Source organism: Aquimarina sp. I32.4 (genome assembly GCF_002924285.1).
Classification (GTDB): Bacteria; Bacteroidota; Bacteroidia; order Flavobacteriales; family Flavobacteriaceae; genus Aquimarina.
Map to the genome: position 1 here is coordinate 1 of NZ_PGUB01000011.1, position 57,671 is coordinate 57,671.

Below are 57,671 nucleotides of genomic sequence, written 5' to 3' on the forward strand. Positions count from 1 at the left end.
AATTTTGTTACCTCCTGATATTGTTAATTTTACGTTAAACATGTTTTTAGATTAAGTAATGAGAAACTTCAACATTCAGTATTCAGTATTCGATATTCATTCCCGACTTGATCAGGAATCTATCACGACACAGTGAGAAAACTTCGATATTCATTTTTACTTTTACATTTAGAATTTTGCGGTTTTACATTTATACATTAGTATTGAGTATTGAGAAACTTCAACATTCGGTGTTCAGTATTCAGTGTTCCTTACTTTTCTCGTTTACAAGTTTCCCAAAGATGGTGGAGTACTTGAGTAGGTTGTAGTAAACTATATGAACCGGTAAACTAACTAAAACTACAAGGCTCTACCTTTGCACTCCATCTCTTTGGTAGTGAATACACATTCACCAAACTCAACTTAAAATCTCAAATAAAAACACACCAATTATAGTTTGTTATCCCCGACTTGATCAGGAATCTATCACGACACAGTGAGAAAACTTCGATATTCATTTTAACTTTTACATTTTACATTTAGAATTTTGCGGTTTTACATTTATAGATGAGTATTGAGAAAACGTCGATATTCCTTTTTCACAATTCTCATTACTCAGCTGTTTATGTCCAATTTTGGGTCAACATGTCTCAAATTTGGGAGGTCTATATAATGTGATGGACCGATTTTACCTTCCGTTGGGTCTATTTGATGAAAATTTAGACTCAGGAGTCCCAATTTTGGGTCTATAAAGTCCAACGATGGGTGTCTATAGTCCAAAATTGGGTGGTTCTTCTCTAATTTTGAGACCTCAAAGTCTAATTTTGGGACTCCTGAGTCTAACGGAACGTCTTTTTGGTCCAACAGAGCGTCTTTTTTACCCAATCGCTGTTTTTTGATCAAAAATTGGGGCACCTACTACTCTTCTTCTTCTTCGGGGGTTGTTTTGGGAGTACTCTTGGTACGATTAAAAAACTGTTTGAGTTCTGCTACTTTTTCTGTAAACCCAGCTTTGCCCGCTCCTTTGCTATATTGTGAGTATGAATAATCATTAAGCGCATCCTGGTAGTTATCATAATCATGTAGGATTTTGGTACTTTCTAGGCGGTATGCCAAACTCTCTAATCTACCCAACAGGTTTTCTGCAAATACACGAGCTTGGTAGTCGGTTTCAAATTCTTGCCAGTCTACATCGGGAGAACTTAGTGAATCGCTATGCTGTCTGTAATCCCACACCTTGTTTACAAATAATTTGTTGGTCTCATTAATAGCCTTATAGCTACTACGCTCTTTTTCTGTCAATGCCGCCAGTTTGCTTGCAAAAATGGTTTCTAATTGCCCCACCAGTGCCGTCGCCTGGTCTCGCTCTTCCTGTGTCAACAGGTCTTGAATAATATCTCTCATATTGTGGTTTTTATTAATTAGTAGTGAGAATTGAGTAGTGAGTATTGAGAAACTTCAACATTCGGTGTTCAGTATTCGATATTCAAAAACTCGTTTTCACTTTAGAATTTTACATTTATAAATCTTTATTCAGTGTTCCTTTGTCATTCCCAACTTGATTGGGAATCCATCACGACGCAATGAGAAACTTCAACATTCAGTGTTCAGTATTCGATATTCATTTTTACTTTTACATTTTACATTTTACATTTAGAATTTTGCGGTTTTACACTTCTAAACACTTTGATAGTTTACACTCTTATGCCGTTGCTGTCTTGTAAAAAACCCAAAAGAAAATCCCACTGATTTTGTATACTCTAGCTTTGCAGGGTAACATTATATACAATAGGGGCTTCCAGAGTTTTCATAATATCGATAGTACGATAGAGTTTGGTTTTTGAGACCCCTAATCTGTGTGCAAATGTTTCTGGTGCTCCTGTCGCCCGTAAGCGGATCAGCTGATCCATACGCTCTATAGTCTTGATCTGTTTGATAATCACATTCATGTTTTTTTTACCGTTTTTTTATTACTCATGTATTGGGGTGGGTTCTTGCACCTATGACGGTTGTATTATTGGGTGTTTTCTTTTATTCTTTCTTTAATCTTTTGCTGTACACTATCTAGGATATGATAGATTGTAATCACATTTTTGTTTTTGATTTTTACTTTGGGGTTTACTACAGAGAGTACCTCGTCTACAATTTTTTGTGGGGCTTTGGTGCGTATGGTGACTTTGTGGGCAACTAGCGCCTTTTCTTCTGGGGGTAATTGGTTATAGGGTGTAAAAAGCATAAGCAGGGAGTTTATGGTGGATTATTATGGTGTGCGCTATTCTTGATACACTACCAATTATGGGGTATTGGGGCTACACAAACCATTTTTGGGGGTAAGCAGTAAGATATTGCGTGCTTTATAGATCAATTGTACTGCATCATCACTAGAGGTACCTTTGGTATATAGCTTATTGATCCAATCATACAGTATCATCTCATAGGGAGCATGATGTACCAGATTATACATAAATAAATCCATATTAAGGTGTAACATTTGTAAGACATCAGACATAAACTGATGTTTATTATTATATTCTAAACACTCCATGTTGGCTAATTTTTTGTGGAGTCAAATATAGAGGAGAGAATTGCATTGATGCAAAAGAGATATCTCTTGATTTATAAATTTAGACTCATAAATGTTTATTAACAACACTAGAAAAACTAAAAATTCAATTTGTTTTTATCACCTTTATATTATGTAAAAGAAAGTCTTTTATAGGTATTAAAATTTAACTGAATTAACAACACTTATACTTTGATGTCATTTTATTATTGTATGCCTCATAATAACAAAAGAAACCTACTTTTAGTTTTTCTTTTTTATACATTTATTACATTCAATATAACTAGTCAAGAATTTAAAGAGAATGATTCCCTAGAAAAATATTCTTATGTTCAATTAGAAAATTTGTTTTATCTAAATGAAGATAATCCAGCATTAGCTGAAGAATATGTTGATTATTATTTAAAAAAAGCAAAAAAAGCAAAAGACAGTATTAAAATAGCGGAGGCATTTTATATGTTTAGTACTACAAAAAAGAATGAAAATCCTATTTCTATTATAGATAGTATTATCAAGTTTACTAAGAACAGTAATCATTTTGAGTACCCCGCAAAAGCTTATTCATTAAAAGGAATACTGTTATATAAATTAGGAAAACATAAAGAAGCTCTTGATGTTTATCTGCTTGCATATGATCATGCAATTAAAAATGGAAATATTGAACAAAAATCTGAGATTAGTTTCAAAATAGGTATTCTGAAAAATGACTTAGGAGATTATAAAGAAGCTTTAAAATCATTTAAATCTTATTACAATTATATTCAAGAATATTATAAAAATGATAGTTTACATTATAAGAAGCATGTAAAAATCCTTTTTGCTATTGCTGACGGATATAATAGGCTAAGAAAGCATGACTCTGCTAGTTTTATATTGAATAGAGCATTTCAATTATCTAAAGGATCTAAGAATAGTTCGTATAATCCTTATTTAACAGCAATGTCTGGAATAACTTATTACTACATGAAAGATTATCAAAAAAGTAGAGATAGTATATTTAAGTCATTATCAGGTTTAAAAAAAATAGGAGACTTTGGTAATGTATCCACGTCACATTTATATCTTGGTAAAGGATACTATGATCAAAAGAAAAGTTATCAAGCTTTGATTCATTTTAGTAAGGTAGATTCTATTTTTAAAGGAAAAGGATTGGTTTACCCAGAAATGAGAGAGGTTTATGAAATATTTATCGATTATTATAAATCTAAAGATGATAGAGAAAAGCAACTATATTATCTTGAAAGTCTAGTTAAAATAGATAGTACTTTAAATAATGATTATAGATATTTATCTAAAAAAATTGAGAAGAAATATAATACATCTGAATTATTGATTGAAAAACAAAACCTTATTACTTACATAAAAAATAAGAGAGAGAAATCAACTTTTTGGATTATCTTTTTAAGTGTTTTTTTATTAATAGTTACGTCTTTAACTTATAACTATTATTGGAAACAGAAAAAATTAAAGAGAAAAATTGATCAGTACCTTAATAGAGAAAAGGAAATAAAAAATCAAATTCCAAGTAAAAAAAAACAGGGAAAAAGTATTAATTTATCTGATAAGGTTGTCGAAGAAATCAGAAAAAACTTGAAGAATTTTGAGAATAACAATCAATTCTTGAATAAAAATTTAACACAAAAGGATGTTGCAAATCTTATAGAAACTAATTCAACCTACTTATCAAAAATAGTTAATCAATTTGAAGGTAAAAACTTTGCTGTTTATATAAATGATTTAAGAATTGATTATGCAATTGAAGAAATAAAAAATAATTCTAAGATTAGAAAATACTCTATAAAACATATTGCTGAAGAAGTAGGGTTTAATAATGCTGAATCTTTTTCAAAAGCTTTTTACAGAAAAACCGGATTATATCCTTCATTTTTTATAAAAAACATAACTAATTTAAAAAGAAGTAATTAAGATAAAAATTCCAATAAATTTATAAATATAGACTATTACTTGAGATTAGTTTAGGTCGGATTATAAACTTAGTAATATATTTATGTCACAATTATTTTTATTGATATCTTTTATAAAAAGTCAAAACCTAACAAGTACTATAATAAGATCAAGAATCGTTACTAATAATACTAAAGTTAATTAGTAAACCTAACGCAATTCTCTTACTTTGCAAAGAATATGGTGTACGATATTTAAAGCTTTAAGAGTATTATAATTAGGTTTATTATAATAATTCATATGAAAACTAACTTTTTAATTTGTATTTATTTGCTAGGTATTGGTTACTTAAATCGTAATATCATTTTGCCAAAATTATCACCTGATACTATAGTAGACACGTATCATGGTCACCAAATAGAGGATTCCTACCGAAAAATTGAAAATTTAGATGACCCTGAAGTAAAAAAATGGCTAGAAGCCCAAGAAAACTATACAAGAAATGAACTTAATAAAATCTCTAAAAGAGGTTATTTAATTGATAAACAAAGAGATTTTGATGCAAGAAATGTAATTTCTGTCTCAGATTTATATATAACTAAAGAGGATGATTATTTTTATATTAAGAGTAATGTAAAAGATGGTAACGCAAAACTATTTTATAAAAAAGGGATAAAGGGGCAAGAAACACTACTATTTGACGTAGAACTTTTCAGACCTAATGGGGAATACATTATTAATTATAGTAAGCCCAGCTGGGATGGATCAAAGGTTGTAATAGGCTTAACAAAAAACGATGAGGAAATTTCAGAGCTGTTTGTTATTGATGTTCATTCCAAAAAGATATCACAACCTATTACTAAAAACTCTTGGCCGTCCGCTATAGGTGGAATACAATGGTTGCCCGATAATTCTGGATTTACATATGTTCATTTGCCAATCACTGATAATAAGTCAAATAAATTTTTGTTAAATACAAAATCCGTTCTTCATTTATTTAATGATGATCCAAAACATACGATAGAACTATTATCAAAGAATAATAACCCTAAGCTAAAAATCCTTAAAGAGGATTTTCCTGTAGTATCTATTTTAGATAATACAGATCAATATATATTTGGTGAAATTAGAGGTGCTTCTCCTTATGCAGACACATATTATTCTCAAGACAAATTCAAAAATTTATTTTGGAAATCATTATTTACCAAAGATGAAAAAATTAAGAAATTTAGAGTAGTTCATGACAGTATTATTTATTTAACGGCTAATAATGCATCAAATTTTGAAATCAGAAAAACTTCTATTCTAAATCCAGATTTTAAAAATCCAATTACAATAGTTAAAGAATTACCAGAATCGGTTATAAAAGATTTTGTATTGACCTCAAAAGGTCTTTTCTTTAGTACTACCACCAATGGAGTCGTGGCTGATCTTTATCGTAAAGATCATAATGGGTTAACAAAAATTAAATTACCAAAAGTATTCGGATCAATTAATTTGTCTGCAAAAAGTAAAGAGCATGATGATCTTTGGATAACTACAAAGGGGTGGATGAATGGTGCTACAAGATATAGATTTGACCATAATTCTAATTTGTTAATTGAAGAAAACATAACACCCAAAGCTGATTTCCCAGAGTTTAACGATTTAATCGTTGAAGAACTTTTAGTCAAATCTCACGACGGAGAAGATATACCCTTATCTCTAGTATATAAAAAAGGAATTAAAAAGGACGGTAGTAATCCAGTTATGCTAAGAGGATATGGATCGTATGGGTTTTCAATGTTTCCGTACTTTTCACCAAGTATTCTTACATGGGTCTTAGAAGGAGGTATCTTTGCTACGCCCCATGTTCGTGGTGGTGGAGAAAAAGGAGAGAATTGGCATTTAGGCGGATATAAAACTACCAAACCCAATACATGGAAAGACCTAATTTCTTGTACTGAATATTTGATATATAAAAAATACTCGTCAGCAAACAAAACTGTTATTTGGAGTGCCAGTGCGGGTGGTATTCTTATTGGCAGGGCGTTAACAGAAAGACCTGATTTATTTGCTGTCGCAATAATCGAATCAGGATCAATGAATATGATTCGATCAGAAATTCAACCAAATGGTGCTAATAACATCAAAGAATTTGGAACTGTAAAAATTAAAGAAGAGTTTGAAGCCTTATTAGAAATGGATGCATATCATCATATAAAAAATGGGGTATCATATCCTGCTACTTTAATTACAACAGGCTTGAACGATCCGAGAGTTGTTGCATGGGATCCTGCAAAATTTGCAGTAAAACTTCAAGCAGCAAATTCCTCTCAAAACCCTATTTTATTTTCTGTAGATATGAAAGGAGGACATGGTTTTGACACGTCCAAAGCTAATGCTTATAAAAAGAGAGCTGATGTTTTATCTTTCGCCCTATGGCAAACAGGGCATCCTGAGTATCAACCTAAAGAGTAATATAAGATAGTCAACGCTTATAGTACATTATTTATGATAAAATAGTTTTTTTAAAACAGAAGCAAATAAGATAATTATTGGTTTTATAATTTTGATCAGACAATATCATATATTGTCTAATGGGTGTGTTTCAGAAAAGAACCTTTTTAAAAGTGTCACTGATATTTTATCTATAATATTTTAAGAAACGTGACACCTAGATCAAGCCATGAAGTAAGTGTACTTATAAGTAAAACTCACTGTTTTGTTTACAATTAAAAATTGTTATCAGTCTATGAAAAACGTATTCCTCTTTTTATTCTTTTGCAGCTCCTTCTTGGGGTATACTCAGGAAATCAAAAAGCAACTTCTCACTAAAAAAGAACTTAAAAATTGGTATCATAAAGACATAATTAAAGATACTATTTCTGGCACAACTTTAGTCGATCGTTTCAGAGATTACGAAAATTTAAAGAACCCAACTACTCTCAATTGGTTAAAAAATCAATCCAAAATATCTCAATCATTTTTGGATTCGATCCCAAGAATCGATACACTCATAAAGTATCAACAAATAAATAATGAAATCCTTAAAAGTGATCTAAATCACTTGAAAATCTATAAAAAAAGAACTTTTTATACAAAACAAGATGTTGAGTCTAACCATACATCTCTCTATTGTATAGAAAACAAAAGGTCAGTAAAAATCTTTAATACTAAAGAATATAACCCTGAAGATAATTACATATATTCCATAACAGATGTTCAACCATCCTGGGATTGCTCAAAAATTGCTATTTGTTTATCATATAAGGGAAGAGAAACTTCGGATCTAATAGTATATGATTTAAAAACCAAAAATTACCAACAAACTAATATACGATCTGTAAAACCATCAATAGGTGGTATTAATTGGTTACCCGATAATTCTGGATTTTTATATACATGGGTCGATCCCGAAAAACAAAATACTAATCAAAATAATCTACTTTCTAAAGTTAAAATTTATAATCTAAACAGTCATATATCAACTGATTATTTTTCAAAATATGCTGTACAAGAGATTTCAATTCAAAACGAAGATTTCCCAATTATCTATATTGATCATCCAGAAGATAATTATTTAATTGGAACAGTCTCTAGTTCTTCTCCATATTTTGATTCTTATTATAAACCTATAAAAAATTGGAAAAATCCAGATATATTATGGAAACCCTTATTTAATAAATCAGAAAAAATAAAATTATATTATCAAGATCAAGATAGTATTGTTTATCTAACTTCTAAAAATTCTCCCCATTTTAAAATATGCAAAACAAGTATTAAGAATCCCGATTTTGAAAACCCAAAGGTTATTGCAAAGGAAAAAGAAAATGAAATTATTAAAAGCTTTGTACTAACTAAACAAGGTATTTTCTATTACACCCAAACTAATGGAGTAATTAGTAAATTATACAAGGTGTCTAACGGAAATGAAAAAGAGATAAAACTACCTTTCTCTACAGGAAAAATAAATTTGTTTTCTTTTGGTTCAAATGACAACTATTTATCAGCAACACTTCAAGGATGGCTTAACAAGCCTATGAGATATACTTTTGATGTAATCAATCAAAGACTCGTTGAGGATGCGTCGTTATCCATTTTGTTTTCTAATAACGAAAAAACACAATTATCTAAAAACTTAATTATAGAAGAGATAGAAGTAACATCTTGGGATGGAAAAAAAATTCCTTTATCTCTAATATATAATAAAGAAACTCCCCGAAATGGAACTACGCCAGTAATCATGAGAGCATATGGAGCGTATGGAGCAATCATGCCTCCAATTTTTCATTATGGTTTTTTGTTACCAGCTCTAGAAGGTGGTATTTATGCAGTTGCCCATGTAAGAGGAGGAGGGGAAAAAGGAGAAAATTGGTATCAAGGAGGGTTTAAATCTACCAAATCAAATTCATGGAAAGATTTTATCTCTTGCTCCGAATATTTAATTAAAAACAAGTATACATCCAAGAAAAAAATTGCGATATGGAGTGGCAGTGCAGGTGGAATAGTTATAGGTAAAACCTTTATTGAAAGACCAGATTTATATGGTGCCTGTATAATAGATAATGGGATTTTAAATCCTATAAGATCTGAAAACGGTGTCAATGGTGCTGATTTAGCTAAAGAATTTGGATCAATAAAAAATTCTAACGAGTTTAAAGCTTTGTTAGAGATGGATTCATATCACAGTATTAAAGAAAAGGAACACTATCCCGCAGTACTTTTAAGAATGGGGTTAAATGATTCTAGAGTCGCTCCATGGCAATCTATAAAATTTGGTGCCAAATTGCAACTTGCATCGAGTTCAAATAACCCAATTTTAATTTATCCAGATTTTAATTCAGGACATGGAGTAATAGGCAGTTTTCAAATAAAAAAATATACAGATATAGCTAATGCAATTGCTTTCGCCTTTTGGCAAACAGGGCATCCTGAGTATCAACCTAAAGAATAAAACACAATCCATTCTTTAAGAAATAAAAGTAAATATGCCAACCATAAAACTTAAGGTGTTTAATTTGAGATCAATGATCCTTATAAAAAAGAATACAGTATGGGTTCGTTTTTCCTTATTTCTGTTTTGTACAATACACCTTATCGCACAAGAAACATCGTTTCAATTTGAACAAGGTAAGGATATCCAGATCAAAGGAGTTGAAAAACATTTATATAAAACCACCTTGCATAAAGGTGAATTACTACAATTGCATCTACTACAAAAAAATGTAGATCTGCAAATCATAGCTTTCTCACCCAATAACGATACCCTACAACGATTTGACGCTCCTAATGGAAAAAACGGATTGGAAATCGTTGAATTACCTATAAAAAAAAGTGGTATATATCATTTTGAAGTTAGCCCACTTCTTCCTAAAAGATTTACAGGTGCTACCAGACAAAAATATATTGACAACATTGATGGTAGTTATCTTGTTTCAAAATATAAAATATATTCACAAAAAGAACATATTCAATTACAAAACAGAAGAAAGGTTAGGAAAGATAGTGTGATCTCATGGATCAAGAATACATCAATCCCTTTACAAAGTGTAAAAGCAACAACTGGTCTTACTGATCTTATGGGTTTAAAGCCTATTTTAAAAGATGTACAGGTTGTCGGTCTGGGAGAAACCAGTCATGGTAGTAAAGAAATTTTCCAGATGAAACACAGGATGCTAGAGTTTTTGGTTAAAGAAATGGGATTTACCATTTTTGCTATAGAAGCGAGTCATATAGGGTGTGAGCCAATCAATAACTATGTATTACATGGTAAAGGAACAAGCAGAGAGGCATTAACAGCTCAAGGTTTTTGGATTTGGAATACCGAGGAGGTACTAGAGATGATCGAATGGATGAGAAACTATAATCTATCAGTTCCTGAACATAAAAAAGTGAAATTTATTGGGATTGACACTCAGATAGTGGCATTAGATTTGGCTTATGAAAGAGTGGATAATTTTGTTGAAAAAACGAATGATAATGGATTGCTTAAGGTAAAAGTAGATTCTTTATTTCATAAATTAAAAAATAAGCCTGATAGGAAGGATATGTCTTCGCAAAGACAAGAATTATATACGGTATTATCTTATCTAATTGTTAATGAAATTAAACTAATTCATCAAACATCAAAACAAGAATATGATCAAATTATTACAGATTTAAGAAAAATCATACAAGGAGTAGAAGTTGCAGATCGTGGTTATAAAAAAACTTTTGATTTTAATGTTCGCGACGAATATATGGCGCAAACTGTTATAGATGTTTTGCAACGTGAAAAACCAGGAGTCAAAATGGTACTTTGGGCTCATAATACTCATATCTCAAAAAATATAGAAACAAAAGTAAATGGTAAAACTAGACCTCTGGGTAGTATCTTAAAAGAATATATTACAGAAAAATACTATGCTATTGGTTTTTCTACCAATCAGGGAAGTTTTAGGGCTATGAATTATAATGCTAAAGAAAAAAGATATGATAAAAACGCAGCTTTCACCCTTCCTCCAGCCAAAGAAGGAAGCTTAGACTGGTATTTTGCTCAGGGCAATAAAGATATTTTCTTTATCGATTTTGTTAAATCATTGCTATCCAAAACAATCACTACTTTTTTGGGTCAAGAAAGAAAAGCATATCGAGGAGGAGCCAGTTGGAGCCTTGATTATGGCATACTACCAGCTTTTGATATATCACCAGGTAAAAATTTTGATGGTATGATCTTTATCAAAGAAACATCTCATTCTATACTTACGCCTGCTGGTGAAAAGGAAATAGAAAAGAGGGTTCAAAATAATACCCATTAATTTAGGGACAATCATTGATCAAGTGACAAGTATGATATCTCACATACTACATTCTTCTGTACTATGCTATATATTTATAATAGTAGGCTATACGGCAGTTTCTCAAGAAAAAATAAAAGATAGCCTTGTTATAGATATATAGAACCAAAAAGGGCTTCAAAATCTAATTTTTTATTAAATTGAGCCTTATAAATATTTATAATTTACCAAAACCAATGCTCTATTGATACATCCCAATCTAATAGAATATATAAGAAGATATATTGATCTTTCTGATACAGAATTCAAGCTATTCTATTCCTTTTTACAACCAAGACTATTAAAGAAAAAGGAATTTCTGCTTATTCCTAATAAAATATGTAAATCAAGATATTATATCACCAAAGGTTGTTTACGTCTGTATTATATAGACCCAAAAGGAAATGAGCAAATCATTCATTTTGGGATTGACAATTGGTGGATCACTGATTATGAAAGCCTGATTAACAAAACTCCTTCTAAATTATATATACAAGCAACAGAAAACACAGAAGTACTAGAACTACATCAAAATGCTTTTGAAGAGTTATGCCATAAACTACCTAAGACAGAACGTTTTTTTAGAATTATAATGGAAAAAACATTTATCGCCTCTCAAAGAAGGTTAGAGTATATGTTTAGTCTTACAGGAGAAGAATTATACACTTCATTTATATCGGCCAATCCAGAGTTTTCTCAACGAGTACCCCAATACATGATCGCTTCTCTATTAGGTATGACCCCTGAGTTTATAAGCAAAATTAGAGCAAAGAAGAAGTAATACCTATCTTACTTAATCATTTTTTACACTCTTTATCAAAATAACATGCATTATTTTGATAGATAAGACGATCACAATCCAGAGGTTCTTGTATATTTGCGCCCGCATTAAAATTTTTATGTGAAATTCTGAAAAAAATGTACGCCTATATGGTAACATTATTATTCTATATGACACATAAGTATACTAATCAATTTGCAAAAAATGAAATTCAAATTATTCTTTTTATTTATAAGTACACTAATCCTTTCTTGTGCTTCTGTAAAGAAAAAAATAGAGCCTATCGTTTTTACTAGTAAGCCTAATGGAATTACTAAAGAATATGATAAAGATGGAACACTCAAGTTTGAATGGAATTACACAAATAATATCTTACATGGTATATCTACAGAATACCACCCAAACAAGACATTCTCAAAATGGAATTATAAAGATGGTGAATTGATTTCAGGAAAAGCTTATTATAGCTGTGGTACACTAATGGAGGAATATACTTTTCTGAATGGAAAAAGAGAAGGTTTTGCATACAGATACTACCAAACAGGAGAAAAAGAAACTGCTTGGCTTTTTAAAAATGATATCCTCGTAAGCGGAAAAGGATTCTACCCTACTGGAGAGAAAAAAATTGATTTTAGCTATGTAAACGGAATCCCAGAGGGTATTGCAAAAGAGTATTATAAAAGCGGTGCTATAAAAATGGAATGGAGCTATAGTAATGGAATTCTAAATGGTGTGACAAAAGAATATTTTGATAACGGAAGATTAAAATATACCTGGAATTATAGAGAAGGAAAGGTTTTGTAAATCTATCCTCCTAAAAAGACAGCTCTATAAATCTATTTAGCATAGTATAAAAGCTAAGAAATGAACTGTGTAAAAAACAAAATCGAACTTGAAGAAAAGGGATATTCTATTCTAAACAATCTATATTCTATTGAGGAAATAAGTGAAATTCTAAGCTGTATAAAAAATGTAGCACAAGACAGGGATTCGTTTATGAAAACAGGAGATTTATATGCTATAAGGCAACTAATTAAGAACATCCCTGAACTAAAAACACATCTTTTCAATAAAAAGATAACTCAATTAATTTCTAATCTCTCACAATCAGAATATTTCTTAACCAAAGCCATTTATTTTGATAAGCCAAGTACATCAAATTGGTTTGTACCTTATCATCAAGATCTAAGCATTTCTGTTGAAAATAAATCTGAAACAGAAAATTATACCAATTGGACTTATAAAAAAGGGCAATATGGAGTACAACCACCCATCAAAATTTTACAAAACACGATTACCATAAGAATTCATTTGGATGACACCAATAAAAACAATGGCGCTCTAAAAGTTATTCCAAAATCTCATGCAAGAGGAATCATAAACATAGCAACAAAGGATTACTCTACCGATAATGAAGATATCTGCGAAGTCAAAAAAGGAGGTGTAATGTTAATGAAACCTTTGCTCTTGCACGCCTCAAACAGAACTACCAATAATATACAAAGAAGGGTTATACATCTAGAGTTTTGTGACCAAGAGCTAGCAAAACCTTTAAAATGGCTGGAATATTATAATTCAAATTAATTTTTTAATAGAAAACAATATTTAGCTACTTTAGCCAAATTTACACTCTTAAATAAACAAAATGAAAAAATTGATATGGAAATTTATACTACCCATTACGATAATTTCATTTACCTTATTTACAAAATGGTGGTACGTTCTTGTACTTGACGGCCCTGATGAGATTTTGACTGGATTTCCGTTTCCTTATAAATGCAGTGGCTGGCATACCTCATTATCATTTCAGGTTTTTATAGTAGAATTTATCTTAGATTTTTTAATCTATTTTCTCTTTTGGTTTCTGCTACTATTTTTTATTAATAAATATATACGCCAAGTAAAAATTTATAAAATTTTAAGCATTTTACTGATAACAATATCTAGCTTGATCATTATAGTCAATATCTTTATTTACAGTAGTTTTGATCACGTATTTCATCTCAAAAGAAATTTTGAAATCGAGCTTATGGAAACAGGTTTTAAGTTTTTATGGCAGAAGAAATCACGTCCTGATTTCTACAAATATCACCCCGAATAAAACTAAACAGGTTAAAGTCATAAAAAAAAGCCTCTTTAATAGAGGCTTAAAATCTTGAAAACTATTTCTTTTTAAACTGGTTTGTATTCTATAACCTTCAAATTATCTGTGTTTAAATCTACAAACTTATAATGAACACTATCTTTTTTATTAAACTCCTCATCTTTATTAATATCCTCAATAGACCTTAGATACAACCTATTATTTGATGTAATAATTTTCCAATCTATTAGTTCCTGATTTGTATCTGTTATTTTTTTAAAATTGGCGCCATTAATCTTACTAATATATAATGTATTGATATCGTTATAATCAAGTTTCCCATCTTGATTGGTATCCTTATCAATTACTTCATAAAGTAGCAATTGTTTATCTGTATTTTTATATACTTCATGTAAAAACAAAATTGATCTTATTTTGATAACTTTATCTGTAAGCGCTATTAATTCTATAGCATCTTTATGCTGAAATTTTACATTGCTTATATTTCCTGATATTTTATATCCTCCATATTGAGAAATTGACAAACTTTCTGAACCATAGCTTGACCATTTAGATAACATCTTCCTTCTACTATTCTCTATTTTATAATCCCCAATAACATGAATCAAATACTCTGTACTATCAATTTGTATTGGCAAATCTGCTATTTCAATAAAAGTTGAATCTTTCTTTAACTCAGTTACTCCCTTATCATCAGTACTATTATGAATTATTTTTGGCTTATTATCTGTTCCACAAGATGCAAGCATTAGCATTAAAGCACCTATAATTATAAAGTTTCTCATATTGTTTTATTTGATTGATTTAAAATAATACTCAAACCTAATTAAATCTAAGTCTGAAAAAAACTTATAATGAGTCAAAAGTATCTTCTAGTGAGGGAATGGTATGCATCATCTATCTGATTAAAAGAGCCAATACTTAAAAGCATAATAAGTTACCTATTCACTTTATTCTCAATAAGAAGCACTTTTTAAAATGTTAATTTTTTGTGAAAAAAAATTAATGGGTTTCTATATTTTTAAAAAAACGAAGGCAAATTCAACAAAAAAATCATGTCAATATTTCCCTGTTTCTACTATATTTTTGTTTGTTTATACAATCAATAAACCCTTACATACATTAATACTTCTCTTAAACTATCATCAAGGTGTCTATAAAAGCCCTTTTTTGATCATTCTTAGATACCTTAAGTATATCATAAAAATTCTATGAAGCTAATTTATCTATAGTATCAGGTGGTATATTTTTTATATCTTGTCAAAGAATTCGGGAGTGACCAACTATAGAGTACTATACACAAACTCAACTTTTAACTCTAAACATAGGACTGCTCCCGTTTTTTTTCTACTCGTATTTTTATCCCGCCATATATAAAGGTTCTCCTACTTTGATAGCATCAATTCTAAGGTTTGATTTCTTAATTATTGCTGCCACTTCTGCAGGCGTATTACCATTATAGTACATCTCTTGTATCCAAGTACGTAATAAATAAGCATATCCTTTATGCTCTTTTACACATGTATTAAAAAGGGTTTGTTTTACAGACAATAATTCCCATACTTTTTGTTCAAAAATAGCGACTCGATTATTTCTCAAGGCTAATTGTGTTTTTGTTTTCATGCTACTTATTTTTTTAAATTACTTTTACGCCTACAAGAGGCCTTCTCCTCTTATTTTCAACGAATTACATTTAATTCATACAATAACACAAAGACATCAGGGTACCTATAAATATATAAGAAACGAATATGGCACTTCTCATTACAACAAGTGCCATACAAATAAACAATCAGTACCCGACATCTTTGCTATAACAATAATACCTCTTAGTAGTATCGTTTTTTGAAACTGACGTATTTTTTCACATTTTTTTATGCTTTTTCTACATATCACAAGCTATTATCCCAGTTTTTCTTAAATATTTAACATCATTAAAAATCAAATAATATCAGTTATACTTTGAATTTACCATAAAAAAATCAGCTATTCTTTATTTTATCCAAAGAAGAAAAAATTAGCATAGCTATAGTTTCGGTTAATTTTTATTCTGAAACATAGGTGGAAAAGAGAATTTTATTGCGATAAATTCAAAGTGTAAAATGGTATAAGGAGAGAATACCTACAAAAAACAAGTAGGAATTAACTTTTTTAGATCTTTCTAAAAAGAATTTAAATCGCCTCTTTCTTACAGTTATTATGAAAAATTCTTACAGTTATCACGAACAAAAAAACAAACACAAATAACTGATAAACAAGTTGTTGCAGTGTGTGTAAAATACACACTATGCAAACATGATAAAAAAAGGTTAAAAAAAAGAGGAAATATCTTACGGGAAACCATAATTATTTAAAAGCTTCTTACTATATTGTGCCTTAGGAAAATAGAAACCCTAAAAAATATAAATAAACTATATTTTTTAGGATATCGACGTTTTATATAAGGATTTAGAGTTAAATCATTCAAGAAATACATATCCTTTTTTTGAGTAATATTCTCTAAAAATATCCTTATAATGGTTGATTTATATTAAATCGATCGTTATTCAGACCCTGCTTTTGTTGGCTCGCCAAAGTTTTACAATTGCGGGGTTGTTTTAAATATATTCTTTTATTGATCGGTTTTGGTCAAACATAATATGATGAAAACTGGATCATATTAGCAAAAAAATACTATTTTGATTCACATTTAATAAAGCTTTATTAAAACTGTAATCAGTTCAAAGTTAAGACTAATAAACTATAATCCTTTATGGGTTTTCCTCAAAATAATTCTCTATTGCCCCGTATTAAGAAAAGTGTGTAGAAAAGGCTAAAAAAAACCGTAAATATTCCTAAAAATTGAATTTTTGGCACCTTTTCTTGAAGTAAACAAATTTATTATTATAATAATCCTAAATCTTTGGTCATAGCAACCAAATGTATTGCATTTTTAGCTTTAAAATTAAATTTCAATTTATTAAGTCGTTTTTCTATAGAACTGGTACTATTTGGAGAAATATGGTTTTTCTTAAAACAAGCACCAATTTGTTCCTGAGTAAGCCCATCAGACAAATGCTTTAATAGTAAAATATCATAATCTTTGAGTTCGAATACATTATTTTTATTCATTGTATTCTCAAGTTGAGGAGATATGTATGCTTTTCCTTTATATACCTCACTTACAGAAGTTACTAACTCATTAAGTCCATAACGCCCCTTACATACATAAGCATTAATACGTTGATCTTGAAAAAGGGATTTGATTTTGCCTGGTCTATCCTCCATAGAATATACAATTACCTTAATATCTCCTTGTAATTCGCGTATTGCTTCAATGAGCTGAATACCTGACATTAATTTTCGTTCTCTATGACTCTCTTTAAAAGAGAGGTCTGTAATCAACAGATCAAATGGAGCCCCATCACTACAAGCCCTTCTATATTTCAAATAAGCATCATCACAATATTGCGCTTGTTGGATCTCATTAACCCCAGTTCTCTCATGTAGAATCTGTGCAATTCCATGATTTATACTGCCGAGGTCTTCGTTAACTAAAATTTTCTTAAACATAAGCTCTCTATTAAAATTAATTCGGAAACTGTATCTTGGCTTTAAAGCCTTTGTTCCTTTCTGAATCAAAGATAAATGATCCTCCGATTGTTTTTATACGGTTTTCCGTATTCCTAAGTCCGTTACTATATATTATTTCTTGAGCAGATACCCCTACACCCGTGTCTGCATAGGTGATTGCAATACTTTTGGGAGTCTTCTTAAAAGTAATCGCTACCAATGCTGCTTGACTATGTTTTTTCATATTTACCATTAGTTCTTGCAATGTACGATGAACAATAATTTTTTTCTCTGGTGTAATTGACTGCCAATTAATTTCAAAAATATCTTTAATAATAATTTTGGTAGAATTTGTACCATAACTACTTAACATAGCATTAAGTTCTCTCGCATATTCTTTGCCAGTACCAAAACTATTGTGCTCACGAGAGATATCTCGCGTACTATTATAAATATCCTCTAATTTATCTAATACTCCAGAATCATTTTGATTGTTTTGTAATTGCATCATTACTTGATACACATCATTGGCCAACTCATCATGCAGTTTTTTTGAAATACGAGCTTCTGCATTATAAACCTCTCTTATTTTTTCTCGCCTATGTCTTTGCTCAAACCAATAAAACACCATACCTCCTCCCAAAATAACCAGTAGTATACTAAAAAGGTAAATGATTCTTTGTCGTTCTTTTCTAGCTGTCTCTGCTTTTAGAATCAAATTCTCATTGGTCAATTTATCATTTTCATATCGAGTAACTGCATAAATTTCACGATTACTTTGATTTACCTCTAATAATTTATTGTGTATTTCTTTGTATACCTTGGCTTCTTCATTTGTGTTTTCTCTTAATTCAAAAATAAATCCTAAAGCTTCTAAGGTTGATGACAAACTATGTTGTTCTTTTGCATTACGATAGGCAGATTCTGCATAAAACAAAGCCTTACCTTTATCTTTATCCAAATAGTATCTGGTCAAGTAAATACAACTTGTTATAATTCCTTTTACATCACGTATTTCCTCTCTTATTCCTAACGCCTTATGTAGTATTGATTTAGCATTTTCATCATTCTTATCCTCCAACCATTCTACATATCCCAAATTACCTAACACTCTAGCATATTCTCTCTTATCTTGCTTAACTACAGAATTTTCGACTAAGCCTTTTAATATCTTTATCGCTTCTTGATAATCTCCTTGATTGGCTAATATCAAAGCTTTGGTGTTTTTAAAAATAAGAATATTTTTGACCCCAATAGTCTGTCTAGATAATTTATCTTTACCTAAAGACAAAGCTTTTGTATTATACTTGATAGCTTCTACATAATTTTTCTGAACTCTATTGGCTACAGAAATAATATGATATAATCCAGCCAAACTTCTCAATTCTGATGTATCCTCTAGATACTTTACCCCATCAATTGCAGTGGTTTTGCTACCTGAATAATCCCCCAAAGAAGTCTGAATATTAGCCATTTCCAGCAGATTCCGTCCAGTTTTAATACCATCTTTTGTAATCCTAGCTAATTTAAAAGCTTCATTATAATAATTAAAAGCTTCTGCTAATTGATTATTACTCTTATGATAAATCCCCAATTTGGTTAGTGCTTTTCCTATATATAATGTATCTCTCTTTTGTCTTGCCAAATCATTTAGCTGATAGGTGTAAGTAATGGCGCTATCATATTGCCTTGACTGTCCCAACAGTTTTGTTTTTCTCATTAATCCTAAATAGATTAAAGAATCTTGTTTATATAACGATGCCCCTTTTAAAAAAGAATTTACATAATCTAACCTAACGGGAATTGATAAACTGTCTGACCTGCTCAGTTTATAATATCGATCCAAACTGTCTATTGATATAGAATCTTGCATGATAGATTGACCATAAATAAATCTAGTACTACCTAAAATAGGTAATACTATAAGTATAAAAAAGAGGGAGTCTTTTCGCCAAAACTTCATACCTCTAAAGTACTAAATAAATTGGGTGTATACAGCAATATAATCAACTGTATACACCCTTTTAAACATATTTTTTGTAAGAAACTACTTAATTTCAGCCTTCATCTTCTGCAGAAGTAACTTCTCCATCTCCAGTGGCAACAGTTTCAACAGATATATCTTGGTCATCGGCAATATTATCAGCAGTACATGACATTAAATTTACAGTTATAAATAAGGCTACTAGCATATAAAAAACAGTTTTCATAATTTTTATTTTTTTCAGGTTAAACATGGGGGTTGCCGTCTGGTTTATACCAGAGATTTGGGATGGCAACTGATTTGCAAAAAGGGATATCCTTTTATTTTGTTGGAAAGTCGAAATCCGATGTAATAATGTTTAGCCACTTTCCTTGGAGCTTTAATTATTACGTTACGGATTCCCGTAACAACTAGTTCTTTACATTTACTATGTTAGCAATATGAAACTGGAACTAATTGTTGATACGAATTTATAAAGACCCCAAGTCTATGTTTGTAAACAATTCCAGAGATTCCTAAGATTCCTTAGAAATCCTGAAAATTCCAATAACTTAAACCCTATATGAGAACAAAAACAAGTGTTACTTACATGAATGAAGTCCTAGATAAGTACAAACGGGAAAAAGGTGGTGAGATGAGTAGCTACCTTTTTAAGCCTACCCGAAAACAAATTAAAGAAGCATGTTTATGGTTATTAGATCGAAGAAGAGGAAAATATGATGAAGCTATTCTGAATCGGTTTTTTAAATTTAAAGAAGGAGAAAACAAGTCACATGCTATCGAGCGCGTTAATGGTGATAGATTTAAACCTATTTTGAATTTTTTGACAGGAGAAACAAAATCAACAACTCCTGCTAATCTAGAATTAATTGCTTGGCTTATCGATTTTAGACCTCGACCTTTATCTTTTTATTTAAATTCTAACACCAAACATGAGTATGAAGCACCTTTACACAAATCAACCCCTCCAATTCATATAAATAACCCTTTACCAATACCCGAAACTAGAGTGATCGAAAAAACAGATAAGAGTATTACTATTATCTCTCAGATCAACCCTACGCTCAAGATTACTACCATAGTATCTCTATGATCGTATATAATATATAAAGCTCCACAGACTTACTGTTGTATCAATTAGGTATAATGATAAGTCTGTGGGTCATTATATACGAATCACTCAAGGAACCTAAACTCTTATACTATATTTACACCCCTCTATACAAGGGGTATCTTAAAATTTCACTGTATCTTCGTATGTATAATTTTACCATCCGATGATAACAGTAGAAGAAGCAATTAGATTAGCAGAGAATCATATAAAAAAAACAAAAGCTATTGATACTGTTCCCATTTCTAGATCATTGGGATATGTACTAGCTAAGAATATAATAGCACCTATTGCTATGCCTCCATTTAGGCAATCTGCAATGGATGGATATGCCCTTGGATCAATAAAAGACAAAAAATTCAAACTTATCGGTGAGGTTAAGGCTGGAGACAATACCAATCCTAAAATCGAAGAAGGTCAAGCTATTAGAATCTTTACTGGTGCTCCTGTTCCACCAGGAACTCAAGCAGTAATAATGCAAGAAAAAATTGAAGTTCAGGATCATTATATAATACCCCAACAACCTGTAACCCTCAATTCCAATATTCGCCCTGTTGGAGAGCAGATACAAAAAGAAGATATCGCATTGACAGAAGGCACTATAATTACTGCTGCTACCATAGGATATATTGCATCACTAGGGGTCACTCATGTAGATATCTACAAAAAACCTTCTATTGCTATTATTGCAACAGGCAATGAATTGGTTTCTCCTGGCCAAACTCTAAAACACGGACAAATCTATGAGAGCAACTCTATCATGCTTTCAACCGCTCTTATCAAATCAGGTTTTACAGATATATCTTGCTATAAAGTAGAAGATGCATATGATGTTACTCTCTCTCTAATAGAAAATACCATAGCGCATCATGATGTTGTTCTTGTTTCTGGAGGAATATCTGTTGGTGATTATGATTTTGTGGGCAAAGCTTTACGGGCACTACAAGTAGAAGAAATCTTCTATAAAGTAAAGCAAAAACCAGGAAAACCACTATACTTTGCAAAAAAACAAAACACAACGATATTTGCGCTACCTGGTAATCCTGCATCTGCACTAAGTTGTTTTTATATCTATGTACTACCTGCGTTATTCAAACTCTCTGGATATCATAAACCTCACCTAAAACGAAGTATGAACACCTCTTCTTCTGAATATCATAAAAAAGGACAAAGAGCTGAGTTTCTAAAAGCTCATGTACAAGATAATAAAGTGACAATCCTAGATGGACAAGCCTCCTCTATGCTTCGTTCTTTTGCAGTAGCCAACGCAATGGTATTTCTTCCTGAAGAAGTAATAACCGTAAATAGTGGTGATCGTATAGAAGTGATTCATTTACCTTAAACTACCTTCATTATAATAATTAAATCTTTTACAACATAAAAGAACATATATCTCCCCAAAAATCCACTAGAAACAGTATTTTTCTTGGCAAATCGTTGTATCTTTGAAAACCTAACGATTTTAATATGGATTATAAAATAAAAAGTAGAATCTGGATTGAATCTGAACAGGGTGTTTTTCTAGGAGAAGGCAGAGTAAATCTATTAAAAGCTATTGCCGAGACTGGTTCTTTAAGCAAAGCCGCTCGTTTACTGAAAATGTCATATAAAAAGGCATGGAACCTACTAGATAGCATGAATAAAGGTGCTGGAGAACCTCTTGTTATTACCTCTACTGGAGGTAAAGGTGGTGGCGGAGCCAGTCTTACTCCTTATGGTAAAAAAGTAATTGAAGTTTTTGACCAGATTAATCAAAAATGCTGGGAGTTTCTTGACAATGAATTAAAACAAATCTCCTTACAATCATCTATCAAATAATCAATCGATTACTAGGAACAACAATGTATGAGCAACCCAAAAAACATAACAGGAATTATCCTTGCAGGAGGTAGAAGCAGTAGGATGGGGAGTGAAAAAGGATTGGTTTTATTCAAAGAAAAACCTTTTATCCAGCATTGTATTGATGCATTACAACCTCTGGTTGATCAAATATTTATTGTAAGCAACAATACTAATTATGATACTTTTGAAGCTATAAGAATAGAAGATATCATCCCAGATTCAGGACCAATAGCAGGGTTACATACAGGTTTATCACATACTACAACAATAAATAATCTGGTAATAAGCTGCGATGTACCCATGCTTACTACTAGTTTTTTAGAAAAATTACTCCCATACACAAACAAAGACTATGATATTGTTCAATTCAAAGCTCAAGAAAAAACAATTCCCTTAATTGCGCTCTATAAAAAACAATGTGTTGACCAATGTTTTAAATTATTATCTAGTGGAGAAAAACGTTTACGTAAACTAGTAACTTCATTACATACAAAAACAATCACCGTATCAAAAAATGAGTATGTTTTTGTAACTAATATAAATACTACCACCGATTTAAAAACCATTACTAATGGAGTTGACTATTAAATATTTTGGAATGCTGGCAGAAGTTACGGCTATAGCAGAAGAGTTTTTACAAATTGAACCCTGTTCTGTTGCTCAATTAGTAAAGCAACTACAAAAACATCACCCCAAACTAGAGGATACTAATTTTAAAATAGCAATAAACCAAGAGTTAGTAGATCACACTCATATGATCAATACCCAAGTAGAAATTGCATTATTACCTCCTTTTGCTGGTGGTTGATTATAAAAAAACAAGTATCAATTATCAAACTTTATATAAACAATGAGTTCTTTTAACCCCAGATATCACAGACAGATTATCTTGCCCGAGATAGGTACTACGGGACAGAAAAAACTAGATACTTCTAAGGTTCTTGTCATTGGGGCTGGAGGTTTAGGTTCCCCTATTTTACAATATTTGACCGCTGCTGGCATTGGCACAATAGGGATTGTAGATTTTGATACTGTAGATATCTCCAATTTACATCGCCAGATTTTATACGGTCAAAATTCTTTGGGAATCAACAAAGCTATTGCCGCAAAAGAACGCCTTACTGATCTTAATCCAGAAATAACGATCAATGTATATCCTAAAAAACTAACTCCAAAAAATGCTATATCTATTTTTTCTGAATATGATATTGTTGTAGACGGAACCGATAATTTCTCAACTCGATACTTGATCAATGATGCCTGTATTATTACCAATAAACCATTGGTATATGGAGCCATCTATAAATACGAAGGACAAGTAGCTGTTTTTAATTATCAAAACGGCCCTACTTATAGATGTCTTTTTCCTGAACCTCCAAAAGCAGGCACTGTACCTTCTTGCGCAGAAATTGGTGTATTAGGAGTATTGCCTGGCATTATCGGGAGCATGCAAGCAAATGAGGTGCTAAAAATCATTTTGCAACTAGGCAACGTTCTCTCTGGAAAATTATTAATGTATGACAGTCTAACATCTCAATTTTCATCTTTTACCATCAAAAGAGTTGAATCAGAAATAACCAAAATCTTAGCTTCTGCTAAAAATTTTGAAACTACCAATTATAATCTTTTCTGCGGAATTACACAAATTAAAGAAATCAATGCAGAAAAGGCTTTTAGATCAAAAAAAGCCATGTTTATTGATGTTAGAGAACCAAATGAGCTTCCTAAAATAGAATGCCTCAACCCAAAATATATTCCTCTGGGAACACTTAAAGAAGAGCTTCCTTCTTTGAATAAGGAAAGAAATATAATTGTCTTTTGTCAATCTGGAATTAGGAGTAAAAAAGCTGTAGAAATCCTGTTGGAATCTGGATTCAAAAAAGTATCACACATCAAAGAAGGAGCTATCTCGTTATATGAAAACATGCCAGATCTTACTGGTTTATAAAATAGTAGCCAATAAAAAATAGATTGTTATAATCTCAAAAAGACAATATGGAAAAAAAGAAATCAAAAAACGTATTTACACAAGGTCCTATCTCACCAGAATTTATAGCAACATCTATAGCTAAGCACCAAACAAAAACCAGTATTGGAGCGCATAATATTTTTCTGGGACAGGTACGTGCCGATAAAATTGATGGTAAGAGTGTAACTGCAATAGAATACACTGCTTATGAAGAAATGGCTAATCAAAAATTTTATGAAATACGAGAAGCTACTTTTGAGAAGTTTGACCTGACCTGCATGCATATCTATCACAGTTTAGGTGAAGTAAAAACAGGAGAAGTATGCTTATTTGTCTTTGTATCTTCACCAAGAAGGAAAGTAGTATTTGAAGCTCTTGAATATGTGGTAGAAGCTATTAAAGCAGATGTACCTGTTTTTGGAAAAGAAATACTTGAAGATCAAACGCATCAATGGAAACAAAATAGCTAATCTTTTTATCTATTAGCTCACAAAAATTAACTCATTATTATTTTATATAAAAAATGGTAGACATCACCCACAAAGCAACTACACTTAGAATCGCAACAGCTCAAGCTATTGTCAAAGTTAGTAAACCAGAAACCATTGAGGCAATAGAAAAAGGTACAGTTCCTAAAGGTGATGTGTTTGCTATGAGTAAGGCTGCTGGGTTACTGGGTGTAAAAAAGACTCCTGATTTATTGCCCGATTGCCACCCATTACCTATAGAGTATACAGGAATCGATTATACAATCAAAGGGCTAGAAATTACAGTTTTGGTAACTATCAAGACCATCTATAAAACAGGAGTAGAAGTAGAAGCTATGCACGGAGCAAGTATCGTAGCACTTAATATGTATGATATGCTCAAACCAATTGATAAAGGTGTAGAAATACATCATATCAAACTATTAGATAAAAAAGGAGGGAAATCTGATTACAAAGACACTTTCAGAAGAGATCTTACTGCAGCTGTCATCGTTTGTTCTGACACTATTTCTCAAGGAAAAAAAGAAGATAAAGCAGGCAAAGCCATCATTACCAAATTAAAACAATGTGATGTCGATATAGTAGGTTATGTAATCATTCCTGATGAAGTGGCACTTATTCAAGAAAAAGCAAAACAGTATCAGCAACAAGATGCAGATCTTATTATTTATACTGGAGGTACTGGTTTATCAAAGCGTGATGTAACCCCAGAAGCACTAAAGCCTCTTTTAGATAGAACCATTCCTGGTATAGAAGAAGCTATTCGCAAATATGGCCAAGATCGTATGCCATATTCAATGTTATCAAGAAGCGTAGCAGGTACTATTAAAAACACATTGGTACTTGCATTACCAGGATCTACTAATGGAGCAAGAGAATCTATGGATGCTATTTTTCCTGAAGTACTACATGTATTTAGAATTCTAAAAGGAGTAAGACATGACTAAAACCGATCCTGAACCCCATAAATCATTTGGCCTTATGAAGTCAGAAAAAGAAGGAGGCCTCACAGACACCTTTGATAGAAAACACAATTATCTTCGTATTTCGCTAACAGAGCGATGCAATCTTCGTTGTACCTATTGCATGCCAGCAGCTGGGGTACAACTATCTCCTAAGTCTCATATCATGACGTATGAAGAAATCTATACCATTGCCAAAAAGTTTGTTGATCTGGGAGTAACCAAAATTAGACTCACAGGAGGAGAACCCTTGATACGCAAAGACACTTCTCGTATTATAGAAAAATTAGCTTCATTACCAATACAACTTACATTAACCACAAATGGTGTTATAGTAGATAAATTTATTGATCTATTCAAAAAACATCAAATCACAACACTCAATATAAGCCTAGATTCACTTGATTCACAAAAAAACAAAACAATAACCAGAAGGTCATATTTTGACAAGGTATATCAAAATATTCTTTTACTCATAAAAGAAGGTATACAGGTAAAAATAAATTGTGTTTTGATAAAGGGCTTTAATGATAATGAGATTATTGACTTTATCAATTTGAGTAAAAACTTACCAGTTCACGTTCGGTTTATAGAATTTATGCCTTTTGATGGAAATAGGTGGAATCTAGAGAAACTAGTTTCTTTAGAACAAATTCTTTCTCAAGTACAATCAAGTTTCAAAAAAGAAAACATTATAAAACTAGAAGATGCTCCAAATGATACTACAAAAAGTTATCAAATAAAAGGTTATCAAGGTACTTTTGCTATTATAAGCTCTGTTTCTAACCCTTTTTGTGATGGTTGCAATAGAATACGCCTTACTGCCAATGGACAATTAAAAAATTGCCTATTCTCTTCAAAAGAATCTGATATACTTACCCCTCTACGAGCAGGGAAACCAATTACTTCTATTATTCAAAAAGCAATTCAATCCAAACTCAAAATACGAAGCGGAATGGATACATTGGATAAATTTAAAAAAACCGAAACACATGCTAATAATCGTAGCATGATTACTATTGGTGGCTGATTTATATTCTTTACATGTAATATGACAAATGTCATAGTTCTACTATACAATCTCATCTACTTTTATGATAATAAATATCATACGTATAAAATAAGCCATTATAATTAAGTTGATCTCGATCTAAATAATTATTGGAAATAGTACACCTCACCATCAAAACAACAAATCATAGATAGATGAAAAACATCCTCCTTCCCACTGATTTTTCTGACAATTCCAGAAATGCCATTGAATATGCTTTACATTTTTTCAAGAATCAGTCTTGTACATTTTATCTTCTTAATGTACAAAAAGCATCTAGTTATACCACTGATGATCTTATGACCTCTCCTTCTGATACATCTATCCATCAGTCTGTGATCAGCGGTGTAAAGCAGAAACTTAACCATATGGTAGAAGAGTTAATCAAAGAACATCCCAATGACAATCATACTTTTCAGACAATTACTGATTATGATATTTTTGTAGATGCGATTAGACAAACTATCAAATCAAAAGATATAGACATTATTGTTATGGGAACCAATGGAGCAACTGGAGCCTCTGAGGTTGTCTTTGGCAGTAATACACTCAATGTCATCAGAAAAATAGATTGTCCTCTAATTGCAATTCCTGAAGGATACAAGTTCAAAACTCCAAAATCAATCCTATATGCCATAGACTATTGGGATCATTTTAATGAAGAAGGAATTACTCCTCTAATGAACGCTATAGAGTATTATAAATCAACACTGCGTATACTCAAAATAAAAGAAGATGATACGGTAACTATAGCCGATTTTGACGATAAAAAACGTATGAAAGCCTTTTTTAAAGAAATAAACCATACTTTTCACTTTATTATTAACGTACCGACAGCATTGGCTATTAATAGTTTTGTACAAATTATGGAGGTTGATATGACTGCCATGTTTATCAAAAGAGAGACATTTTTAGATCGTTTTATAAAAAAATCTGAAACCTCTAAAATAAGTTATGGAACACAAATTCCTCTACTAATAATGCATAGTAACGAATAGTTATAAAAATATATGATTAGATGATATCACAAATTCTTATTGCTCTTTATATTGCAACTGGAGCTCTTATTGTGATACGGTTACTGTTGAATGGAATGCATCCCACCAAAACATTGGCGTGGCTACTTGCTTTTTTTACTATTCCTATTGGTGGTTTTTTTTTATACTTAATGCTTGGGAGAAATCGTAGGAAAAATAAATTATTTGAACTTAAACACACCCATAAAGTTACTTCTTATATTACAAATGTATCAAAGCAATATCCTTTGATCACAAAACAAGAGTATAAAGAACATCATAAAATTATTTCCTTAATTACCCAAAATTCACATTTCACTCCATGTCAAGGAAATAAACTAAAAATTCTCAAAAATGGGCATGCCACCTTTCAGGCTATATTTGACGCCATAGAAGAAGCAAAACATTTTATTCATTTAGAATATTATATTTTTGAAGAAGGAGAATTATCCGCTGGTCTTTTTGATCTTTTTCAGAAAAAAATCAGGAATGGAGTAAAAGTACGTATTCTATATGATGGCATTGGTAGCATATCATTAAGCAAAAGATACATCAGAGAGTTAGAGCGTATAGGTGTTGAAATTTATAAGTTTCTTCCTATAAAATTTGGTAAATTCTTATCATCAATCAATTATAGAAATCATCGCAAAATTATAGTAATCGATGGTAGAATTGCTTTTACTGGAGGGATCAATGTATCCGATAAATATGTAAAAGGAGATCCCCTTCTGGGTATTTGGCATGATATGCATTTGCAATTAAAAGGGCCTATTGTAAACAGCTTACAAGCCGTTTTTGCTATGGACTGGTATTTTGTAAGTGATAAAGATGAGATTTTAGAAGCTATTTATTTTTCAAAAGAAAACATAATAGAGAAAGAAAATGCTACAGTACAGATTGTACATAGTGGCCCTGACTCTGATTTTTCTGCAACTCAGCAAATGTATTTTTCTATTATCAACGAAGCCAAAGACTACGTATATATCACAAATCCTTATATCATTCCTGGAGAATCTATTCTTGATGCTCTAAAGGTTGCTGCACTAAGTGGTGTAGATGTATGCTTACTACTCTCAGAAAAATCAGACAATACTATTGTCAAATGGTGTATTCGCTCGTATTTTGAACGATTGTTACAAGCAGGAGTAAAAATATACCTATTCCCCGAAGGCTTTCTACATAGTAAAACTATTGTGTCAGACAATACAATATCATCTATAGGAACCACAAATTTGGACATCAGAAGTTTTGAACAAAATTATGAGATCAATGCTGTAATTTATGATGATAATTTTGCTTTAGAACTTAGAGATGATTTTTTAAAAGATATAAGAAAAAGCAAACAATTAGATTATACTTCTTTTTTGCAAAGACCTTGGAGCGAAAAATTAAAAGAAGGTTTTGCTAAAATTTTTAGTCCAGTTTTGTAAATTTATTGTTGAAAAATGAAGACGTATAAAAACATAGGATTAGTACTTTCTGGAGGCGGGTTTAGAGGTGTTGCTCATGTAGGTGTTATACAGGCTCTAGAAGAAGCAGGCATAATTCCTAGTTTTGTTTCAGGCACCAGTGCTGGAGCAATTGTAGGATCATTATATTCCCAAGGGCATACCCCTGTAGAGATACAGGATTTTTTTACAAAAACTTCTTTGTTAAAATTAAATCGATTTACTAGAAAAAAGGCAGGTTTTTTAGATTCAGAGAAGTTCCATACAGATCTACTAACTTATTTTCCTAAAAACTCTTTTGAATCTCTCGATAAAAAATTATTTATAACTGCCACAAATCTTGTAGAAGGTGTTTCTACAGTATTCCATTCTGGAGAGTTAATCAAACCATTACTAGCATCTGCTGCATTCCCTGGTATTTTTTCTCCTGTTATGATCAATAATCAATTGTATGCTGATGGTGGTATTCTGGATAACTTCCCTATAGAGCCACTTCAAAATCATTGTGATCTTATCATAGGGATAGATGTCTCGCCTATAAAAAAACCAAAGATTACTGATTTCAAACATTCTTATAATGTTATGCAACGTGCGTATTATCTTAGAGCAAAACCTAATTCTGAAACCAAATTTAAATACTGTGATATTATAATTCAACCCAAACAATTGATCAATCATGGTGTTTTTGATACTAGCAGCTTAGATAAAGTATATGACTTTGGTTATCAGGAAGCAAAATTACAACTAACCTCATTTCAAACTATACTCAAAAAATGATACAGAAAATAAGTGACAATTATACTACTCTTTTTGAGGAAGACCTACTCAAAGAGATTGACCTAATAGGCATCTACAAAGAAGTTTCCGAGGGTTTTGAACTTATAAAACCAGGAAACTATATAAAATTTATGCCTTTGATTATTCGTGGAGCTATAAAAATACTTAGAGGTGATAATGATGGAGATGAGTTATTATTATATTTTTTAGAAAAAGGAGATACTTGTGCTATGACTTTATCTTGTTGTTTAGGGCATCATAAAAGTGAGATTAAAGCCATTACCGAAACAGATACAGAACTGATAATGATTCCTGTAGAAAAAATGGAAGAATGGACTACAAAATATAAATCATGGAGAAGTTTTGTTTTTGATAGTTATCATAAACGATTAATAGAAGCCATAGAAACAATCGATAGCATTGCTTTTCTTAAAATGGATGATCGTTTATTAAAATACCTCAGAGATAAAACAAAAATAAATAATTCAAAAATCATCAATACTACTCATCAACAAATTGCATATGATCTTCATACCTCACGGGTGGTGATCTCAAGATTACTCAAAAAATTAGAGAATAATACCATCGTAAAACTCAATAGAAATAATATAGAATTGTTATAACTCCATCTGTAACAAATGTTACTGTAAAGCCTGCTATTCAAAGCTATTTTTGTTCAAAAATATAGAATGGTCTTTACAGAATTTTTGGGATATATCGGAGCCTTTATCATTGGTATCGTTTTGGGATTGATCGGTGGTGGCGGTTCTATTCTTACAGTACCTATTTTTGTATATCTTTTACATATTAATCCTATTACAGCCACAGCATATTCTCTTTTTGTCGTAGGTATTTCTGCAACTGTAGGCTCTATACAAAATCTGAGAAAAGGGATGATAAATATACGTACTGCAATTGTATTTGCAATCCCAGCACTCATCGCCGTATATCTTACCAGAAAATACATAGTACCTTCTATTCCTGATCATATTTTTTCTATAGAAGGGTTTATTATTACCAAAGAGACAGGAATCATGATTTTCTTTGCAATTATCATGCTTCTAGCTTCAATTTCTATGATCAAAAACAAAAAAAAGGAGACTACTACAACTATTTCCAAAACATCTTACAAGTATCCTATGATCGGTATAGAAGGTATTGTTGTAGGAGTTGTAACTGGTATTGTTGGTGCTGGTGGTGGTTTCTTAATAATTCCAGCATTAGTTATATTAGCAAAACTACCTATGAAAAAAGCAGTAGCTACCTCTCTATTTATTATAGCTATAAAATCTTTAATCGGTTTTATAGGAGATGTAGAAAATCTAAAAATAGAATGGAATTTCTTATTGACGTTCACATCTATTTCTGTTATAGGTATTTTTGTAGGAATACTTATTTCTAAGTATGTATCAGGTAAAAAACTCGAAAAAGGATTTGGCTGGTTGGTTTTTGCAATGGGTATATACATCCTTATCAAAGAGTTGAGCTAATGAATCAGCTTTGTAACAATTGTTACTGCATTGCAATAATAATTGCCTTATTTTTGAAGAATAAACAACAATCAAACAATTTTTCTTTATAAAAGTAAGAAAAATTTAAAATTAGAAGTAATGAAGATAGAACAAATATATACCGGATGCCTTGCCCAAGGAGCTTATTATATAGAGAGTGATGGAGAAGTAGCTATAATAGATCCTCTAAGAGAAATACAGCCATATGTGGAAAAAGCTGAAAATGACACAGCAACCATCAAATATATCTTTGAGACTCATTTTCATGCTGATTTTGTAAGTGGTCATGTAACATTGGCCAAAGAGACAGGGGCAGCTATTATATATGGTCCTAATGCAAACCCGTCTTTTGATGCGATAATTGCTCAAGATGGTCAGGAGTTTAAACTTGGTAATATCACTATTATTGCATTGCATACTCCAGGACATACTATGGAGAGCACTACCTATCTCCTCAGGGATAAAACAGGGAAAGACCATGCTATTTTTAGTGGAGACACCTTGTTTTTGGGAGATGTAGGGCGTCCTGATCTTGCACAAAAAGCTGCAGACATGACTCAAGAAGAATTGGCAGAAACGTTGTATCATAGCCTACGCACCAAAATTATGCCACTGGCTGATGATGTGATTGTATATCCTGCACATGGTGCTGGTTCTGCTTGTGGTAAAAATATGATGAAAGAAACGGTCGATACTTTGGGAAACCAAAAGAAAATGAATTACGCACTTAGATCCGATATGACCAAAGAAGAATTTGTAAAAGAAGTAACTGACGGCTTACTACCTCCTCCTCTTTATTTCCCTCTTAATGTAAAAATGAATAAAGAAGGATATACTGATATTGATAAAGTTATCGAGAAAGGTACTAGACCTCTATCTCCTAATGATTTTGAAGCACTGGCTAATGAAAAAGGAGCAATAGTACTAGATGTAAGACACCAAAATGAATACGTACAAGGTCATATCCCACGGTCTATTTTTATTGGTATTGATGGAGGGTTCGCCCCTTGGGTAGGTGCTCTGATTGCAGATGTACAACAACCTATTTTATTGGTAACACCAGAAGGTAGGGTAGAAGAAACTATTACACGTCTATCCAGAGTAGGTTTTGATAACACATTAGGATATCTTGATGGCGGGTTTGAGGCATGGGAAAAAAATGATAAAGAGTATGATACAATTGTATCGATCGATGCTTCAAAATTCAAAAATATTTTGGATAAAGAAGCTGTTCCTATTTTTGATGTTCGTAAAGAAAGTGAGTTTATTGCCGAGCATGTAGATAAGGTGCATCATACTCCTTTGGATTTTATTAATGATCACCTCTCAGAGTTTCCTAAAAATAAAACCTTTTATGTACACTGCGCAGGAGGATATCGTTCTGTAATAGCAGCATCCATATTAAAAAGTCGTGGTATTCATAATCTAGTTGATATTGCTGGAGGGTTTAAGGATATAAAAAAATCAGGTATTGCTACTACTGATTATGTATGTCCCTCTACTTTAAAGTAGGCTATATGTATACAAAAGCTAGTTGTTATACAAAACCTTATCTTGTGTAACACAAGTTACACACAGTACTGTTAGTTTTTGATTTCTTTGTAACAAAAAAATAAAAAATGAATTGGATATACAACCCTTGGCCTTGGTATATATCAGGGCCATTAATAGCATTAGTGCTTTTTTTATTACTAATGATTGGAAAGAAATTTGGAATGTCATCCAATTTAAGAACTATCTGTACTCTTTGTGGAGCAGGAAAAACAGCTGATTTTTTTAGATTTGACTGGAAAGCACAACGATGGAATCTCATTGTGGTACTAGGAGTGATTATTGGTGGATATATTGGTTCTAATTTTCTATCCTCAAATAGCAGAGTATCCATTCATCCCGAAGTAATTTCTGATCTTCAATCTAAAGGTTTTGAGAGTGCTGGAGAAGCATATATGCCAGAAAGGTTCTTTTCTGATACTGTCTTAACTGATCCAAAAAGTTTATTCTTACTAGTACTAGGAGGAATATTGGTTGGTTTTGGAGCCCGGTACGCAGGCGGCTGTACATCGGGTCATGCAATCTCAGGGTTGAGTAATCTACAAATACCTTCGCTTATTGCAGTTATTGGTTTTTTTATTGGTGGATTACTAATGATACATTTGATTTTCCCTTTAATTTTTTAAGCATATGCGTTCAATTATATATTTAGGTATTGGTGTTTTTTTCGGAATCATATTATTCAAATCCGAAGCTGCCTCATGGTTCAGGATTTATGAGATGTTTCAATTCAAATCTTTTCATATGTATGGCATTATTGGTACTGCTGTAGGGTTAGGTATTGGTATCACTTTGCTTATAAAAAAGTATAAGATCACTTCTTTTTATGGTGATCCTATTATCATTCAACCCAAAGAAAAAGCTGTAAAAAGATATCTTTTTGGAGGTATTTTATTTGGATTAGGATGGGCACTTGCTGGTGCTTGCCCTGGGCCTATATTTGCACTTCTAGGAGCTGGTTATATACCTATTGCTATTGTTCTTGTGTCAGCGATCTTTGGAACTTTCTTATATGGTATTGTAAAAGATAAACTACCTCACTAGTTCTAGGGTTAGTTCATTTTTTGCAAATTTATTTCCTTCCCAACTATTGATGGTATTGAATGTTGTTTCTGCAATCTCAGTAAGCGCGTCTTTGGTTGCAAATGCCTGATGAGGAGTCAGTAAAACATTAGGTGATTCTATAAGTTGTTGAAGAATTGTATCTTCTGGCTTATTTTTGGAATGGTTATAGAAAAAGATTCCGCTCTCATGCTCATATACATCGGTACCATATCCTCTTATTTTTTTTAACTCCAACGCTTGTAATATATCCTCGGTATGCACTATTGCTCCTCTAGCTATATTAATCAATAATGCATTTTTTTTCATATACTTTATACAATCTGCATCTATCAAGTAATGTGTTTCTGTTGTAAGAGGAGTACTTATAAAAATAACATCAGATTCTTTACACAACTCCTTGAGATTTGTATACTTTATATTATACTTTTCTTTTGCTTCCTTATCTTCACGAATATCTTTGGCTATAATTTTGCAATTAAACCCATGCATTATCTTGGCTATTACTTTTCCTATTCTACCAGTCCCTACTATTCCTACAGTCTTTTCATTAAGATCAGACCCTACCAGATTACTTAATGAAAAGTTGTAGTTGTTTACTTGCTCATTAGATTGCACTAGTTTGCGATTCAGTGCCAATAATAGCCCTATAGCATGCTCTGCAATGGTCTGTGGGGAATACCCTGCTACATTACTCACTTTGATTCCTAGTTTCTTGGCTGTCGTGAGGTTTATATTATCATATCCTGTAGAACGCAATGCTATGTACTTAATTCCAAAATCTTTTAATCGTTCTAATACCATAGAAGAAGCATCATCTGCCGAAAAAATAAATATAGCATCAAAACCTAATGCCAAACATGCTGTTTTTGCAGTGAGTCTTTCTGGTATATATTTGAGGTAATGTACCCCATTATTTGCTTTTTCTAAAAAAGGAATTTCAAAATCCTTGGCACTATATATCAGTATTTTCATGAGATAATTCTTCTAAGATTAATAATTGTTGTCCTTTGAGTGCCCAAATCAATACCTTGATATAATCACTTACTGCTTTTTTGATATTCTCAGGTTCTGTAATATCAATAGATCCTTTCCAGATCAGTTCTTTTTCTTTTTCTGGACAGATACAATACAATGAGGATTCTGCATGAAAAACCTGATACTCTTCATAATATCCCTTGCTATAATAGATTTCCTGATTCTCATAATAATCTTCTTTAAAATTACTGAAGGCTTTATCTATGTTTCTATATGCTTTTATTACAGAAACCTTATCTTCTACCCCCAATACTTTGGATAATAATATGGCATCAAAACCTTTCTCTATAAGCTCAAGTTCTAAAGACATTACTTCTTTTTCTGTTTTTGGAGAAGTTGTAAATGAATTTTCAAAAAAATCTAAGCTTTGTACTGCTGTTACTCCATCTTTTTTTAAAGCTGATACAAGCTTTCTTTCAAATATTTTTCTTGCGCTTTCATCTGGAGTAATACCAATAACCAGTACTTTCTCTGCTTCAAATGTTTCGATATCTGGATTCTTCCAGTTTTCTACTAGTTCACTAGATGTACAGCCAGAACATACTCCTATAATTATTGAAAGATATATATACCACTTATTCATAGTTACTTTATTATTTGTTTTAATCGTTCTACTACAATATTTGTATATTTTGGTGTTTTTTGTATGATAGATTCTCCAGATATTACATCTACATCCTTTAATGAAATATGACTGCTTCCTACTATAGAGAGGATGATGAGTTTATCTAATTTGTCTGGATGTTTATTTATAAAATTTCTCACATTGCGGGGTGGACTACCATACTCCCAAGAATTTATGATTATTAATGCGTCCCACTTATCTATATATACCGTAAACAAGGTATAAACATCTATTACCTTAAAATAAATACCATCTTTATAATTATGTTTTAAAATACCTTGGACCAATGAGTCTTTAAAACTACTGCCTTGTGAGGCGATTAATACTTTGGTTTTTGATCTACGATCATTAACCTCAAAAGGGATTACAGTATCCATAGCATATGTATACTCATGCCAAACCATAAAACCTATAAAAATTACAATAACAGAGATCAAAACTATTCTTATCATTCTTATCATCTGCTTATATCTTCTATTATTTTAGGGTTCTTAAAATTGGATATAGAGTATTGTAAAACTTTAAAAAAATTACCTAAAATTCATCAATAACTATTTTGGCAAACCTTAGGTTATTCTCTAATTTTACTTTTTGTTTTTTCTTAGAATACTTCCTGCATATTGAAATATCTCTGATTTTAATTTCTTGGAAATCTTATAAAAATTATCAAAGGATTTTTTTAATGATTCATGCTCTTTATAATAAAGAGTATCACAAGAAATAGTATCACACTCTAGCATACCCCCCAACTCACTCTCATGTTTTCTTATATTGGTATGTATATTCTCTAACTCATTCGCTATGAATATCATTTGTTCTTTAAAACTCTGTAACCTTTCAAAAAGATTGGGAGTTGTGGGTTCAAATACGTAAGAATTTAATAATTGATTGATAAAGTGTGCTTCATCTTTAATAAACTGAAGATTAGATTTCCACTCCAAAATATCTAGATGTATATCTTTTAATCCTTTTTCTGAAACAATAGTTGTTGTTGTCATTTTAATGGTTTTAAGATTCTACATAAAGTTACTGATATTCAGGTATTTAAAAAATGATAAATATCAGGTCTATTGCATTTTTCATTACATCTCTTTATATCCAGAAATACTAAAAGCTTTAAACAACACCTTTTTTGGACTCTTTGAAATATGATCGTATCAAAGCTTTGGTTTGATTCTCTGTCATACTATCTGCCTTAAGTACATCCCTTACCTTTATACTGATTTCTTTATAGTTATCATTAAGCTCTTTGTATAGCTTTTCTCCTGCTTCAGCTGGCCCGTATATAACGATATTGTCAGCATCTTTTATAAAAGGAATTATTTTTTTGAAATATACTTTGAATTGATGTTTCTCTCGCTCAAGAAACTTACTATCCTGCACAACATCTTGTGGACCTCCTTTAAGTCGTGTTCCAGACCCCCCATGTGCTCGAAAATTTTCAACCTCTGATACTACTGTAATCATATCATCGTTCTCCTGATTTACTGTTATGATATCTGCTTGTTCTTTATCTATCCAAATTCCTATATTTTTCATCTTCTTATGACTTTTTACAATTAAAATTGATGACTCTCTTTTTATAACAATTTATCACTCTTGCACAAACATGAGTTTACTTCATACATCAAATAATACAGCATCACACTTACCCAGTTATTAAAACTAAAAGCTTATTGAGCTAGTTTCTTAAATCATGTAATGCCAAAACAGGCACAGTAGAGTTATGGCCTAAGTCTTTGACCATTGGTCTAGAGAATATACTACCAAAAAAACTATGTTTTCTATTAAAAAAAGTAATCATATCGCTATCTCTACTTTCTACAAAACAACGCACACCTGATTTTACATCTATATTATGTAACGTATGGAAACTAATTTTTAATCCCTCAAAAGATTCTTCTAGCAGTTTCTTATTATTCTCCTGCTCCTCTGTCAATGAATCCCCATTAGAAATATACACCACACAAACTGTAGCATTACTTCTTTTTACTACTTCTATCAAACTTTGCAATTCTCTACGTTTGAAATTCATTTTGAAATCTGTAGGAAAAACAATTTCTTGAAGTGTATCATAGCTAGATTCACTAGGAATTGCCATAACAGGGCAACCTCTAGATTTCTCCATTACCAAAACTGTATTACTACCATAAATTACCTCTCTAGCATTAGTGGTACCTTTGGTTCCCATAATGATCATTTCTATATCTTGTTTTTCAACAATATCTTTGATCGCATCTAGTATATCATTAAACTGAGAGACCATATAAAATTTATGATTGGCATAATCATCTCTAAAACTTAATCTTTCTAAAATTTTACCCAGCCCTTGCTCTGATTTCTCTTTGGCTTCTTCATAAAACTTCTCTCCTGGTTCAGGAACTGCCATACTTTCTAGAGCATACCCTGTTACATTAAAAGTATTAAGTATATAAAAATCACATGATTCATTTTTATATAGTTCTAGAGCATATGTAATCGCATTCCATGCGTTTTTTGAAAAATCTGTAGGTAATAAAATCTTCTTTTTCATTACTTCTGTTTTATTTGATTAGTTTAATAAATATAAGCATATAGCACTGTACGAACTATGATAATTATCAACTTACTCTGGGATTACCAGAAAAGGTATAGAAAGGTGAAATCCTAATTTTTTGATAACTGGTTCGCGGGTAACACTTTCTATAAAACCGTGCTTGCGATGTGCCATACACAATATATCAATATTGGCTGTTTCAATAAACTCTGTAATGTGTGCTGTTTTTTGCTCCATACGAGGTATCCAATGAATGCAATAATTAAGGTCTCCTAAATTATCTTTAAGACCTTGAAGGTTGTGTTCTTGTGTATCATCCAGCTTCTCTTTTTCACTGATATGTAGAATTCTAATATTAGAAGAGCACATAGTAGCAATATCTGTAATTGGTCTTAATTCTTCTTTAGTAAAAGCAGTTTTAAAATCAGTTGCAAAAGCAATTTCTGACGGATTTTGATACTCTAACTCACTAGGTATAGCCAATACTGTGCAGTCTTTAATTTTTTTAATAACTTTTACCGTATTACTCCCCACAAGCACTTCTTTTGCTCCACTTGCTCCTTTGGTACCCATAACTACAAGATCTATATCCTTATTTTGTATAGTCTTGTTAATTGTTTCCAGTATTTTTTTGGATACCGAAAGTGACTCAAAAGTATGATTAAACTCTCGTGTTTCTCTAGTGATCGCATGCACTACTTCATCAAGTTTTTCTTGAGACTCATTACTTAATTTTTTATACAACTTATCCCCTTTTCCAGTATCTAATCTACTGGTAAATACAGGAGTCTGCACATCAAAAGTGTTTAAAATATAGAAGATACATTCTTCATCTTTAAACAATCGTGTAGCATAAAAAAGAGCGCTATACGCATTATTAGAAAAATCGGTAGGTACAAGTATTCTTTTCATCTGTTTTTATATTGTTTTTTAAAAATCAAATAGAATAAATCAATATCATTTTTGGTTGAATCCAACCTCTCTCTCAAAAGTCATTTTTATACTATTATCAATTATAGTTTATACCACAAATCTATCTTCTAAAAACTAAGATTACTATGACAAATCTCATGTCTTCATAATTTTATAGTTCTGTATCAGCAGGAATTACCAAAAATGGAATCATAGAATCAAATGTCATTTTTTTAATCACAGGTTCTTTTATTATTTTTTCTATAAAACTCTGTTCATATTTAATCATTACCAAAAGATCAATTTCTAATTCTTCTACAAATGCCTGAACTGCATTCTTTACACTAGAAAAATCTGATATAACATGAAAATCATATTTTACATGTTTAAAATACTCTTCCAAAGAATTAGAGTTGTAATTCTGTAAAGGGTCTAACCTGTTTTTATCATAAATATGAATCATTCTAATAGTCGATTGATGCTTTTTTGCAAAATCCAATATAGGATTCATCTCTGATCTATAATACATTCTCTCAAAATCTGTAGCAAAAGCTATTTCAGAAATCTTTTTGAAATACGAATCTTCTGGAATAATCAGAATCGGGCAATGTGATATTGTTTTAATTACATTTTGCGTATTGCTTCCTAAAAAAATTGACTTTGCGCCAGTGGCCCCTTTGGTTCCAATAATGATCATATCATATGGCGTTTGATCATAAAGTTCGTCTATATTTTGAGTCAACGACCCTCGACTACTTATCGTTTTAAAGGTATGTTCTCTACCTGGATTAGAATTCTTTATATCTTCTATAACCATCTCTAATCTCTGTTGAGATTCCTGTTTTACTGTATCATAAAGACGTCCTATTAATTGAGAACTTACAATCCCCACAAGTTGTACTGGTTCTAGATCATATGTGTTTAATAAATAAAACTCACAAGTATTTTTTCTGTATAATTCTATCGCATATAATATGGTATTCCATGCGTTATCAGAAAAATCTGTAGGAATCAAGATTCGTTTCATTTCTTTGTTTTTATCGTTTTATAACCATGTACCAGTACTCTAATAAGTAGCCTTCATTTATTTCGTGTTTATCACTTCATTCTCTCCTCTGATGGGATAACTAAAAACGGGATATTAGTATGATAAGCTATTTGATTAATTACAGGTTTGAACAGTAAATTCTCAAAAAAAGAATGTTTGTTATGAATCATAATCAATAAATTGATTTTATATTTTTTCTGAAAATCTTCTACTGCCTCCAACACATCCATACCTTCAGCAATATGAAAAAGGCGTACATTATCTTTAAAATACTCATCAAGACTTTCTTTGGTTTTCTGGCGATCATTGTCTAATGATACTCCAGAATAAGCATTCAAGATGTTAAGTCTACATTTATGCTTATCAGAAATTTCTTTTACCAATGGTAAATATTTATTCTCTATACTCAAGTTATAATCTGTAGGAAACAAAACATCTGTAGGTTTCTCAAATTCAAAACCAGAAGGCACAGCAATGACAGGACAATTTACTTTTTTTATAGTATACATTGTATGCGTACCAATAAAAACCTCTTTGGCTCCTGTTGCCCCTTTGGTTCCCATAACAATGAGGTCAATATCATGTTCCAAAATAGTTTCTTTGATTTCGCCAATAAGGGTATTAAAAGTAGACAATCTAACAAAATGATGTTTAGGATTATCAAATTCCTTTTTGATTCTTTCTTCTATTCGTTCTACTTCTCGTTTTGAATTAATCATTGCAATATCCTCCATACCATAAGGCGCTGGATTCTCTATAAGATACCCTGTATGATATGACACTGGGGTAAATGTATTGAGTAGATAAAAAGTAGCTTCTTCTTCTCTAAATAAATTTAATGCATATCTGATTGCATTGTATGCATTATCAGAAAAATCTGTAGGTAATAAAATTCGTTTCATAATTTTACTATTTTAATATCGTTGTAAATTTTGCATTGCTAAAAAAGGAATCTTGATATGCAACCCTATCTTGTCGATGGTAGATTGTTGCAACATGCATTCTAAGTAAGAATGTCTAGAATTTACCATCACTAAAAAATCTATTGTATGATTTTTTACAAAACGGTTTATCGCAGTTGTTAGGTCTTCTGCTCCTTCTTGATGAAATAACAGTTCAGCATTGGGCAATGAGGCTTCTAGGAAATCTTTATTATCTTCTTGCCTAATAGAAAGCGTATCGTAATTTGAAACATGAAGAAAATTAATCCCAGACCTAAAACTCTTGGTCAATGTACTCAATAGTTTCAGTTCTCTTCTTTTGAATGGGAGCAAGTAATTTGTAGGAAACAGTACATTCTTTGGCGGACTATAACTACAATCACTCGGGATTGCCAATAATGGACATTTCACATATTTTAATACCTGTAAAGTATTACTACCAAAAGTAAGTTTTCTATCATCTGTCTTGCCTCTGGTACCCATAATAAGTATATCGATACTCTCTCTATCTACGAGATCATTAGCCTCATCAATGAGGCTTCCAAATAAAGATAAGGTTCTATACTCATGTCGAGGATTTGGCGAAATTTCTTTTATGGTAGAAAGCACGCTTTCTAATGCTTCTTCTGAGTTTTTATGTACAATCTCCTTTAATTCATTAAAGTCATCACGAGAGACCAAATTAGTATGATCATATACCTCATCTGCATAGGCATGTATAATATAAAAATCAGAACGCTCATATTTAAAAAGCTCAACAGCATATTGTAAAGCATTCATTGCATTTTTTGAAAAATCTACAGGAACCAATATTTTTCTCATTATTCTGTTTTTTTTATATTGTTGAACTCAAAACTAGAGAATCATAAGGGTAGAAACTATGATTTTTATCAGCTGAGGAATAAAGAATAACGTGATATTTATCATAGTATAGCTGACTTTACTTCATCAATTTTGCAGCAAATAAATTCTATGTCCGAACATATTTGTTTTCACTGTGGAAATGACTGTGATACCACCGTAATCAAATTCGATCAAAAAGCATTCTGCTGTAATGGATGCAAAACTGTTTATGAGATTTTTTCAACAAATGACCTATCATGTTATTATGATCTACAATCTTCTCCTGGTGCAATTCCAGAAGAAATTCAAGGCAAGTACGATTACCTAGATACCACTGTTATTGCAGAAAAATTAATCGAATTTAATGACGGAAATACTCAAATAATCACATTATACATTCCTCACATGCATTGTAGTTCATGTATATGGATATTAGAAAACCTACATAAATTAAAATCTGCCATTACGGTTTCTCATGTGAATTTTCCTAAAAAAACTGTTCGTGTCACCTATAAAAGTGATCTGATTTCTCTCAAGGAATTAGTCATTTTATTAAACTCTATTGGCTACGAACCTTATATAAGTCTTGATGATTATACTGCTGGTAAAAAACAAGTAAATCGAAGCTTAATATACAAACTTGGTATTGCTGGATTTGCTTTTGGAAACGTGATGTTCTTATCCTTTCCTGAATATTTTGAAGTATCAGAGTACTGGCTTGAGCAATACAAACATCTTTTTCGCTGGTTGATGTTTACTTTTTCATTACCTGTTGTTTTTTATGCTTCTCAAGACTATTTTATATCGGCATACAAAGGATTACGCTCCAAAATATTAAACATAGATGTTCCTATTGCCTTAGGAATTCTTGTTCTTTTCTTGAGAAGTACCGCAGAAATCATTTTTGATTGGGGAACAGGTTTTTTTGATAGCCTGACTGGACTTGTATTTTTTCTTCTCTTAGGGAAATTTTTTCAACAAAAAACCTATTCGTTTTTATCCTTTGAACGAGATTACAAATCTTATTTCCCTATTGCAGTAACAAAAATTTCTTCTGTAAAAGAACGAAAAGAAGAAAACATACAAGTATACGATATCAAAAAAGGAGATCGATTATTGATCAGAAACGGTGAACTGATCCCCGTAGATGCTATTCTCATAGATGGTAATGCACAAATTGACTATAGTTTTGTAACTGGCGAAAGCGAATCCGTATCAAAACAATCTGGTGATACTCTTTTTGCTGGTGGAAGACAACTATATGGTGCTATAGAGATCGAAGTATTAAAGTCTGTAGAACAAAGTTACCTCACGCAACTATGGAGTAATGATGTATTTAACAGAGATAAATCAGCTTCGTTTACCAATCTTACTGATACAATTAGCAAATATTTTACCATAACCATTCTATGTATTGCGGTACTTGCTACTTCTTTTTGGATTGTGGTAGATTCTTCAAAAGCAGCACAGGTATTTACTGCCGTACTTATTATTGCATGTCCTTGCGCACTAGCATTGGCAAGACCATTTGCTTTAGGTAATATTTTACGCTTTTTTGGAAAAAGTAAATTTTATCTCAAAAATGCAGACGTTATTGAGCAATTAGCTATGGCAGATACCATGATTTTTGATAAAACAGGAACTATCACCACCACGATCACCAGTAATGTAACTTATGAAGGAATGGAACTAACACCCGAAGAGGAATCGTTACTCAAAAACACATTACGTGCATCAAATCATCCTCTGAGCAGAACTTTGTATGATACACTGGCGGCACATGATATTATGACCCTAGATGAATACCATGAGCATATAGGAAAAGGAATCGAAGGGAAGAAACAACAACAAAGCATTAAAATAGGTTCTGCTAATTTTGTAGGAAACACTACCTCCTCTGAAATTACCAACACCTCTGTTTATATTAGCACCAATCAGGAATACAAAGGTCGATATGTATTTCACAATCAATATAGAAAAGGGGTTAACAAAGTATTTAATCGATTATTTAAAACTCATAGGCTTGCCATTCTATCGGGCGATAATGAAGGTGAAAAAGAGTATCTAAAGCAGGTATTACCAAAAAACACGTCTTTGCTCTTTGATCAAAAACCCGATGATAAACTCAATTACATTAGATCTATACAACAAAAAGATCAAAAAGTAATCATGGTTGGTGATGGGCTTAATGACGCCGGAGCACTGGCTCAAAGTGATGTTGGCATTGCCATATCAGAGAATGTAAATGTTTTTTCTCCTGCATGTGACGCTATTTTAGATGCCTCAAAATTTGATGCTATCCCTGCTTATCTCAAGATGTCAAAAAAAGCCATTACAATTATCAAATCAAGCTTCGTCGTATCCTTTTTATACAATCTTATCGGATTATACTTTGCTGTAACTGGTCAATTATCTCCAGTAATAGCAGCTATCTTAATGCCATTAAGCTCTATATCTATAGTTGCCTATGTTACTATACTTACCAATTGGTCTGCGAGAAAACTAATTCCAAAAGAATGATGAACTCGAATGATGATCATAATCCAATCCAGCATTTTCAACAATGGTTTCATGAAGTAGATAATGCATATCCAGAAGAAGAGACCAATGCTATGACATTATCAACTATTGGCAAAGATGGTTTCCCTAAAAGTAGAATTGTATTACTAAAACGTTTTACCTGGGAAGGCTTTATTTTTTTCACAAATTATACCAGCGAAAAAGGGAGAGCAATTGCAAAAAACAATAAAGTATCCATTACTTTCAATTGGAAAACATCAAAACGAGAAGTCTTTATCACTGGTAAAGCAGAAAAAATTGCAAAAAACCTCTCTGAAGGATATTTTGACTCTCGTCCAGAAGGTAGTAAACTAAGTAGTTGGGCTTCTGACCAAAGTAATGTAATTTCTTCTAGAAGAGTACTAGATGAAAATCTACATCATTACGAAACTAAGTTTCGAGCTCAGACCATTCCAAAACCTGAATATTGGGGTGGATACATCATTAAACCTTATAAAATTGAATTCATAGAACATGAACCTATAACAGGGTTCAAACGCATCACATCCTATACACTTACCTCTAATTATAACTGGCTCAAAAATATACGATTTTGCTAGAGATTAGCTCTTTCTTTAGGCTATCCCCTATATACGGCATGTTTTTATTCCTAAAAATCGATATATAGGACACCAACCCATAAAACCAGTAAGTATCAAAACACCTGAAATAGACAACAAAACAATCCCTAAAGTATCAGAGATCTAATTATTATAAACAAATAAGCTAATACAATTCCTATAATAATTGAAACTGCTCCATCTATTTTTGCATAGTTTTTTTACAAAGCCCGCTTTTTATTTTGAATATTTTAAAACAAAAACACCAGATTAATATTTTTTGAAATTTTGATTCTTTCTTATATAGAACCATTCTACATATTGTAGGATAATTCTCTACTAATCGCTGATATCTATGTTTTTATACAAAATTCTTAAGGAAATACAAATTAAAAGCTGATAAATATCATTTTTTTAGAGCATCATCAAACCTACTTTTGACTCATAATAAAAAAAGTATGGGTGTAATTTATATCCTATTAACGATTAGTATCGTTGTTGCCGTTGTTTTTTTTGTAAGTTTCATCATGTCCGTCAGAAATGGCCAATATGACGATGTATATACGCCTTCAATTCGAATGCTTTTTGATGATGAACTTATAAAAGAAAGCAAAGAAAAATCTTCGGAATCCGTTAAAACTAAACAATCTTAATATGGAAATGGAACAATTCTATTACGATAATAAAATCGTAAAAAAATTCTTGTATGCGACTCTCTTCTGGGGTATTGTCGGAATGTCTGTAGGTCTATTACTGGCATTCATGTTTTTATTCCCTAATCTTACAGATGGGATCTCTTGGCTAAGTTTTGGGCGATTGCGTCCACTACATACCAATGCTGTTATTTTTGCATTTGTGGGTAACGCCATCTTTGCAGGGGTTTACTACTCTACACAGCGGTTATTAAAAACCCGCATGTTTAATGACACACTGAGTAATCTTAACTTTTGGGCATGGCAATTGATTATTGTAGGAGCTGCGATTTCGCTTCCATTGGGATACACTACATCAAAAGAATATGCTGAACTCGAATGGCCTTTTGATATTGCCATAGCTATTGTATGGGTTGCTTTTGGATGGAACCTCATTGGAACCATTTTAAAAAGAAGACAACGCCATATGTATGTTGCCATTTGGTTTTATTTGGCAACTTTTGTTACTGTAGCTGTTCTTCATATTTTTAATAGTTTAGAATTACCTGTGAGTGCTTTAAAAAGTTATTCTGTATACGCAGGAGTACAAGACGCTTTGGTACAATGGTGGTATGGGCATAATGCGGTGGCATTTTTTCTTACTACTCCCTTTCTTGGGCTTATGTATTATTTTATTCCCAAAGCGGCAAATAGACCTGTATATTCATACCGATTATCTATTGTACATTTCTGGTCTTTGATCTTTATATATATCTGGGCAGGACCTCATCACTTGTTATACTCAACCTTGCCAGATTGGGCACAGAATCTTGGGGTAGCTTTCTCTATAATGCTTATTGCCCCGTCATGGGGAGGTATGATCAACGGTCTTTTGACATTAAGAGGTGCTTGGGATAAAGTACGTACTGATCCTGTTCTAAAATTTATGGTAGTAGCCATTACAGGATATGGTATGGCAACTTTTGAAGGACCTATGTTATCACTAAAAAATGTAAATGCTATTGCACATTTTAGCGACTGGATTATTGCCCATGTTCACGTAGGAGCATTGGCTTGGAACGGGTTTCTAACCTTTGGGATGGCATACTGGTTAATTCCTAGACTATTTAAGACTAAATTATGGTCAACAGGACTAGCCAATGTTCATTTCTGGATAGGTACATTAGGTATCATCATGTATGCCTTACCAATGTATGTTGCTGGATTTGTACAAGCATCTATGTGGAAACAATTTAATCCTGACGGAACACTTACTTATGGTAACTTTCTAGAAACTGTAAACGAAATTATCCCAATGTACTGGATGCGTGCTATTGGTGGTAGTATGTTTATTTTTGGAATGTTTATCATGGTATATAACGTTATCAAAACTATAAAAAATGGTAGTGCTGTTACAGATGAACTTGCAGAAGCTGCTCCTCTTACCAAAGTAACAAAATACAGAACATCAAAAGAGGGATATCACACATGGTTAGAAAGAAGACCTGTAAAACTTACCATCTTTGCTACTATTGCTATTTTGATTGGAGGTATTGTACAGATAGTACCTACATTAATGGTAGAATCCAATATCCCAACAATAACTAGTGTAAAACCATATACTCCTCTTGAACTAGAAGGACGAGATATTTATATCAGAGAGAGTTGTGTCTCTTGTCACTCCCAAATGATCAGACCTTTCCGTAGTGAAGTAGAACGATATGGTGAATACTCAAAAGCAGGAGAATATGTCTATGATCATCCTTTTTTATGGGGAAGTAAACGTACAGGACCAGATTTAATGAGAATTGGAGGAAAATATTCTGATAACTGGCATCTTAATCATTTTTATGACCCACAAACAACCTCATCGGGATCTATTATGCCAAGTTACAAATGGTTGATCAAAGATAAATTGGATCGTTCTCTAACAGAAGATAAGATGGAAGCTATGGTAACTCTTGGTGTACCATATACAACAGAGGAAATAGCCAGAGCACAAAAATGGATGGATGAACAAGCAACTGGGATTGAAAAAAACCTGTATAGTGACCCTGATTTTGCAAAAACCTATGAAGCTGATAAAAAGTATGCAAAAGAAAATGGATTAGAATTTATAGAAATGAGAGATAGAGAAGTTGTAGCTCTTATTGCATATATACAGCGATTAGGAACCGATATTAAAGTGGTTACCAAAAAAACTGTAAGTTCAAAATAACCTAAAAATAACAACTGAAACTCATAAAACCTGATTTTTAAAAATGAAGTGGTTTTCTATAAATCACACAACATTTTATTAAATCTTAAAAAAAGTTTCATTAATAAAGAATATACATCATGCTAAAATTTGTAAAAGGCCATATGGAAAGTATTGAAGGTATTGAGGTTTATCCAATGATTTCACTTCTTATCTTTTTTATATTCTTTTCTGTGCTATTCTGGTGGGTTTTCACCGCAAAAAAAGAACATATAAAAGAAGTTAGTCAACTCCCATTAGAAACCGAAAACGAAACCACGTTATGAGAAGTACCGCATCCTATTTAAGAGTTATCACTTTTCTATTCATAGCGTATTTATTAATAGAATTCACTATCGAATCAGGAGAAGAATCTGCATTCATGGTAGAGCCATTATCATGGTTGATTATGGGCATGGTTCTATTATTTGTTGTTGCTATAGAAATTAGTTTAGAAGCATTGCGAAGTATCTTGTTTCGATCCTTGAAACCAGATGCTCAAGAACGATATCTCCAAGCAGAAAGAATTAAAAAAGAACAACAATTCAAATGGATTAAAAACATGTACCTAAAACTCCTTGACAGTAAACCTGTGGAGGAGGAAGGTGAAATTGTTCTTGATCATGATTACGATGGAATCAAAGAACTTGATAATAATCTTCCGCCATGGTGGGTATATAGCTTTTATGCAACTATCATATTTGGAGTCATCTATTTAGTCCGTTTTCATGTTCTAAATGATTATACACAGGTAGAAGAATATGAAACAGAAGTTGCCGAAGCTAAAATTGCGATCGAAAAATACAAAAAAACAGCTAAAGATTTGGTTGATATAAATACGGTTACATTGCTTACTGATGCGGCTGATATAAAAGCTGGTAAAGCAGTTTTTACAGCTAACTGTGTTGCTTGTCACAAAGCAGACGGTGGTGGAGGTATTGGCCCTAATCTTACTGATGAATTTTGGATTCTTGGAGGTGGTATCAAAAATGTATTCAAAACTGTATCAGAGGGAGGACGAGATGGAAAAGGAATGGTTGCTTGGAAACAAACACTTAAGCCTCTTGAAATGGCACAGGTGTCAAGTTACATCATTACATTGGGCGTTACTGCTCCTGCCGAACCCAAAGAAGCACAAGGAGATTTATGGGTTGACCCTGATGCTCCTAAAAAAGAAATCCCCACAGAGGAAGAAAACATAGAAATCGTTTCGGATTCAACCTCAGTAGCGAGTAAATAACATAAAATAACAAGGTGGTCTGAAAAATCATAAATGAACACTAAATAACCAATACTGGGCTTGTCAGAAACTTATAATAGTTCCATAATAAAAATTCTGATAAGCTCAGTTACCATCACTTTTGATTTTCAGACTACTTTTTTTTAAAAAAACAAAGAAGTTTTTAGCTCTAATACAATGAGATTATAACCTTTTTATAAGGACAAAGAAATCACCACGCAGTTCAGAATAACATTGTAATATATATAAAATTGGAAACACCAGTAAACGAAAAATTTAGAGATTCTATTGCTACCATAAATAAAGAAGGAGGTCGTGCATGGGTTTTTCCTAAAAAACCTAGTGGTCGGTTTTATGCTTACCGCAAATGGGTTAGTTACGGGTTACTAATATTCCTACTCTCTGCGCCTTTTATAAAAATAAAAGGAAATCAATTTCTACTCTTCAATGTTCTAGAAAGACGATTCAATATTTTTGGAGCTCCATTTTGGCCTCAGGATTTTCATTTATTCGTGATTTCAATGATCATTGGGATTGTCTTCATCACTTTGTTTACAGTTGCTTTTGGTCGAATTTTTTGTGGGTGGATATGTCCGCAGACTATTTTTATGGAAATGGTTTTTAGGAGAATTGAATATTGGATTGAAGGAGACCGAGGAAAACAAATACGTCTTGACAAACAATCTTGGAATGCTGAAAAAATAAAGAAACGTGTGCTAAAATCGGTTATCTTTTTTATTATCTCTTTCTTGATCGCTAATGTTTTTATGGCCTATTTAATTGGTAGTGATCAATTATTACAATATGTCATCGATGGCCCTTTTGAGCATCTAAGTACATTAATCTCTTTATTAATATTTACAGCTGTTTTCTATTTCATATTTGCATCGTTTCGAGAACAGGTATGTATTATTGCCTGTCCCTACGGTAGATTACAAGGGGTCTTACTGGATTCTCAATCTATTGTTGTTGCTTATGATTATAAACGAGGAGAAAAAGATGTAGGAAGAGCAAAGTTTAGAAAAAATGAAGATCGCCCTTCTAGCGGAAAAGGAGATTGTATCGATTGTTTTCAATGTGTACATGTATGCCCAACAGGGATCGACATTCGTAATGGCACACAACTAGAGTGTATCAATTGCACTGCTTGTATTGATGCTTGTGATCATATGATGGAAAAAGTAAATCTACCTAAAGGATTAATACGATATGCCAGTGAAGATAATATTGCTAAAAAAGCTAAATTTAAATTTACACCAAGGTTAAAAGGATACAGTAGCGTTCTGGTAATTCTTACTGGAGTATTACTAGGAATGTCTTTTTTGAGAAATGATGTTGAAGCAAATATTCTAAGGCTACCAGGACAGTTATATGAGAGAAAGGCTGATAATATTATTAGTAATGTATACACTTATAAGCTTGTTAACAAAACTACTGTTAAAATAGAAGATGTTCGTTTTAAACTCATTTCTCACACAGGGAAAATAGAATTGGTGACTCATAAAAATTTTATAGTCCCCAAACAAGGAATTGCAGAGGGAACGCTTTTTATAGAAATTAATGGTGCAGCGCTCAAAGGTGATAGTGACCGATTAAAAATTGGAGTCTATAGTAATGATAAATTGATCGAAACGACAACTACGGCATTTTTAGGCCCTAGAAGTTATCGATAAACGGCTATGCCATAAATAAAAATGGGTTTCAGCTCATGCTAAATCCTACAATAGAACCAAAAAAATTAAAAATATGAAAATAAACTGGGGAACATCTATCATATTAGCATTCATAGGATTCATCTCTTTTATCCTATACTTTGTTATAAAAATGAATATAAATCAAAATTATCAACATGATTTGGTAACAGAGGATTATTATAAAAAAGAGCTCGCTTTTCAGGATGAGATTAATGCCGAAGAAAACTCAAAAACTCTTACCAATGATATCACAATCAAAAAAAAGGATGAAGGATTAGTAATCTCTTTTCCAAAGGATAAAAATTATAATGATATCAAAGGGACTATATTCTTATACAGACCATCCAACAAAAAACTAGATATTAAAATCCCTATTTCTCTATCTAATTCAACATTTGTAATCAAAGATCAAGAGCTTTTAGACGGTAGATGGAATATTACTGTCGACTGGAAATATCAGGGAATTTCATACTTATTCAAAAAATCTATTACGTATTAAAATGTGGATATCGGCAATCATATTAGGCTTATTAGGTAGTTTTCACTGTGTGGGAATGTGCGGACCTATTGCTTTTATGTTACCCGTAAATAGATCCAATACAACGCAAAAGTTTTTCCAGATATTTTTATATCATTTTGGTCGATTATTAGCCTATAGCATCATTGGATTATTTTTTGGTATTCTAGGAAAAAGTCTGAACATTTTTGGAATGCAACAAAAATTATCGATTTTGGTTGGTGTTCTCATGATTCTTTTTGTTCTAACTCCATACCATATCTTATCAAAATATAATTTCTCTAAACCTATTTATGGCCTTATTACCAAGGTCAAAAATGCACTCGGAGCTGCATTGAAAAAGAAAAGTCCTGATACCTTTCTTTCTATTGGTTTTTTAAATGGTTTTTTACCTTGTGGCCTAATTTATATGGCAGTGTTTGGGGCTATCGCTTCTGGTCATATTCTAAAAAGCAGCTTATATATGTTTCTCTTCGGGATAGGCACGATACCCCTTATGACAATTACAATTTATGCAGGTAATTTCCTTACTCAAAAGACACGTAAACATATTCAAAAAGCTATTCCTTTGCTTATTATATTAATAGGACTTCTTTTTGTAATACGTGGTCTTGGATTAGGCATTCCTTATCTCTCTCCAAAACCTGCTGCAGAAATAGTTTCTGCTAATTTTGAATGTCATTAAATTATAGTAATACCAGTTGTACTTTGAATTTTCTGTAAAAGAAAATCAGTTATTTTTTGTTTATGCAAAGAAGAAAAAGTTAGCATAGCTATAGCTACGGTTAATTTTTATTCTGAAGCATAGGCGAAAAAGAGAATTTTATTGCGGTAAATTCAAAGTGTAAATGGTATAAATTTATCAACCACAATTATTTTTGAATACTGTAACTTATGTTACTGTAATCAATACTGAAAATCTGTAAATTTACACGTATAAAAAATGATACATACCCTACAGTTTTGTCAAAAATTGACTGTAATGTAACTCTGTTTTATCCGTCTTATTTATATATGATTATACAACTGTAATAGCCATGCAAAAATATCTTGATGCATTTATTGATTCTTTTATTGGTAACCTACAGTGGACGTGGAAATCAATAGTGTTTGAGGTTCCTTGGTATACCAATTATTTTTGGGGACTTATTGCTATTTCATTAATAGTATGGGCTCTAGAGATTATGTTTCCCTGGCGAAAAAATCAATCTATTTTCAGAAAAGATTTTTGGTTAGACGGCTTCTATATGTTTTTCAATTTTTTTCTTTTTGCTATTGCAATCAGTGGTTTTTACAAGTTACTCAGTTTATTTTTTGAAGATATTGGAGTCTCTGCAAACACCTTTACCTTAATTGATATCTCTAAGACATCTACATGGATACAACTTATTGTATTTTTTATTCTCCTTGATTTTGTACAATGGTTTACCCATATTTTATTGCATAGATATTCCTTTCTTTGGAAATTTCATGCAATACACCATTCTGTAAAAGAAATGGGATTTGCAGCACATCTACGGTATCATTGGATGGAAAACATACTATATAAACCTCTTAAAACTATTGGAGTGATGGTGCTAGGTGGTTTTGAACCTGAACAGGCTTATATTGTTCATTTTATAGCAATTACTATTGGACATCTTAATCATTCGAATATCAAAATTACCTGGGGGTCATTAAAATATATATTTAATAATCCTGTGATGCATTTATACCATCATTCTTATACACTACCTAAAGGAGTACATGGAGTAAATTTTGGGATCAGCTTAAGCATATGGGACTATCTCTTTAAAACTCATTATATCCCAGAAGATAGCGGTACTATTGAATTAGGGTTTCCTGGAGATGATAAAGTACCCAAAAAATTTATTGATCAGCTCTTTTATGGTTTCAGAAGCTCTAAAAAAACTAAATCGTCATAGAAAATAAGGTAGTTTCTGGCTTGCTTCGTTGTAACCTTAAATCAAAAGCCATACAGATATTACGAACAAAAGGTCTTCCTTTTTCTGTAACTTGTATTCCATTATCATCAATATGTAGCAATCCATCTACCTGAAGTTCTTCTAAATTCTGTAGTACTTCTGGCAATTCTTTAAAATATAAATCATCTCCTTGCCATTTGGTATAAAAATGACACATTAAACTTAAAATATGTTTACGTATGATTTGATCTTCTATACTCAAAATATGACCTCTATACACAGGTATAATCCCTTCATTAACCAAGTGTTGATATTCTGCCACTCCTTTTACATTTTGAGCAAATCCGTACCAACTATCACTAATAGAGGATACCCCTAAACCAATCATTGCATGTGTCTTTGAAGCTGTATACCCCATGAAATTACGATGTAACGCCTGATCTTGCATAGATTGATATAACGAGTCATTTTTAAGTGCAAAATGATCCATTCCTATCTCTACATATCCTACTTCTGACAATAATTTTTTTCCAATTTCATATTGTCTTCGTTTTTGCTTTGCTGTTGGCAAGTTTGATTCTTTGAATCCTCTTTGTCCATTTCCTTTTTGCCATGGCACATGAGCATAGCTATAAAATGCTAACCGATCTGGGAGTAATTCTTTTGTTTTCAAAATAGTATCCACTACCGCTTCTTCTGTTTGAAAAGGCAGTCCAAAAATAATATCATGACCTACTGAGGTATACCCTATTTCTCTGGCTATTTCTGTAACTTCTTTTACATTCTTAAAAGGTTGTATTCTACGAATTGCTTTTTGTACAGTTTCATCATAATCTTGCACTCCATAACTTACTCTTCTGAAACCCACATCATATAAAGCTTGTAAGTGTTCTCTAGTTGTATTGTTAGGGTGTCCTTCAAAACTAAATTCATAATCCTTTGCTTTCTCTACTCCCAGAAAAATTCCATTAATCAGATACTGTAAATTCTCTGGAGAAAAAAAAGTGGGAGTTCCCCCTCCTAGGTGTAATTCTTTTATTTTTGGTCGAGTCTCAAAAAGTTCTAGGTATAGCTGCCACTCTTTGAGCACTGAATTGATATAAGGGATTTCGACATTATGTCTTTTTGTAATCCTTTTATTACATCCACAAAATGTGCACATACTCTCACAAAATGGTAAATGAATGTATAAACTGATCCCTTCGGCATCGTTACTTTCTATAAAAGATCGTTGTAAAGAGGCAGCCCATTCTTTTAGTGAGAATGTATTAATATCCCAATAAGGAACGGTAGGGTAACTTGTATATCTAGGTCCTGGAATATTATATTTCTGAATTAGATTCGTACACATTTTTTTTATTTTTTAGAACTATTCTTGTTTGCAAGATTAGTTACAATCTTGCCAGTTATTTTTTTCTTTATCTTATCCTATATAGAATCTAATTATTCATGCAATACCAAAAAGGGTATATCTGTATGATAGCTTATCTTTTCTACTACAGGATGAAATAATATTCGCTGGAAGAAATTAAGGTTTTTGGCAATCATAGTAATCATATCTATATCTCTACTTTCTACAAAGCATTGTACTGCTTCTTCGATATTTGTATTAGATAAAAAATGAAAACTATGCTTCATATCATCTAGAGAATCATCTAGAAAATCTTTATTTCTTTTTTGTAAATCGGATAATTCTTGTTCTTTTTTGGCAATATGTACCACTCGTAAGGTTGCATCATTTAGAGTAAGTGTATCCATAATAGTATTCAACACTCTACTTTTATAATACATATTATAATCTGTAGGAAATGCGATTTCTTTGGGCTTAGAATAGGTTGCTTTTTCTGGGATGACCAAAACAGGGCACTTTACTTTTGTGATCACATCACCAGTATTACTACCAATAGTTTTTTCTTTAAGCCCTGAAGCTCCTTTGGTTCCCATGATGATAAAATCAATCTCTTTTTCTTTTACTTGTTTTCTGATAGCATCTACAAAAAAGATATATTCATTAATAGTATGCACATGATGTTTGGTATTAAGAGGCAACTTTTCTATTCTTTTAATAAGGAGCTGCATTTGCTCTTTATCGCTATAAGTAGCTTTTTCTAGCACCGTTTCTTTTGAAGTATAAAAAGAATCTCCCCCTATCATTTCTTCGAATGGTGAGACGTGCAACAAGTAAAAATTACATTTCACCCTCTTAAAAAATGAAAGCGCATACACAATGGCATTCCAAGAATTTTCAGAAAAATCTGTAGGGATCAGGATATTCTTCATGTTTAATACTTTCTAATACAACAAATGTATTAGGATGTATGCATGAAAAATATGATAAAAATCAGTTTGGGTATATTTGTGTTTTAATCTACTAGTTGAAGACCATCTAGGTTTAGAATTTTTATATTTCGCCCATCAATGTCAATCAGCCCATCTTTTTTAAAGCTTGACAATGCTCTTATCAGGCTTTCTGTAGCGATACCTGCAACACTTGCTAGGTCATTTCTAGATATTTTTATACTGTCTTCAGGCTTTTTATTAAGTACTTCTGCAAACTGAAGTATAGTCTGCGCTGTTTTTTTACGAACAGAACTATACGCCATTTGTAATAGTTGTTCTTTGATTTCTGATAAGTTCTCAGTAAGCAACTCCATCAACTCAAAAGAGATGTTTTTACTTTTTTCTACAATATCTTTGAGATCACTTTTTGATATTCCTGCTAATTCTGTGTCTTCTACAGTTGTTGCTGATTCTAAATAAGGTGTATTATCTATAAAAGAGGTAAACCCTAAAAAATCATCTGCCTTATATAATGTGGTAATTAATTCTTTACCACTTTCATCCATTTTATGAGTTTTTACTACTCCTTTTAGAATTAAATATATATTATTAGAATGCTCTCCTTCTTTATAGATGACTGCTCCTTTTTTTACTTTAGAAATCTCACCATAATCATCAAAAAAATTCTTTAATTCATTCAAATTTCTAAGTCCGCTATCCTCAGAATTATCTATTGTAGATAGTTCTTGTTCTTTAACCATTTTGGAAATAATAGCCGCTTTTGCCAAGCGACTTTCTATTGCGCTCAATAGCTCTTCTTCTTCAAAAGGTTTGGTCAGGTAATCATCTGCTCCCAAATTCATTCCTTTTCGAATTTCTTTGTGTTCAGTTTTTGCCGATAAGAAAATAAAAGGTATATGATTGGTACAGGTGTCATATGACAATGCTTCTAACACACCATATCCATCAACTTCTGGCATCATAATATCACAAACAATAATGTCTGGCTTTTGTTCTTTGGCAGTTGCAATTCCCAGTTTACCATTGGGTGATGTAATAACTCGATAATTAGAAAGTTCTAGAAGTTCAGCTGTATTTTCTCTTAGTGCTGTATCGTCTTCAATTAAAAGAATAGTTTTCATGATTTATCGGTATGAGTTATTGGTATTGTAATACTAAAAGTAGAGCCTTCATTTTCTTTGCTTGTAAAAGTAATACTCCCGCCTAGGTTTTCCAAATGACTCTTTACAATGTTTAATCCAATCCCTGTTCCTTGATCAAGTAATGCATTTTCTGCTCTAAAATATCGTTTAAAGATAAAATTTTGCTCTTTTTCTGGAATCCCTCTCCCTTGATCGATAATGGTAATAGTAAGAATATTATTTTCATAATACACTTGTAGATCTATTGTAGTATGTTCTCCAGAATATTTTATAGCGTTATTCATAAGATTTGATAATACTAGTTCTAGAATTTTTTCATCAAACTCAATCACATACTCATCTATATCTTTAGGGTAGTTTATTCTCTGCCCATCTTTGAGTAGCATATTGGCATCATATACTACTTCATTAATCACCTTACTCAACGGAAACTGACTAAACTTATAAGTTGCTTTTCCTGTTTCTAGGC

59 protein-coding genes (1 of these 59 running past the window's edge) are annotated in these 57,671 nt (G+C 31.8%); 35 read left to right on the forward strand and 24 right to left on the reverse strand.

Going from position 1 to position 57,671, the window contains the following annotated elements; translation table 11 throughout:
- Positions 1-897 precede the first annotated feature (897 nt).
- The 4 genes from CVD18_RS03770 to CVD18_RS03785 all read right to left on the reverse strand — a co-directional run bounded on the left by CVD18_RS03770 (position 898) and on the right by CVD18_RS03785 (position 2,524).
- Complete coding sequence (locus CVD18_RS03770) at positions 898-1,383, reverse strand: hypothetical protein (protein ID WP_103864113.1); 486 nt, start codon at positions 1,381-1,383, stop codon at positions 898-900.
- Positions 1,384-1,739: 356 nt separating this feature from the next.
- Complete coding sequence (locus CVD18_RS03775; protein WP_103864114.1) at positions 1,740-1,928, reverse strand: hypothetical protein; 189 nt, start codon at positions 1,926-1,928, stop codon at positions 1,740-1,742.
- Positions 1,929-1,993: 65 nt separating this feature from the next.
- A complete protein-coding gene (locus tag CVD18_RS03780) occupies positions 1,994-2,215 on the reverse strand; it encodes a hypothetical protein (protein WP_103864115.1) in 222 nt (73 codons plus the stop codon).
- Positions 2,216-2,272: 57 nt separating this feature from the next.
- The gene (locus tag CVD18_RS03785) at positions 2,273-2,524 is read right to left on the reverse strand and encodes a hypothetical protein (RefSeq protein WP_146052697.1); all 252 of its coding nucleotides are present in this window, start codon (positions 2,522-2,524) and stop codon (positions 2,273-2,275) included.
- 213 nt (positions 2,525-2,737) lie between these two features.
- On the opposite strand from CVD18_RS03785, the gene CVD18_RS03790 reads away from it, so the two are divergent.
- The 8 genes from CVD18_RS03790 (at position 2,738) to CVD18_RS03825 (ending at position 14,126) form a co-directional block, all read left to right on the forward strand.
- Positions 2,738-4,468, forward strand: coding sequence for an AraC family transcriptional regulator (locus CVD18_RS03790; RefSeq protein ID WP_103864117.1), 1,731 nt, complete (start codon positions 2,738-2,740; stop codon positions 4,466-4,468).
- 279 nt (positions 4,469-4,747) lie between these two features.
- Entirely contained in the window at positions 4,748-6,907 is a 2,160-nt protein-coding gene (locus CVD18_RS03795) for a prolyl oligopeptidase family serine peptidase (protein ID WP_103864118.1), read from the forward strand.
- A gap of 274 nt (positions 6,908-7,181) precedes the next feature.
- Positions 7,182-9,383, forward strand: a complete 2,202-nt coding sequence (locus CVD18_RS03800; protein WP_103864119.1) for a prolyl oligopeptidase family serine peptidase — start codon at positions 7,182-7,184, stop codon at positions 9,381-9,383.
- A 34-nt stretch (positions 9,384-9,417) separates the two neighbouring features.
- On the forward strand, positions 9,418-11,226 hold the full coding sequence (locus tag CVD18_RS03805) for an erythromycin esterase family protein (protein ID WP_103864120.1): 1,809 nt from the start codon (positions 9,418-9,420) through the stop codon (positions 11,224-11,226).
- Positions 11,227-11,449: 223 nt separating this feature from the next.
- Positions 11,450-12,025 carry a Crp/Fnr family transcriptional regulator gene (locus CVD18_RS03810; protein WP_199185035.1) on the forward strand — a complete coding sequence of 192 codons (576 nt, stop codon included), beginning with the start codon at positions 11,450-11,452 and terminating at the stop codon, positions 12,023-12,025.
- 204 nt (positions 12,026-12,229) lie between these two features.
- Positions 12,230-12,829, forward strand: a complete 600-nt coding sequence (locus CVD18_RS03815; RefSeq protein WP_103864121.1) for a toxin-antitoxin system YwqK family antitoxin — start codon at positions 12,230-12,232, stop codon at positions 12,827-12,829.
- A gap of 60 nt (positions 12,830-12,889) precedes the next feature.
- Positions 12,890-13,609, forward strand: a complete 720-nt coding sequence (locus CVD18_RS03820; RefSeq protein WP_103864122.1) for a phytanoyl-CoA dioxygenase family protein — start codon at positions 12,890-12,892, stop codon at positions 13,607-13,609.
- 61 nt (positions 13,610-13,670) lie between these two features.
- Positions 13,671-14,126: a hypothetical protein gene (locus CVD18_RS03825; RefSeq protein WP_103864123.1), complete on the forward strand. Its 456-nt coding sequence runs from the start codon at positions 13,671-13,673 to the stop codon at positions 14,124-14,126.
- Between the two features lie 71 nt (positions 14,127-14,197).
- On the opposite strand, the gene CVD18_RS03830 is transcribed toward CVD18_RS03825, so the two are convergent.
- The 5 genes from CVD18_RS03830 to CVD18_RS22485 all read right to left on the reverse strand — a co-directional run bounded on the left by CVD18_RS03830 (position 14,198) and on the right by CVD18_RS22485 (position 19,891).
- Complete coding sequence (locus tag CVD18_RS03830) at positions 14,198-14,914, reverse strand: hypothetical protein (RefSeq protein ID WP_103864124.1); 717 nt, start codon at positions 14,912-14,914, stop codon at positions 14,198-14,200.
- A gap of 574 nt (positions 14,915-15,488) precedes the next feature.
- On the reverse strand, positions 15,489-15,752 hold the full coding sequence (locus CVD18_RS03835; protein ID WP_103864125.1) for a hypothetical protein: 264 nt from the start codon (positions 15,750-15,752) through the stop codon (positions 15,489-15,491).
- Positions 15,753-17,012: 1,260 nt separating this feature from the next.
- A complete protein-coding gene (locus CVD18_RS03840) occupies positions 17,013-17,681 on the reverse strand; it encodes a response regulator transcription factor (protein WP_103864126.1) in 669 nt (222 codons plus the stop codon).
- A 16-nt stretch (positions 17,682-17,697) separates the two neighbouring features.
- Positions 17,698-19,644: a hypothetical protein gene (locus CVD18_RS03845; protein ID WP_103864127.1), complete on the reverse strand. Its 1,947-nt coding sequence runs from the start codon at positions 19,642-19,644 to the stop codon at positions 17,698-17,700.
- Between the two features lie 94 nt (positions 19,645-19,738).
- Positions 19,739-19,891: a hypothetical protein gene (locus CVD18_RS22485; RefSeq protein ID WP_158250387.1), complete on the reverse strand. Its 153-nt coding sequence runs from the start codon at positions 19,889-19,891 to the stop codon at positions 19,739-19,741.
- A gap of 363 nt (positions 19,892-20,254) precedes the next feature.
- Here CVD18_RS22485 and CVD18_RS03855 point away from each other — a divergent pair, with 363 nt between their 5' ends.
- From CVD18_RS03855 to CVD18_RS03935, 17 genes are all read left to right on the forward strand, one after another.
- Positions 20,255-20,758 (forward strand): hypothetical protein, encoded by a 504-nt coding sequence (locus CVD18_RS03855; RefSeq protein WP_146052698.1) that lies wholly within the window; start codon positions 20,255-20,257, stop codon positions 20,756-20,758.
- Between the two features lie 184 nt (positions 20,759-20,942).
- Positions 20,943-22,118 (forward strand): gephyrin-like molybdotransferase Glp, encoded by a 1,176-nt coding sequence (glp, locus tag CVD18_RS03860; protein WP_103864130.1) that lies wholly within the window; start codon positions 20,943-20,945, stop codon positions 22,116-22,118.
- A 125-nt stretch (positions 22,119-22,243) separates the two neighbouring features.
- Complete coding sequence (locus tag CVD18_RS03865; protein ID WP_103864131.1) at positions 22,244-22,594, forward strand: winged helix-turn-helix domain-containing protein; 351 nt, start codon at positions 22,244-22,246, stop codon at positions 22,592-22,594.
- Between the two features lie 27 nt (positions 22,595-22,621).
- Positions 22,622-23,206: a molybdenum cofactor guanylyltransferase gene (locus CVD18_RS03870; RefSeq protein WP_103864132.1), complete on the forward strand. Its 585-nt coding sequence runs from the start codon at positions 22,622-22,624 to the stop codon at positions 23,204-23,206.
- Positions 23,190-23,426 carry a MoaD/ThiS family protein gene (locus CVD18_RS03875; protein ID WP_103864133.1) on the forward strand — a complete coding sequence of 79 codons (237 nt, stop codon included), beginning with the start codon at positions 23,190-23,192 and terminating at the stop codon, positions 23,424-23,426. The genes CVD18_RS03870 and CVD18_RS03875 overlap by 17 nt, the downstream gene beginning before the upstream one ends.
- Positions 23,427-23,468: 42 nt before the next feature.
- The gene (moeB, locus tag CVD18_RS03880; RefSeq protein ID WP_103864134.1) at positions 23,469-24,566 is read left to right on the forward strand and encodes a HesA/MoeB/ThiF family protein; all 1,098 of its coding nucleotides are present in this window, start codon (positions 23,469-23,471) and stop codon (positions 24,564-24,566) included.
- Positions 24,567-24,613: 47 nt separating this feature from the next.
- Positions 24,614-25,057, forward strand: a complete 444-nt coding sequence (locus CVD18_RS03885) for a molybdenum cofactor biosynthesis protein MoaE (RefSeq protein ID WP_103864135.1) — start codon at positions 24,614-24,616, stop codon at positions 25,055-25,057.
- A 53-nt stretch (positions 25,058-25,110) separates the two neighbouring features.
- Positions 25,111-26,022, forward strand: coding sequence for a bifunctional molybdenum cofactor biosynthesis protein MoaC/MoaB (moaCB, locus tag CVD18_RS03890; RefSeq protein ID WP_103864136.1), 912 nt, complete (start codon positions 25,111-25,113; stop codon positions 26,020-26,022).
- 34 nt (positions 26,023-26,056) lie between these two features.
- Complete coding sequence (gene moaA, locus CVD18_RS03895; protein ID WP_103864184.1) at positions 26,057-27,067, forward strand: GTP 3',8-cyclase MoaA; 1,011 nt, start codon at positions 26,057-26,059, stop codon at positions 27,065-27,067.
- Positions 27,068-27,243: 176 nt separating this feature from the next.
- On the forward strand, positions 27,244-28,086 hold the full coding sequence (locus CVD18_RS03900) for a universal stress protein (protein WP_103864137.1): 843 nt from the start codon (positions 27,244-27,246) through the stop codon (positions 28,084-28,086).
- 20 nt (positions 28,087-28,106) lie between these two features.
- On the forward strand, positions 28,107-29,534 hold the full coding sequence (cls, locus tag CVD18_RS03905; protein WP_103864138.1) for a cardiolipin synthase: 1,428 nt from the start codon (positions 28,107-28,109) through the stop codon (positions 29,532-29,534).
- A 15-nt stretch (positions 29,535-29,549) separates the two neighbouring features.
- Complete coding sequence (locus CVD18_RS03910) at positions 29,550-30,329, forward strand: patatin-like phospholipase family protein (protein WP_103864139.1); 780 nt, start codon at positions 29,550-29,552, stop codon at positions 30,327-30,329.
- Positions 30,326-30,952, forward strand: a complete 627-nt coding sequence (locus CVD18_RS03915; protein WP_103864140.1) for a Crp/Fnr family transcriptional regulator — start codon at positions 30,326-30,328, stop codon at positions 30,950-30,952. The genes CVD18_RS03910 and CVD18_RS03915 overlap by 4 nt, the downstream gene beginning before the upstream one ends.
- A gap of 66 nt (positions 30,953-31,018) precedes the next feature.
- Positions 31,019-31,819, forward strand: coding sequence for a sulfite exporter TauE/SafE family protein (locus CVD18_RS03920; RefSeq protein ID WP_103864141.1), 801 nt, complete (start codon positions 31,019-31,021; stop codon positions 31,817-31,819).
- Between the two features lie 120 nt (positions 31,820-31,939).
- Positions 31,940-33,352 (forward strand): rhodanese-like domain-containing protein, encoded by a 1,413-nt coding sequence (locus CVD18_RS03925; RefSeq protein ID WP_103864142.1) that lies wholly within the window; start codon positions 31,940-31,942, stop codon positions 33,350-33,352.
- Between the two features lie 107 nt (positions 33,353-33,459).
- Positions 33,460-34,017, forward strand: coding sequence for a YeeE/YedE thiosulfate transporter family protein (locus CVD18_RS03930; protein WP_103864143.1), 558 nt, complete (start codon positions 33,460-33,462; stop codon positions 34,015-34,017).
- Positions 34,018-34,021: 4 nt separating this feature from the next.
- Positions 34,022-34,435 carry a DUF6691 family protein gene (locus tag CVD18_RS03935; protein WP_103864144.1) on the forward strand — a complete coding sequence of 138 codons (414 nt, stop codon included), beginning with the start codon at positions 34,022-34,024 and terminating at the stop codon, positions 34,433-34,435.
- Here the strand turns inward: CVD18_RS03935 and CVD18_RS03940 are convergent.
- The 10 genes from CVD18_RS03940 to CVD18_RS03985 all read right to left on the reverse strand — a co-directional run bounded on the left by CVD18_RS03940 (position 34,424) and on the right by CVD18_RS03985 (position 42,375).
- Positions 34,424-35,428 (reverse strand): 2-hydroxyacid dehydrogenase, encoded by a 1,005-nt coding sequence (locus CVD18_RS03940; RefSeq protein WP_103864145.1) that lies wholly within the window; start codon positions 35,426-35,428, stop codon positions 34,424-34,426. The genes CVD18_RS03935 and CVD18_RS03940 overlap by 12 nt on opposite strands.
- A complete protein-coding gene (locus CVD18_RS03945) occupies positions 35,409-36,074 on the reverse strand; it encodes a hypothetical protein (RefSeq protein WP_103864146.1) in 666 nt (221 codons plus the stop codon). The genes CVD18_RS03940 and CVD18_RS03945 overlap by 20 nt, the downstream gene beginning before the upstream one ends.
- Positions 36,075-36,076: 2 nt before the next feature.
- Positions 36,077-36,568 carry a hypothetical protein gene (locus tag CVD18_RS03950; RefSeq protein ID WP_146052699.1) on the reverse strand — a complete coding sequence of 164 codons (492 nt, stop codon included), beginning with the start codon at positions 36,566-36,568 and terminating at the stop codon, positions 36,077-36,079.
- A gap of 132 nt (positions 36,569-36,700) precedes the next feature.
- On the reverse strand, positions 36,701-37,114 hold the full coding sequence (locus CVD18_RS03955) for a hypothetical protein (RefSeq protein ID WP_103864148.1): 414 nt from the start codon (positions 37,112-37,114) through the stop codon (positions 36,701-36,703).
- Positions 37,115-37,232: 118 nt separating this feature from the next.
- Complete coding sequence (locus tag CVD18_RS03960; RefSeq protein WP_103864149.1) at positions 37,233-37,655, reverse strand: hypothetical protein; 423 nt, start codon at positions 37,653-37,655, stop codon at positions 37,233-37,235.
- A 142-nt stretch (positions 37,656-37,797) separates the two neighbouring features.
- The gene (locus tag CVD18_RS03965) at positions 37,798-38,649 is read right to left on the reverse strand and encodes a universal stress protein (RefSeq protein ID WP_103864150.1); all 852 of its coding nucleotides are present in this window, start codon (positions 38,647-38,649) and stop codon (positions 37,798-37,800) included.
- A 72-nt stretch (positions 38,650-38,721) separates the two neighbouring features.
- A complete protein-coding gene (locus tag CVD18_RS03970; protein ID WP_103864151.1) occupies positions 38,722-39,564 on the reverse strand; it encodes a universal stress protein in 843 nt (280 codons plus the stop codon).
- A 172-nt stretch (positions 39,565-39,736) separates the two neighbouring features.
- Positions 39,737-40,591, reverse strand: a complete 855-nt coding sequence (locus CVD18_RS03975; RefSeq protein WP_103864152.1) for a universal stress protein — start codon at positions 40,589-40,591, stop codon at positions 39,737-39,739.
- Positions 40,592-40,662: 71 nt separating this feature from the next.
- On the reverse strand, positions 40,663-41,514 hold the full coding sequence (locus tag CVD18_RS03980) for a universal stress protein (RefSeq protein ID WP_103864153.1): 852 nt from the start codon (positions 41,512-41,514) through the stop codon (positions 40,663-40,665).
- Positions 41,515-41,526: 12 nt separating this feature from the next.
- The gene (locus CVD18_RS03985) at positions 41,527-42,375 is read right to left on the reverse strand and encodes a universal stress protein (RefSeq protein ID WP_103864154.1); all 849 of its coding nucleotides are present in this window, start codon (positions 42,373-42,375) and stop codon (positions 41,527-41,529) included.
- A gap of 150 nt (positions 42,376-42,525) precedes the next feature.
- Here CVD18_RS03985 and CVD18_RS03990 point away from each other — a divergent pair, with 150 nt between their 5' ends.
- A complete protein-coding gene (locus CVD18_RS03990) occupies positions 42,526-44,916 on the forward strand; it encodes a heavy metal translocating P-type ATPase metal-binding domain-containing protein (RefSeq protein WP_103864155.1) in 2,391 nt (796 codons plus the stop codon).
- Entirely contained in the window at positions 44,913-45,515 is a 603-nt protein-coding gene (gene pdxH / locus CVD18_RS03995; protein ID WP_103864156.1) for a pyridoxamine 5'-phosphate oxidase, read from the forward strand. The genes CVD18_RS03990 and pdxH overlap by 4 nt, the downstream gene beginning before the upstream one ends.
- A 27-nt stretch (positions 45,516-45,542) precedes the next feature.
- On the opposite strand, the gene CVD18_RS23470 is transcribed toward pdxH, so the two are convergent.
- Entirely contained in the window at positions 45,543-45,635 is a 93-nt protein-coding gene (locus CVD18_RS23470; RefSeq protein WP_158250388.1) for a DUF2892 domain-containing protein, read from the reverse strand.
- Positions 45,636-45,973: 338 nt separating this feature from the next.
- On the opposite strand from CVD18_RS23470, the gene ccoS reads away from it, so the two are divergent.
- The 8 genes from ccoS (at position 45,974) to CVD18_RS04040 (ending at position 53,759) form a co-directional block, all read left to right on the forward strand.
- Entirely contained in the window at positions 45,974-46,168 is a 195-nt protein-coding gene (gene ccoS / locus CVD18_RS04005; RefSeq protein WP_103864158.1) for a cbb3-type cytochrome oxidase assembly protein CcoS, read from the forward strand.
- 1 nt (position 46,169) lies between these two features.
- Positions 46,170-48,365 (forward strand): cytochrome-c oxidase, cbb3-type subunit I, encoded by a 2,196-nt coding sequence (gene ccoN / locus CVD18_RS04010; RefSeq protein WP_103864159.1) that lies wholly within the window; start codon positions 46,170-46,172, stop codon positions 48,363-48,365.
- A 119-nt stretch (positions 48,366-48,484) separates the two neighbouring features.
- Positions 48,485-48,670, forward strand: a complete 186-nt coding sequence (locus tag CVD18_RS04015; RefSeq protein WP_103864160.1) for a CcoQ/FixQ family Cbb3-type cytochrome c oxidase assembly chaperone — start codon at positions 48,485-48,487, stop codon at positions 48,668-48,670.
- On the forward strand, positions 48,667-49,623 hold the full coding sequence (locus tag CVD18_RS04020; protein WP_103864161.1) for a cbb3-type cytochrome c oxidase N-terminal domain-containing protein: 957 nt from the start codon (positions 48,667-48,669) through the stop codon (positions 49,621-49,623). Before CVD18_RS04015 ends, CVD18_RS04020 begins: the two co-directional genes overlap by 4 nt.
- Before the next feature lie 251 nt (positions 49,624-49,874).
- Positions 49,875-51,296: a cytochrome c oxidase accessory protein CcoG gene (gene ccoG / locus CVD18_RS04025; RefSeq protein ID WP_103864162.1), complete on the forward strand. Its 1,422-nt coding sequence runs from the start codon at positions 49,875-49,877 to the stop codon at positions 51,294-51,296.
- Positions 51,297-51,369: 73 nt separating this feature from the next.
- Positions 51,370-51,816, forward strand: a complete 447-nt coding sequence (locus CVD18_RS04030; protein ID WP_103864163.1) for a FixH family protein — start codon at positions 51,370-51,372, stop codon at positions 51,814-51,816.
- Position 51,817: 1 nt separating this feature from the next.
- Complete coding sequence (locus tag CVD18_RS04035) at positions 51,818-52,519, forward strand: sulfite exporter TauE/SafE family protein (RefSeq protein WP_103864164.1); 702 nt, start codon at positions 51,818-51,820, stop codon at positions 52,517-52,519.
- Positions 52,520-52,871: 352 nt separating this feature from the next.
- Positions 52,872-53,759, forward strand: a complete 888-nt coding sequence (locus tag CVD18_RS04040; RefSeq protein ID WP_103864165.1) for a sterol desaturase family protein — start codon at positions 52,872-52,874, stop codon at positions 53,757-53,759.
- Here the strand turns inward: CVD18_RS04040 and hemN are convergent.
- The 4 genes from hemN to CVD18_RS04060 all read right to left on the reverse strand — a co-directional run.
- Complete coding sequence (gene hemN, locus CVD18_RS04045; RefSeq protein WP_103864166.1) at positions 53,746-55,110, reverse strand: oxygen-independent coproporphyrinogen III oxidase; 1,365 nt, start codon at positions 55,108-55,110, stop codon at positions 53,746-53,748. The two genes, CVD18_RS04040 and hemN, sit on opposite strands and share 14 nt — an antisense overlap.
- Before the next feature lie 92 nt (positions 55,111-55,202).
- Positions 55,203-56,039: a universal stress protein gene (locus tag CVD18_RS04050; protein ID WP_103864167.1), complete on the reverse strand. Its 837-nt coding sequence runs from the start codon at positions 56,037-56,039 to the stop codon at positions 55,203-55,205.
- A gap of 83 nt (positions 56,040-56,122) precedes the next feature.
- Positions 56,123-57,181: a response regulator gene (locus CVD18_RS04055; RefSeq protein WP_103864168.1), complete on the reverse strand. Its 1,059-nt coding sequence runs from the start codon at positions 57,179-57,181 to the stop codon at positions 56,123-56,125.
- Positions 57,178-57,671, reverse strand: the end of a protein-coding gene (locus tag CVD18_RS04060; RefSeq protein ID WP_103864169.1) for a PAS domain-containing sensor histidine kinase. The gene runs 742 nt beyond the window's last position; the window shows 494 of its 1,236 coding nt (coding positions 743-1,236); its start codon lies beyond the right edge, outside the window; it ends in the stop codon at positions 57,178-57,180. Before CVD18_RS04060 ends, CVD18_RS04055 begins: the two co-directional genes overlap by 4 nt.

Coding starts and splice junctions, on each gene's coding strand:
- CVD18_RS03770 (WP_103864113.1), bottom strand. CDS start 1,383: ATGAGAGATATTATTCAAGACCTGTTGACACAGGAAGAGCGAGACCAG.
- CVD18_RS03775 (WP_103864114.1), bottom strand. CDS start 1,928: ATGAATGTGATTATCAAACAGATCAAGACTATAGAGCGTATGGATCAG.
- CVD18_RS03780 (WP_103864115.1), bottom strand. CDS start 2,215: ATGCTTTTTACACCCTATAACCAATTACCCCCAGAAGAAAAGGCGCTA.
- CVD18_RS03785 (WP_146052697.1), bottom strand. CDS start 2,524: ATGGAGTGTTTAGAATATAATAATAAACATCAGTTTATGTCTGATGTC.
- CVD18_RS03790 (WP_103864117.1), top strand. CDS start 2,738: ATGTCATTTTATTATTGTATGCCTCATAATAACAAAAGAAACCTACTT.
- CVD18_RS03795 (WP_103864118.1), top strand. CDS start 4,748: ATGAAAACTAACTTTTTAATTTGTATTTATTTGCTAGGTATTGGTTAC.
- CVD18_RS03800 (WP_103864119.1), top strand. CDS start 7,182: ATGAAAAACGTATTCCTCTTTTTATTCTTTTGCAGCTCCTTCTTGGGG.
- CVD18_RS03805 (WP_103864120.1), top strand. CDS start 9,418: ATGCCAACCATAAAACTTAAGGTGTTTAATTTGAGATCAATGATCCTT.
- CVD18_RS03815 (WP_103864121.1), top strand. CDS start 12,230: ATGAAATTCAAATTATTCTTTTTATTTATAAGTACACTAATCCTTTCT.
- CVD18_RS03820 (WP_103864122.1), top strand. CDS start 12,890: ATGAACTGTGTAAAAAACAAAATCGAACTTGAAGAAAAGGGATATTCT.
- CVD18_RS03825 (WP_103864123.1), top strand. CDS start 13,671: ATGAAAAAATTGATATGGAAATTTATACTACCCATTACGATAATTTCA.
- CVD18_RS03830 (WP_103864124.1), bottom strand. CDS start 14,914: ATGAGAAACTTTATAATTATAGGTGCTTTAATGCTAATGCTTGCATCT.
- CVD18_RS03835 (WP_103864125.1), bottom strand. CDS start 15,752: ATGAAAACAAAAACACAATTAGCCTTGAGAAATAATCGAGTCGCTATT.
- CVD18_RS03840 (WP_103864126.1), bottom strand. CDS start 17,681: ATGTTTAAGAAAATTTTAGTTAACGAAGACCTCGGCAGTATAAATCAT.
- CVD18_RS03845 (WP_103864127.1), bottom strand. CDS start 19,644: ATGAAGTTTTGGCGAAAAGACTCCCTCTTTTTTATACTTATAGTATTA.
- CVD18_RS22485 (WP_158250387.1), bottom strand. CDS start 19,891: ATGAAAACTGTTTTTTATATGCTAGTAGCCTTATTTATAACTGTAAAT.
- CVD18_RS03855 (WP_146052698.1), top strand. CDS start 20,255: ATGAATGAAGTCCTAGATAAGTACAAACGGGAAAAAGGTGGTGAGATG.
- glp (WP_103864130.1), top strand. CDS start 20,943: ATGATAACAGTAGAAGAAGCAATTAGATTAGCAGAGAATCATATAAAA.
- CVD18_RS03865 (WP_103864131.1), top strand. CDS start 22,244: ATGGATTATAAAATAAAAAGTAGAATCTGGATTGAATCTGAACAGGGT.
- CVD18_RS03870 (WP_103864132.1), top strand. CDS start 22,622: ATGAGCAACCCAAAAAACATAACAGGAATTATCCTTGCAGGAGGTAGA.
- CVD18_RS03875 (WP_103864133.1), top strand. CDS start 23,190: ATGGAGTTGACTATTAAATATTTTGGAATGCTGGCAGAAGTTACGGCT.
- moeB (WP_103864134.1), top strand. CDS start 23,469: ATGAGTTCTTTTAACCCCAGATATCACAGACAGATTATCTTGCCCGAG.
- CVD18_RS03885 (WP_103864135.1), top strand. CDS start 24,614: ATGGAAAAAAAGAAATCAAAAAACGTATTTACACAAGGTCCTATCTCA.
- moaCB (WP_103864136.1), top strand. CDS start 25,111: ATGGTAGACATCACCCACAAAGCAACTACACTTAGAATCGCAACAGCT.
- moaA (WP_103864184.1), top strand. CDS start 26,057: ATGAAGTCAGAAAAAGAAGGAGGCCTCACAGACACCTTTGATAGAAAA.
- CVD18_RS03900 (WP_103864137.1), top strand. CDS start 27,244: ATGAAAAACATCCTCCTTCCCACTGATTTTTCTGACAATTCCAGAAAT.
- cls (WP_103864138.1), top strand. CDS start 28,107: ATGATATCACAAATTCTTATTGCTCTTTATATTGCAACTGGAGCTCTT.
- CVD18_RS03910 (WP_103864139.1), top strand. CDS start 29,550: ATGAAGACGTATAAAAACATAGGATTAGTACTTTCTGGAGGCGGGTTT.
- CVD18_RS03915 (WP_103864140.1), top strand. CDS start 30,326: ATGATACAGAAAATAAGTGACAATTATACTACTCTTTTTGAGGAAGAC.
- CVD18_RS03920 (WP_103864141.1), top strand. CDS start 31,019: ATGGTCTTTACAGAATTTTTGGGATATATCGGAGCCTTTATCATTGGT.
- CVD18_RS03925 (WP_103864142.1), top strand. CDS start 31,940: ATGAAGATAGAACAAATATATACCGGATGCCTTGCCCAAGGAGCTTAT.
- CVD18_RS03930 (WP_103864143.1), top strand. CDS start 33,460: ATGAATTGGATATACAACCCTTGGCCTTGGTATATATCAGGGCCATTA.
- CVD18_RS03935 (WP_103864144.1), top strand. CDS start 34,022: ATGCGTTCAATTATATATTTAGGTATTGGTGTTTTTTTCGGAATCATA.
- CVD18_RS03940 (WP_103864145.1), bottom strand. CDS start 35,428: ATGAAAATACTGATATATAGTGCCAAGGATTTTGAAATTCCTTTTTTA.
- CVD18_RS03945 (WP_103864146.1), bottom strand. CDS start 36,074: ATGAATAAGTGGTATATATATCTTTCAATAATTATAGGAGTATGTTCT.
- CVD18_RS03950 (WP_146052699.1), bottom strand. CDS start 36,568: ATGATAAGAATAGTTTTGATCTCTGTTATTGTAATTTTTATAGGTTTT.
- CVD18_RS03955 (WP_103864148.1), bottom strand. CDS start 37,114: ATGACAACAACAACTATTGTTTCAGAAAAAGGATTAAAAGATATACAT.
- CVD18_RS03960 (WP_103864149.1), bottom strand. CDS start 37,655: ATGAAAAATATAGGAATTTGGATAGATAAAGAACAAGCAGATATCATA.
- CVD18_RS03965 (WP_103864150.1), bottom strand. CDS start 38,649: ATGAAAAAGAAGATTTTATTACCTACAGATTTTTCAAAAAACGCATGG.
- CVD18_RS03970 (WP_103864151.1), bottom strand. CDS start 39,564: ATGAAAAGAATACTTGTACCTACCGATTTTTCTAATAATGCGTATAGC.
- CVD18_RS03975 (WP_103864152.1), bottom strand. CDS start 40,591: ATGAAACGAATCTTGATTCCTACAGATTTTTCTGATAACGCATGGAAT.
- CVD18_RS03980 (WP_103864153.1), bottom strand. CDS start 41,514: ATGAAACGAATTTTATTACCTACAGATTTTTCTGATAATGCATACAAT.
- CVD18_RS03985 (WP_103864154.1), bottom strand. CDS start 42,375: ATGAGAAAAATATTGGTTCCTGTAGATTTTTCAAAAAATGCAATGAAT.
- CVD18_RS03990 (WP_103864155.1), top strand. CDS start 42,526: ATGTCCGAACATATTTGTTTTCACTGTGGAAATGACTGTGATACCACC.
- pdxH (WP_103864156.1), top strand. CDS start 44,913: ATGATGAACTCGAATGATGATCATAATCCAATCCAGCATTTTCAACAA.
- ccoS (WP_103864158.1), top strand. CDS start 45,974: ATGGGTGTAATTTATATCCTATTAACGATTAGTATCGTTGTTGCCGTT.
- ccoN (WP_103864159.1), top strand. CDS start 46,170: ATGGAAATGGAACAATTCTATTACGATAATAAAATCGTAAAAAAATTC.
- CVD18_RS04015 (WP_103864160.1), top strand. CDS start 48,485: ATGCTAAAATTTGTAAAAGGCCATATGGAAAGTATTGAAGGTATTGAG.
- CVD18_RS04020 (WP_103864161.1), top strand. CDS start 48,667: ATGAGAAGTACCGCATCCTATTTAAGAGTTATCACTTTTCTATTCATA.
- CVD18_RS04030 (WP_103864163.1), top strand. CDS start 51,370: ATGAAAATAAACTGGGGAACATCTATCATATTAGCATTCATAGGATTC.
- CVD18_RS04035 (WP_103864164.1), top strand. CDS start 51,818: ATGTGGATATCGGCAATCATATTAGGCTTATTAGGTAGTTTTCACTGT.
- CVD18_RS04040 (WP_103864165.1), top strand. CDS start 52,872: ATGCAAAAATATCTTGATGCATTTATTGATTCTTTTATTGGTAACCTA.
- hemN (WP_103864166.1), bottom strand. CDS start 55,110: ATGTGTACGAATCTAATTCAGAAATATAATATTCCAGGACCTAGATAT.
- CVD18_RS04050 (WP_103864167.1), bottom strand. CDS start 56,039: ATGAAGAATATCCTGATCCCTACAGATTTTTCTGAAAATTCTTGGAAT.
- CVD18_RS04055 (WP_103864168.1), bottom strand. CDS start 57,181: ATGAAAACTATTCTTTTAATTGAAGACGATACAGCACTAAGAGAAAAT.